Origin of the sequence: Streptomyces bicolor (assembly GCF_000719285.1) — a bacterium.
In the GTDB taxonomy this organism is placed as follows: domain Bacteria; phylum Actinomycetota; class Actinomycetes; order Streptomycetales; family Streptomycetaceae; genus Streptomyces; species Streptomyces bicolor.
Window position 1 is genome coordinate 1 of sequence record NZ_JOFS01000040.1, and the last position, 57,671, is coordinate 57,671.

47 protein-coding genes and 2 pseudogenes (1 of these 49 running past the window's edge) are annotated in these 57,671 nt (G+C 71.9%); 31 read left to right on the forward strand and 18 right to left on the reverse strand.

Annotated features, from left to right (window positions below; genetic code table 11):
- On the reverse strand, positions 1-1,097 hold a 1,097-nt coding region (locus tag IF78_RS0136750), incomplete at its 3' end, for a thiolase C-terminal domain-containing protein (RefSeq protein ID WP_031498644.1).
- 76 nt (positions 1,098-1,173) lie between these two features.
- On the opposite strand from IF78_RS0136750, the gene IF78_RS0136755 reads away from it, so the two are divergent.
- Positions 1,174-2,448 carry an acyl-CoA dehydrogenase family protein gene (locus IF78_RS0136755; protein ID WP_031478745.1) on the forward strand — a complete coding sequence of 425 codons (1,275 nt, stop codon included), beginning with the start codon at positions 1,174-1,176 and terminating at the stop codon, positions 2,446-2,448.
- Positions 2,445-2,918 (forward strand): nitroreductase/quinone reductase family protein, encoded by a 474-nt coding sequence (locus IF78_RS0136760; RefSeq protein ID WP_031478744.1) that lies wholly within the window; start codon positions 2,445-2,447, stop codon positions 2,916-2,918. The genes IF78_RS0136755 and IF78_RS0136760 overlap by 4 nt, the downstream gene beginning before the upstream one ends.
- Here the strand turns inward: IF78_RS0136760 and IF78_RS0136765 are convergent.
- Positions 2,913-3,536 carry a LysE family translocator gene (locus IF78_RS0136765; protein ID WP_031478743.1) on the reverse strand — a complete coding sequence of 208 codons (624 nt, stop codon included), beginning with the start codon at positions 3,534-3,536 and terminating at the stop codon, positions 2,913-2,915. The genes IF78_RS0136760 and IF78_RS0136765 overlap by 6 nt on opposite strands.
- An 82-nt stretch (positions 3,537-3,618) precedes the next feature.
- Here IF78_RS0136765 and IF78_RS0136770 point away from each other — a divergent pair, with 82 nt between their 5' ends.
- Positions 3,619-4,071, forward strand: a complete 453-nt coding sequence (locus tag IF78_RS0136770) for an Lrp/AsnC family transcriptional regulator (RefSeq protein ID WP_031478742.1) — start codon at positions 3,619-3,621, stop codon at positions 4,069-4,071.
- A 67-nt stretch (positions 4,072-4,138) separates the two neighbouring features.
- On the opposite strand, the gene IF78_RS0136775 is transcribed toward IF78_RS0136770, so the two are convergent.
- Positions 4,139-4,786 (reverse strand): TetR family transcriptional regulator, encoded by a 648-nt coding sequence (locus tag IF78_RS0136775; protein WP_078662727.1) that lies wholly within the window; start codon positions 4,784-4,786, stop codon positions 4,139-4,141.
- 122 nt (positions 4,787-4,908) lie between these two features.
- Here IF78_RS0136775 and kbpA point away from each other — a divergent pair, with 122 nt between their 5' ends.
- From kbpA to IF78_RS0136790, 3 genes and pseudogenes are all read left to right on the forward strand, one after another.
- Entirely contained in the window at positions 4,909-5,667 is a 759-nt protein-coding gene (gene kbpA / locus IF78_RS0136780) for an AfsK-binding protein KbpA (protein WP_031478740.1), read from the forward strand.
- Positions 5,668-5,893: 226 nt separating this feature from the next.
- Positions 5,894-8,274, forward strand: a pseudogene (afsK, locus tag IF78_RS44230) (protein serine/threonine kinase AfsK).
- Between the two features lie 172 nt (positions 8,275-8,446).
- A complete protein-coding gene (locus tag IF78_RS0136790; RefSeq protein WP_031478739.1) occupies positions 8,447-9,010 on the forward strand; it encodes a hypothetical protein in 564 nt (187 codons plus the stop codon).
- A 10-nt stretch (positions 9,011-9,020) separates the two neighbouring features.
- On the opposite strand, the gene IF78_RS0136795 is transcribed toward IF78_RS0136790, so the two are convergent.
- Genes IF78_RS0136795 through IF78_RS0136805 form a run of 3 tightly spaced genes read right to left on the reverse strand, consistent with a single transcriptional unit; the run spans position 9,021 to position 11,363 of the window.
- Complete coding sequence (locus IF78_RS0136795) at positions 9,021-9,794, reverse strand: enoyl-CoA hydratase/isomerase family protein (RefSeq protein ID WP_031478738.1); 774 nt, start codon at positions 9,792-9,794, stop codon at positions 9,021-9,023.
- Complete coding sequence (locus tag IF78_RS0136800) at positions 9,791-10,207, reverse strand: Zn-ribbon domain-containing OB-fold protein (RefSeq protein ID WP_031478737.1); 417 nt, start codon at positions 10,205-10,207, stop codon at positions 9,791-9,793. The genes IF78_RS0136795 and IF78_RS0136800 overlap by 4 nt, the downstream gene beginning before the upstream one ends.
- A 7-nt stretch (positions 10,208-10,214) precedes the next feature.
- Positions 10,215-11,363: a lipid-transfer protein gene (locus IF78_RS0136805; protein ID WP_031478736.1), complete on the reverse strand. Its 1,149-nt coding sequence runs from the start codon at positions 11,361-11,363 to the stop codon at positions 10,215-10,217.
- A 93-nt stretch (positions 11,364-11,456) separates the two neighbouring features.
- Between IF78_RS0136805 and IF78_RS0136810 the strand changes: the two genes are divergently transcribed.
- Complete coding sequence (locus IF78_RS0136810) at positions 11,457-13,040, forward strand: FadD3 family acyl-CoA ligase (protein WP_031498649.1); 1,584 nt, start codon at positions 11,457-11,459, stop codon at positions 13,038-13,040.
- Positions 13,041-13,062: 22 nt separating this feature from the next.
- Here IF78_RS0136810 and IF78_RS0136815 read toward each other — a convergent pair whose 3' ends face one another.
- From IF78_RS0136815 to afsR, 3 genes are all read right to left on the reverse strand, one after another.
- The gene (locus IF78_RS0136815) at positions 13,063-14,430 is read right to left on the reverse strand and encodes an O-antigen ligase family protein (RefSeq protein ID WP_051828474.1); all 1,368 of its coding nucleotides are present in this window, start codon (positions 14,428-14,430) and stop codon (positions 13,063-13,065) included.
- 173 nt (positions 14,431-14,603) lie between these two features.
- Positions 14,604-14,780, reverse strand: a complete 177-nt coding sequence (locus IF78_RS49010; protein ID WP_167348339.1) for a hypothetical protein — start codon at positions 14,778-14,780, stop codon at positions 14,604-14,606.
- A 202-nt stretch (positions 14,781-14,982) separates the two neighbouring features.
- Entirely contained in the window at positions 14,983-17,952 is a 2,970-nt protein-coding gene (gene afsR / locus IF78_RS0136825) for an SARP-family global regulator AfsR (RefSeq protein WP_031478733.1), read from the reverse strand.
- A 187-nt stretch (positions 17,953-18,139) separates the two neighbouring features.
- Here afsR and IF78_RS0136830 point away from each other — a divergent pair, with 187 nt between their 5' ends.
- From IF78_RS0136830 to galE, 3 genes are all read left to right on the forward strand, one after another.
- Positions 18,140-19,372, forward strand: a complete 1,233-nt coding sequence (locus IF78_RS0136830; protein WP_031478732.1) for an amidohydrolase family protein — start codon at positions 18,140-18,142, stop codon at positions 19,370-19,372.
- Between the two features lie 187 nt (positions 19,373-19,559).
- The gene (locus tag IF78_RS0136835; RefSeq protein ID WP_031478731.1) at positions 19,560-21,152 is read left to right on the forward strand and encodes a glycosyltransferase family 2 protein; all 1,593 of its coding nucleotides are present in this window, start codon (positions 19,560-19,562) and stop codon (positions 21,150-21,152) included.
- 49 nt (positions 21,153-21,201) lie between these two features.
- The gene (gene galE, locus IF78_RS0136840; RefSeq protein WP_031478730.1) at positions 21,202-22,170 is read left to right on the forward strand and encodes a UDP-glucose 4-epimerase GalE; all 969 of its coding nucleotides are present in this window, start codon (positions 21,202-21,204) and stop codon (positions 22,168-22,170) included.
- A gap of 52 nt (positions 22,171-22,222) precedes the next feature.
- Here galE and IF78_RS0136845 read toward each other — a convergent pair whose 3' ends face one another.
- Both IF78_RS0136845 and IF78_RS0136850 read right to left on the reverse strand, forming a co-directional pair.
- Positions 22,223-23,314 (reverse strand): glycosyltransferase, encoded by a 1,092-nt coding sequence (locus IF78_RS0136845; protein ID WP_031478729.1) that lies wholly within the window; start codon positions 23,312-23,314, stop codon positions 22,223-22,225.
- Entirely contained in the window at positions 23,311-26,148 is a 2,838-nt protein-coding gene (locus IF78_RS0136850; protein WP_234439759.1) for a bifunctional glycosyltransferase/CDP-glycerol:glycerophosphate glycerophosphotransferase, read from the reverse strand. The genes IF78_RS0136845 and IF78_RS0136850 overlap by 4 nt, the downstream gene beginning before the upstream one ends.
- A gap of 288 nt (positions 26,149-26,436) precedes the next feature.
- Between IF78_RS0136850 and IF78_RS0136855 the strand changes: the two genes are divergently transcribed.
- The 6 genes from IF78_RS0136855 to IF78_RS0136880 all read left to right on the forward strand — a co-directional run bounded on the left by IF78_RS0136855 (position 26,437) and on the right by IF78_RS0136880 (position 32,996).
- Complete coding sequence (locus IF78_RS0136855; protein ID WP_031478727.1) at positions 26,437-27,405, forward strand: TIGR03619 family F420-dependent LLM class oxidoreductase; 969 nt, start codon at positions 26,437-26,439, stop codon at positions 27,403-27,405.
- Between the two features lie 10 nt (positions 27,406-27,415).
- Complete coding sequence (locus IF78_RS0136860; protein ID WP_031478726.1) at positions 27,416-28,186, forward strand: SDR family NAD(P)-dependent oxidoreductase; 771 nt, start codon at positions 27,416-27,418, stop codon at positions 28,184-28,186.
- A gap of 126 nt (positions 28,187-28,312) precedes the next feature.
- On the forward strand, positions 28,313-29,431 hold the full coding sequence (locus IF78_RS0136865; RefSeq protein ID WP_078662728.1) for an LLM class flavin-dependent oxidoreductase: 1,119 nt from the start codon (positions 28,313-28,315) through the stop codon (positions 29,429-29,431).
- 120 nt (positions 29,432-29,551) lie between these two features.
- Entirely contained in the window at positions 29,552-31,282 is a 1,731-nt protein-coding gene (locus IF78_RS0136870; protein ID WP_031478724.1) for an N-acyl-D-amino-acid deacylase family protein, read from the forward strand.
- Positions 31,279-32,742: an aldehyde dehydrogenase family protein gene (locus tag IF78_RS0136875; protein WP_031478723.1), complete on the forward strand. Its 1,464-nt coding sequence runs from the start codon at positions 31,279-31,281 to the stop codon at positions 32,740-32,742. The genes IF78_RS0136870 and IF78_RS0136875 overlap by 4 nt, the downstream gene beginning before the upstream one ends.
- Positions 32,743-32,753: 11 nt before the next feature.
- Positions 32,754-32,996, forward strand: coding sequence for a hypothetical protein (locus IF78_RS0136880; RefSeq protein ID WP_158751596.1), 243 nt, complete (start codon positions 32,754-32,756; stop codon positions 32,994-32,996).
- Between the two features lie 15 nt (positions 32,997-33,011).
- On the opposite strand, the gene IF78_RS0136885 is transcribed toward IF78_RS0136880, so the two are convergent.
- Positions 33,012-33,407, reverse strand: a complete 396-nt coding sequence (locus tag IF78_RS0136885) for a nitroreductase/quinone reductase family protein (protein ID WP_031478721.1) — start codon at positions 33,405-33,407, stop codon at positions 33,012-33,014.
- A gap of 112 nt (positions 33,408-33,519) precedes the next feature.
- On the opposite strand from IF78_RS0136885, the gene IF78_RS0136890 reads away from it, so the two are divergent.
- A complete protein-coding gene (locus IF78_RS0136890; RefSeq protein WP_031478720.1) occupies positions 33,520-34,347 on the forward strand; it encodes an endonuclease/exonuclease/phosphatase family protein in 828 nt (275 codons plus the stop codon).
- 66 nt (positions 34,348-34,413) lie between these two features.
- Here IF78_RS0136890 and IF78_RS0136895 read toward each other — a convergent pair whose 3' ends face one another.
- Both IF78_RS0136895 and IF78_RS0136900 read right to left on the reverse strand, forming a co-directional pair.
- Complete coding sequence (locus IF78_RS0136895; RefSeq protein WP_031478719.1) at positions 34,414-34,884, reverse strand: DUF3592 domain-containing protein; 471 nt, start codon at positions 34,882-34,884, stop codon at positions 34,414-34,416.
- Between the two features lie 134 nt (positions 34,885-35,018).
- Positions 35,019-36,542 (reverse strand): CehA/McbA family metallohydrolase, encoded by a 1,524-nt coding sequence (locus IF78_RS0136900; RefSeq protein WP_031478718.1) that lies wholly within the window; start codon positions 36,540-36,542, stop codon positions 35,019-35,021.
- 231 nt (positions 36,543-36,773) lie between these two features.
- Between IF78_RS0136900 and IF78_RS0136905 the strand changes: the two genes are divergently transcribed.
- The 3 genes from IF78_RS0136905 (at position 36,774) to IF78_RS0136915 (ending at position 41,066) form a co-directional block, all read left to right on the forward strand.
- On the forward strand, positions 36,774-37,622 hold the full coding sequence (locus IF78_RS0136905) for an LLM class F420-dependent oxidoreductase (RefSeq protein WP_031478717.1): 849 nt from the start codon (positions 36,774-36,776) through the stop codon (positions 37,620-37,622).
- 167 nt (positions 37,623-37,789) lie between these two features.
- A complete protein-coding gene (locus IF78_RS0136910) occupies positions 37,790-40,405 on the forward strand; it encodes a bifunctional FO biosynthesis protein CofGH (protein WP_031478716.1) in 2,616 nt (871 codons plus the stop codon).
- A gap of 109 nt (positions 40,406-40,514) precedes the next feature.
- Complete coding sequence (locus tag IF78_RS0136915) at positions 40,515-41,066, forward strand: L,D-transpeptidase (RefSeq protein WP_031478715.1); 552 nt, start codon at positions 40,515-40,517, stop codon at positions 41,064-41,066.
- Positions 41,067-41,069: 3 nt separating this feature from the next.
- Here IF78_RS0136915 and IF78_RS50515 read toward each other — a convergent pair whose 3' ends face one another.
- Both IF78_RS50515 and IF78_RS0136925 read right to left on the reverse strand, forming a co-directional pair.
- Positions 41,070-41,996 (reverse strand): pentapeptide repeat-containing protein, encoded by a 927-nt coding sequence (locus IF78_RS50515; RefSeq protein ID WP_199921368.1) that lies wholly within the window; start codon positions 41,994-41,996, stop codon positions 41,070-41,072.
- Positions 41,997-42,293: 297 nt separating this feature from the next.
- Positions 42,294-42,797 carry a DUF2165 domain-containing protein gene (locus IF78_RS0136925; RefSeq protein WP_031478713.1) on the reverse strand — a complete coding sequence of 168 codons (504 nt, stop codon included), beginning with the start codon at positions 42,795-42,797 and terminating at the stop codon, positions 42,294-42,296.
- 92 nt (positions 42,798-42,889) lie between these two features.
- Here IF78_RS0136925 and IF78_RS0136930 point away from each other — a divergent pair, with 92 nt between their 5' ends.
- The 10 genes and pseudogenes from IF78_RS0136930 to IF78_RS48670 all read left to right on the forward strand — a co-directional run bounded on the left by IF78_RS0136930 (position 42,890) and on the right by IF78_RS48670 (position 54,307).
- On the forward strand, positions 42,890-45,484 hold the full coding sequence (locus IF78_RS0136930) for a tetratricopeptide repeat protein (protein ID WP_031478712.1): 2,595 nt from the start codon (positions 42,890-42,892) through the stop codon (positions 45,482-45,484).
- 60 nt (positions 45,485-45,544) lie between these two features.
- A pseudogene (locus tag IF78_RS44240) lies at positions 45,545-45,893 on the forward strand (ABC transporter permease); the annotation flags it as partial.
- A 159-nt stretch (positions 45,894-46,052) separates the two neighbouring features.
- On the forward strand, positions 46,053-46,307 hold the full coding sequence (locus IF78_RS0136940) for a hypothetical protein (protein ID WP_031478711.1): 255 nt from the start codon (positions 46,053-46,055) through the stop codon (positions 46,305-46,307).
- 70 nt (positions 46,308-46,377) lie between these two features.
- Positions 46,378-47,493 carry a hypothetical protein gene (locus IF78_RS0136945; RefSeq protein ID WP_031478710.1) on the forward strand — a complete coding sequence of 372 codons (1,116 nt, stop codon included), beginning with the start codon at positions 46,378-46,380 and terminating at the stop codon, positions 47,491-47,493.
- 132 nt (positions 47,494-47,625) lie between these two features.
- Positions 47,626-48,741, forward strand: coding sequence for an ADP-ribosylglycohydrolase family protein (locus tag IF78_RS0136950; protein WP_031478708.1), 1,116 nt, complete (start codon positions 47,626-47,628; stop codon positions 48,739-48,741).
- A gap of 295 nt (positions 48,742-49,036) precedes the next feature.
- Positions 49,037-49,168: a hypothetical protein gene (locus IF78_RS50520; RefSeq protein ID WP_267882945.1), complete on the forward strand. Its 132-nt coding sequence runs from the start codon at positions 49,037-49,039 to the stop codon at positions 49,166-49,168.
- A 123-nt stretch (positions 49,169-49,291) separates the two neighbouring features.
- Positions 49,292-51,514, forward strand: a complete 2,223-nt coding sequence (locus IF78_RS0136965) for a serine/threonine-protein kinase (protein ID WP_051828478.1) — start codon at positions 49,292-49,294, stop codon at positions 51,512-51,514.
- On the forward strand, positions 51,501-52,871 hold the full coding sequence (locus IF78_RS0136970) for a serine/threonine-protein kinase (protein ID WP_051828481.1): 1,371 nt from the start codon (positions 51,501-51,503) through the stop codon (positions 52,869-52,871). The genes IF78_RS0136965 and IF78_RS0136970 overlap by 14 nt, the downstream gene beginning before the upstream one ends.
- Positions 52,872-52,905: 34 nt before the next feature.
- The gene (locus tag IF78_RS0136975) at positions 52,906-53,694 is read left to right on the forward strand and encodes an FHA domain-containing protein (RefSeq protein WP_031478704.1); all 789 of its coding nucleotides are present in this window, start codon (positions 52,906-52,908) and stop codon (positions 53,692-53,694) included.
- Between the two features lie 40 nt (positions 53,695-53,734).
- Complete coding sequence (locus IF78_RS48670; RefSeq protein WP_051905105.1) at positions 53,735-54,307, forward strand: hypothetical protein; 573 nt, start codon at positions 53,735-53,737, stop codon at positions 54,305-54,307.
- 33 nt (positions 54,308-54,340) lie between these two features.
- Here the strand turns inward: IF78_RS48670 and IF78_RS0136990 are convergent, their stop codons facing one another.
- Together IF78_RS0136990 and IF78_RS0136995 are read right to left on the reverse strand one after the other, a co-directional pair.
- Positions 54,341-55,918 carry a sodium:solute symporter family protein gene (locus IF78_RS0136990; RefSeq protein ID WP_031478701.1) on the reverse strand — a complete coding sequence of 526 codons (1,578 nt, stop codon included), beginning with the start codon at positions 55,916-55,918 and terminating at the stop codon, positions 54,341-54,343.
- A gap of 126 nt (positions 55,919-56,044) precedes the next feature.
- A complete protein-coding gene (locus tag IF78_RS0136995; RefSeq protein ID WP_031478700.1) occupies positions 56,045-56,830 on the reverse strand; it encodes an SDR family oxidoreductase in 786 nt (261 codons plus the stop codon).
- Between the two features lie 76 nt (positions 56,831-56,906).
- Here IF78_RS0136995 and IF78_RS0137000 point away from each other — a divergent pair, with 76 nt between their 5' ends.
- Positions 56,907-57,671 carry the 5' portion of a hypothetical protein gene (locus tag IF78_RS0137000; RefSeq protein ID WP_031478699.1) on the forward strand. The gene runs 75 nt beyond the window's last position, so the window shows 765 of its 840 coding nt (coding positions 1-765); it begins with the start codon at positions 56,907-56,909; the stop codon falls past the right edge of the window.

A 57,671-nucleotide genomic window follows, 5' to 3' on the forward strand; every position in this document is an offset into this window, starting at 1 on the left:
CCGGCCCGCCCCCGCGCCCACACCTGGCGCTCCCCGCCCTCACCCCGCAGCTGCCGTACCGCCTCCACCAGCAGGAACAGCCCTCGCATCCCGGGGTGTTGGGCCGACAGCCCGCCCCCGTCCGTGTTCACCGGCAGCTCCCCGCCCCGCACCAGCAGCCGCCCCTTCTCCACGAACGCGCCGCCCTCGCCCTTGCCGCAGAAGCCCAGGTCCTCCAGCGTCACCAGCGTCATGTACGTGAAGGCGTCGTAGATCTCCGCGAAGTCGATCTCCTGCGGCCGCACCCCGGCCCGCTCGAAGGCGAGCCGTCCGCTCACCGCCGCCGGGCCCGTGGTGAAGTCGGGCCACTCGGACATGGCGGCGTGCGAGACGTGCTCGCCGGTGCCGAGCACCCAGACGGGGGCCGTACGGCAGTCCCGTACGAGTTCCTCGGCGGCCAGCAGCACCGCCGCGCCGCCGTCGGAGCGGATGCAGCAGTGCAGTTTGGTGAAGGGGTCCGCGATCACCGGGCCCGACAGGACGTCGTCCACGGTGATCGGGTCGCGGAACATGGCCTCGGGGTTCAGCGCCGCGTTCGCCCTCGCCTGGACCGCCACCTCCGCCAACTGCTCGATGGTCGTGCCGTGTTCGATCATGTGGCGGCGGGCGGCCATGGCGTACTTGGCGATGAGCGTGTGACCGTAGGGGACCTCGAACTGGAGCGGGCCTCGGGAGCCGAAGGACAGGTTCCCCGTGCGCCGGCCCGCCCTGATGTCCGCGCGGGCCGTCGAGCCGTACACCAGCAGCACCGCGTTCGCGTGCCCGCCCGCTATCGCGTCCGCCGCGTGCGCCGCCATGACCTCCCAGGTCGAGCCGCCGACCGAGGTGGAGTCGACCCAGGTGGGGCGCAGGCCCAGGTACTCGGCCACCTCGACGGGGGCGAGGGTGCCGAGCCCGGCGGAGGCGAAGCCGTCCACCACCTCCCGGCCGAGCCCCGCGTCGGCCAGGGCGCGGCGGGCCGCCTGGGCGTGCAGGGCGTACGGGGTCGCGTCGTCCGCCCGGCCGCAGTCGGAGAGGGCCACGCCCACGACGGCGACTTTCCGGTTCCCGGGAGTCATGCGAGGCCTCCAACCTCTGTGCATCTCGTTGCGGTCCTCCTAATATGACGGCCCGTCAGATACGGAGGGAAGAGCCATGGACGCCAGCTTCACCCCCGAGCAGGACGAGATCCGCCGCACCCTCCGCGAACTGCTCCGCAGCCGCTGCGGCCCGCACGATCTGCGCGCCGCCCTCGACACCCCCGCCGGCCACGACCCCGCCCTGTGGACCGCCCTCGCCGAACAGCTCGGCCTGCCCGGACTCGCCCTGCCCGAGGCGTACGGCGGTGTCGGCTGCTCGGCGACCGAACTCGCCCTGGCCGGCGAGGAGACGGGCCGGGCGCTGGCGCCCTCCCCGCTGCTGGCCACCGCCGTCCTCACCGCACCGCTGATCACCGCCCTCGGCACCGAGACCCAGCGCGCCGAACTGCTGCCCCGCATCGCCGCCGGCACCCTCACCGCCGCCCTCGCGGTCCCCGGCACAGCCCTCACCACCGCCCTCGCCCTCACCGGCCCCGGCCCCGGCGACTGGGCCGGTGGCGGGCGCGCCGGGGGCGTGCAGGCACGGCGGGTGGAGGGCGGCTGGCGGCTGTACGGGCAGGTCGACCAAGTGCTGGACGGGCACAGCGCGGGGCTTCTCGTGGTCGCCGCACACGCCGGGGGGTTCGCCCGGTCACGGACGCTGCTGTTCCTGGTGCCGGGGGACGCGGCAGGGGTCGTACGGGTGCGGCAGACCGCGCTGGACGCCACGCGTCCGCAGGGGCGGGTGCAACTGCGCGACGTGGACGCGGAGTTGCTGGGCGAGGAGGGCGAGGACGTACTGGACGCGTTGGCGGGTGCGGGGCAGGTGACCGCCGCTGTGCTGGCCTGCGAGGCCGTGGGCGCCGCCGACCGGGCGCTGGAGCGGACCGTGGAGTACGTGAAGCAGCGGGAGCAGTTCGGGCGGGCGATCGGTTCCTTCCAGGCGGTGAAGCACAGGCTGGCGGACATATACGTGGCGGTGCAGGCGGCAAGATCGGCGGCGTACTACGCGGCCTGGGCTGCAACGCCCCCAAGGGGCGCGGGCGGTGTCGATATGCGGCTCCGCCGCGTGGGCGCGACCAGCCACAACGAACCCGCAGACGCCCGACAACACACCGCGGCACTCCCGGAGGCGCGCCTAGCCCTTGCCCAATCGCTGGAAGCGCTCCGCACCGCATCCGCCGAAGGCATCCAGCTCCACGGCGGCATCGGTTTCACCTGGGAGCACGAGGCTCACCTGTGCTTCAAGCGGGCCGCCGGCGACGAACTCCTCTTCGGCCCGGTGCACCGGCTGCGGGCGTACGCCGCCGACACCGCACGGCTCTTCGACGCCCAGGAGGTGGCGGTGTGATCGGCGCACGCGTGGTGCAGAAGGTGTCCTCGACGCGGGGTTTCGCCAAGGTCGCCCCCCGTGTCATCCCCGTGCTCGACCGTGCCGTGCACCGGCTCACACGCGGAAAGGTGCTGCTCAGCGCGCAGATGCTGCCCGGCGTGATCCTGACGTCGACCGGCGCCCGCAGCGGACTGCCCCGCCGTACGCCGCTCGCCTGCATGCCCGAGGAGGAAGGCCGGTCGTGGATCCTGATCGGCTCCAACTTCGGCCGCACCGACCACCCCGCCTGGACCCACAACCTCCTCGCCCATCCCGACGCCGAGGTCAACTGGAAGGGGCGGGACATCCCCGTCACGGCCCGGCGGCTGGAGGGGGAGGAGCGGGCGGCCGTGTGGAAGACAGCGCTCGCGTTCTGGCCGCCGTATGCGACGTATCAGGCGCGGGTGGAGCGGGAGATCCGGCTCTTCAGAATCGTCCGCAGGTCATAGCGTGGCGAGGCGCTGCACCAGCAGAAACGCGCCGATCCCCAGCATCGCCGCGCCCGACGTGCGAGCGACCGCGCGGGCCGCCGCCGGGCGGGCGCCGAGGACCGCGCGGGCCGCGAGACCGACCGTCAGATAGACGGCGGCGCAGCACGCCATGTGGAGCAGGCCGAGTACGGCGGTCTGGGCGGGGACCGGCAGATGGTCGCCCCTCGTCACCAGGAACTGGGGCAGCACGGAGAGGTAGAGCAGCAGCCCCTTGGGGTTGAGCCCGCTGATCGTGGCACCCCGCAGAAAGGCACGGGCCGGGCTCGCCGCCACCGTCTCCTCGGCCGCCCCCGGCGTGCCCGGCCGGCGCAGCACTCCCCACCCGAGCCACACCAGGTACACCGCGCCGGCGGCCGTCAGCGCGGTCAGCAGCCCCGGCTCGCCCGCCACCAGCACCGCCAGACCGGCCACGGCGAGGACCGTGTGCAGCGCGTACCCGGTGACCAGGCCGGCCACGGCCGTCACCGGCGAGCGGTCGCGCAGCCCGGCGGAGATCGCGTACGCCCAGTCGGCGCCCGGCACGCAGACCAGCAGCAGGTCGATGGCGAGGAAGGAGAGGAGCAGTCCGGAGTCCATGGTGGGGACATTAGGCGGAAATGGCCCGAAAGTGTTGTCGAAGTTTGCCCATGATCGCCGCTGATGAGGGAAGATCTACCTCATGGACGACGTGGACAGAAAGATTCTTGCCGAGCTCCAACAGGACGGGCGGCTGACCGTGACCGAGCTGGCCGCGCGGGTGCGGCTCAGCGTCTCGCCGTGCCACCGGCGGCTGCGGGAGCTGGAGCGGGCCGGTGCCATCAGCGGGTACCGGGCCGTCGTGGACCCGGCCGCCGTCGGGCTGAACTTCGAGGCGCTGGTCTTCGTCTCCATGCGGCAGGAGGACCGGGACACGGTCGCCGGGTTCGAGCGGGCCATCTCGGACATCCCCCATGTCCTGGACGCGCAACGGCTGTTCGGCGAGCCCGACTACCTGCTGCGGGTCGCCACGGCCGACCTCGCCGCCTTCCAGCGGCTGTACGACGAGCGGCTGGCGACACTGCCGGGGGTTCAGCGGCTCACCTCGACGCTGGTGATGAAGCACGTCGTACAGGATCGTCCGCTGCCCGCATGACACGGCAGGCGGCGGCCCACCTCGGGTGAGCCGCCGCCTGCCAGACAGGACTTGCTGAGCCGGAGAACTACTTCGTCGGCTTCTTCCCGGTCACGCCCAGGTGCACCAACAGCGCCAGGTTCGGCTTGAGTTCGGCCTGCTTGACGCCCCAGGTCTGGAAGCCCTTCTGGTGCGAGGCCACCGCCGCGAGCATCGCGACGATCGAACCCGCGACCGCGGCCGGGTTGACGTCCTTGTCGACCTTGCCCTTGGCCTGCAGCTGACTGACCGCTTCCGCGAGGGAGTTGTTGACGGAGTTCAGGATCTTCATGCGGATCTTGTAAAAGCGCTTGTCGCCCTCGGACGCACCGAGGTCGACGACCCTGAGGATCGCGTCGTTCTTGCGCCAGAACTCCAGGAATCCGTCCACGAGTTCCTGCGCCGTCTGCCAGCCGGCCTTGCCGACCCAGCTGCGGCCCTCCACGAGCTCGGTCAACCCGGCGCCCTCGGCGGCCATTTGCTCGGCGATCTCCAGGACGGCGCCCTCGACGTCTGGGAAGTACTGATAGAAGGTCGCGGGTGAAGTACCCGCCTTCCGGGCGACATCGATGACTTTGACGTCCCGGTACGGGGAAGAGCTGAGCATCTCGCTGAGGCAGTCGAGCAGCTTCTGCCGGGTCGCCTGCCCACGCCGGCCGGCCACGCGGCCGTCGACGGTACGCACTTGTCCTGTCATGTCGTCAGCTTACCGAGGCGTGATCGGGGCGCGATTCGGCCGACTGCAAATGGGGTGCACGGGGACGCGGAGTCTGGTGTGCCTGGTCTGCGCGCTGCGTGAGACGCCGTTACTTTGGCGACATGGCCGAAAACAGGGCATCCGCGAACGGAACGGGATACGCAGAGGGCGTCCCGTGCTGGGTGGACGCGCAGCTTCCCGATGTCGAGGCAGGCAAGCGGTTCTACGGTGAGCTCTTCGGATGGGACTTCGAGGAGGCGTACGACTCCACCGTGTGGGCGCTGAAGGACGGTGAGCGGGTCGCCGCGCTCGCGCGCAAGCCGGACGGGCGGCTGCCCAGCGTATGGACGGTGTACTTCGCCACCCCGGACGCCCGGGCGCTGGGGCAGCGGATCCGCGCGGCGGGCGGTCAGGTGGTCATCCCGCCCGTGCCGGTCGGGGCCGGGCTGGGCAGTGCCGCGCTGGTCACCGACCCCGAGGGCGCCGTCTTCGCGCTCTGGCAGCCGGGCAGCCACCCGGGTTTCGGCAAGCGGCACGAGCCCGGCACCTTCGGATGGGCCGAGCTGTACGCCCGGGACACCGAGATCGCCAACGCCTTCTACGGCGGGCTCTTCGCCGACGCCCTGTTCGGGCCGGAGGCGGAGCCGGACTTCGGGCGCGCGGCCGTCGCGGAGGTCTTCCCGGAGATGATGCCGCCCCATTTCGTCGTCCACTTCCAGGTGGCGGACTGTGAAGAGGCCCTCGGCACGGTGAACCGGCTCGGCGGGCGGGTCCAGGTGCCGCCCTTCGAAACGTCGTACGGGAAGGTCGCGGTCGTCACCGACGATCAGGGGGCGTCCTTCGCGGTCCTGGAACGCCGCGTGACGGCCCCGGAAGTCTGACCTCACTCTTACCTCTGGCGTCCCACCATACGAACCGGTGCTTTCCGTCGGGTGCCCGAGTGTGGTTTTGTCCCAAGACACCCCGTTCCGCCCTCGGGTTCGCAACCACGCCCTCGGACAGGAAGAATCGGGGTGCGTGCCGCCTAGGCGGTGCGGTGGTGAGACGCTGCACGGGGTCGCGTACATATCTGGGTGACGGGGCCCGTACGGGGAGGTGGCAGGCAGAGTGGTGGATCAGCTGACGCAGCACGATCCGCGCAGAATCGGGCCGTTCGAGGTGCTCGGACGGCTGGGTGCCGGCGGCATGGGGCTGGTCTATCTCGCGCGCTCGGCTTCGGGCCGGCGCGTGGCGATCAAGACGGTCCGTACGGAGCTCGCCGAGGACCAGCTGTTCCGCGTCCGCTTCACGCGTGAGGTGGAGGCGGCCCGGGCGGTCTCCGGCTTCTACACGGCGGCCGTCGTCGACGCCGACCCGCGCGCGGCCGTGCCGTGGCTGGCCACCGCGTACGTCCCCGCGCCCTCCCTCGAGGAGATAGTGAACGAGTGCGGGCCGCTCCCGGCCCAGGCGGTGCGCTGGCTGGCGGCGGGGGTCGCGGAGGCCCTGCAGTCCATCCACGGCGCCGGTCTCGTGCACCGCGACCTCAAGCCGTCCAACGTGCTCGTCGTCGAGGACGGCCCCCGGGTGATCGACTTCGGCATCGCGTCCGGCGTCTCGAACACGCGGCTGACCATGACCAACGTCGCCGTCGGCACCCCCGCCTACATGTCCCCGGAGCAGGCGAAGGACTCCCGCAGCGTGACCGGCGCGAGCGATGTCTTCTCGCTCGGCTCGATGCTGGTGTTCGCCGCCACCGGACACCCGCCCTTCCACGGCGCCAACCCGGTCGAGACGGTCTTCATGCTGCTGCGCGAGGGCCCGGACCTCGAAGGCCTCCCGGACGAGCTGCGGCCGCTGATCGAGTCCTGTATGCAGATGGACCCGACGGCCCGTCCGAACCCGGCCGACCTCCAGGCCCAGCTGGCCCCGCACCTCTTCGGCTCCGGTTCCGACGACAGCGGTACGGCGTCGGCGTGGCTGCCCGAGCGGGCGGTGAGCCTGATCGAGGCGCGGCGCGGCGGGCGCCCCGCGACGAAGCCCTCGTCGTCCTCGGGCCGCAGCGGCGGCCGCATCGCCCCGCACCCGTCCCGGCGCCCGTCCCGCCCCCGCCCTCGCACGACCCGGTCGTGCCCGGCCCGCAGCCGGCGCCCGTCCCGGTCGGCGCCCCCGACACCGGCCCCGTACGGCTGGCCGGCGCCGCGGTCCCGATCGGCCCCGGACCCCGCGTCGCCGACACGCGCGCCGCCGCCATGCAGGCGCCCGCGCCGGAGGCCGGCCTCGTCGCCTCCTGGTCCAAGCCCCGCCCCGGCGTCAACGGCACCGACCCCGCCGTAGGCCCCGCCGTACCGGCCGCCCCGCCGGTGCCCCCGGAGCCGGCGGCCGGCTGGCGCCCCTGGCGATTCCGCATGTCGAACGATGTCTGGGGCACCCCCTCCGTCGCCGACGACCTCGTCTACGTCACCTCCTTCGAGGTGCACGCCCTGGACGTGGCCACCGGCCGGCGCCGCTTCAAGACGCGGGACGTGGCCTGGTCGATGGCGGTCGCGGACGGCCGTATCCACGCCTCCGACGGCCCGACCCTGTTCGCCCTGGACTGCAGGGAGGGCGGCGACCTGTGGCGGCTGCAGACGGACGCCTGGGTCTACTCGCTCAAGGCCGAGCGGGGCACCGTCGTCACCGGCACCCGCGGCGGCGGCGTCCAGGCCTGGGAGGCCTCGGGCGGCCAGAAGCTATGGGAGATCACCGGGGCGCAGTCCGACTTCGAGTCGCCGGAGGCGGGGCCCGCGCTGTACGACGGCACGGTGTACGTCTGGCAGGACGCCCGCCTGCGCGCCCTGGACGCCCGCACCGGCGACGAGCGCTGGTCGTACCCCATCGGGGACGCGGCCTCCTGCGGCGGCGTCCCCGTGCGGGTGGCCCAGGCGCCGGACGGCTGCGTGTACGTCTCGGCCGGGACGCGGGTGCTCTCGCTGGACGTGGCGAGCGGTCGCGTCCGCTGGCACTTCGAGGCCCCGGCGGTCTTCCTGTGCCCGCCGGCCTTCGTGCCGGGTCCCGCGGTGACCGGCGGCGGCGTGTACCTCGCCGACTACCTGGGCACGGTCTACGCCCTGGACGCCGCCGACGGCCGCGACCGCTGGCGCATCGCCACGGAGTCTCGTTCCTCGATCGAGCCGGTGCTGGTGGCTGCCGGTCATGTGCACGTTGGCAGCGGCAAGGGGCTGTACACCCTGGACGCGGTCACGGGGACGCCGAAGTGGCGTTTCCAGGCGGGCGGGGACATCGTGGGCGCGCCCGCGGTGGCCGAGGGCCGGATTCACTTCGGGTCCACCGACCACCTGCTGTACACGCTGAAGGCCGACGACGGTCGCCTGCGCTGGAAGCTGGCGACCGGGGGCGAGATCACCGGGTCGCCGGTGGTGAAGGACGGGGTTGTGTACGCGTGCAGCAAGGATCGGTGCGTGTACGCGCTGGATGCGGAGAAGGGGACGGGGACGGCTCGGACTGCGTGAGTGCGCGCTGCCCTGGGACGGCCGTCGTGCGGTGCACGGAAGGGGGCCGGACGGCGGCCGTCGCTGCGGGGGAGCGGTGCTGTCACCGCTGCCACAGCAGACGCTACGCCCAGTACGCGGAGGTCGCCACGCGGTGACATGGTCGTGACAGTTGATCGCTAGAGTCGTCGGCATGCAGCGACGGGGGCACATTCTCAGACTCACGGCGGTCTCGGTTCTGGTCGTCATGGCGCTGACGGGCTTCTCCTCCAAGGGACGTGGCCACGGCGGATCCGACGGCGACAGCAGCGGCGGCGGGGGCGGCGGGTGCAGCAGCTCCAGCCAGGACCACGACAGCAGCTCCTCCAGCGGTGGGTCGGGTGCGACGTACGACGACTACGACGACTACGACGACTACGGCGATGACAACTACGCCAGCACGAGCGGTGGCGGCAGCGGCGGCTACTCGGCGACGCCGACCGCGTCGGCCCAGGACGCCACCGTGGAACTGGTCACCTGCACCAGCGTGCGGCAGCACTACGCGACGGTCACGGTCACCAACCCGAACCCCGGCAGCGAGTTCTTCACCGTGACGGTGGACTTCCTCGACGCCAAGAACCGCCGTGTGGAGCGGGGCACCAAGAACGTGTTCGTCGGCGGCAACGACATGGAGCGCGTCGAGGTGGACCTTCCCAGCCCGGACCTCGTGGCGAAGATCGACCACTGCCGGGCCGAGCCCAACGCCCCGGCCACCTGATGACGGGCGCTCACCTCACCCGGTGACCGCCTGCCCGCCGAGCCGCGAACAGCTCCGCCTGGCGTTCGGCGGGCAGGTTGCCCAGCGAGATCAGGTGCGGTGCCTGCGCGAACGCCTGGGCGAGGGCGGCCTCCCTGGCCGCCCACAGCGCGCGCACCGTCCCCTGCACGCCCTCCGTCGGGTACCCGGCGATCACGGCGGCGCAGTCGACAGCCGCGTCCAACGCCCCACCGGGCTCGGTCACTTCCGAGACCAGCCCGATCTCGTGGGCCCGCCGCGCCGACAGCCTCTCCGCGTTCCCCATGAGCGCCATCCGCGCGGCCTCCCCGTACGGCATGCGCAGTGCCATGAGCATCGACTCGTAGGCGCTGACCATGCCGTAGCCGGTGTGCGGGTCGAAGAAGGTGGCGGTCGGATCGGCGACGACGAAGTCCGTCTCGCCGAGGAGATAGAAGGCGCCCCCGCAGGCCATGCCCCGCACGGCGGCGACCACCGGCTTCCACAGGTCGTTGGACTTCGGCCCGACCCGGAGCAGCGGATCGTCCATCATGTACGGCGAGTTGGGCTGCGGCACTACGGCGTCCCGGTCCAGCCCCGTGCAAAAAGCCCGCTCCCCGGCGCCGGTGACGACGACGGCCCGTACGGCGTCGTCGAACCGCAACTCCCGCCAGGCCGAGACGAGTTCGTCCCGCATCGTGAGGTCGATGGCGTTGAGGCGGTCGGGCCGGTCGAGGGTGACGACGGCCACGCCGGTGTCCTTGTCGGCCGTGAGATCGAGGCTCATGGGCGCTCCAGGACCCACTGGGGCAGGCCGGTGCCGCTGAAGACGGCCTGGACCTTGGCGCCGATGCGGATCCGGTCCGGGGGAAGGGAGTTGAGGGGCGCGTCCGGACCGGTCACGAGGTTGCCGACGAGCCGTATGCGGGGCGCGTCGGCGAGTTCGACGACCACGACGTTGTACGGCGCCTGGTCCGCGTAGTCGGGCAGGAGGGGTGGATGCGGGACGACGTACGACCAGATGCGGCCCTGACCCGAGGTCTTCCGCCAGTCACTCGCGAAGGACTGGCAGTGCGGGCAGCAGGGGCGGGGCGGGAAGCGGGGTTCGCCGCAGTCGGCGCAGGTCTGGACGCGGAGTTCGCCCTGGGCGGCGTACTGCCAGAAGGGGGCGCCGTCGGGGTCGGTGACGGGGGAGAGCATCCGTGGATCAACTCCTCAGGAGCAGCGCGGAGGTGGGGACGCCTTCGCCGGCGGTGACGAGGCAGGTGGCGGCGCCCGGGACCTGGGCGGTGCTGGTGCCGCGGAGCTGTCGGACGCCTTCGTTGATGAGGTTGAAGCCGTGGACGTAGGCCTCGCTGAGCCCGCCGCCGCTGGTGTTGAGGGGCAGCCGTCCGCCGATCTCCAGGGCGCCCTGCTCGGTGAACGCCCCGCCCTCGCCCCTCCCGCAGAAGCCGTACCCCTCCAGCGAGAGCGGTATGAGGGCGGTGAACGCGTCGTAGATCTGGGCGACGTCCACATCCTGTGGAGTGAGGTCGGCGTGCTTCCACAGATGCCGGGCGGCGGTCCAGGCGGGTCCGGTGAGCGGATCGTCGTTCCAGTAGTTGACCATGCCGTGGTGCTGGGCGGGCAGGCCCTGGGCGGCGGAGTGGACGTAGACGGGGGTGTGGCGGCAGTCGCGGGCGCGCTCCCGGCTGACGATCACGCAGGCCAACGCCCCATCCGTCTCCAGGCAGTTGTCGAAAAGGCAGAGCGGCTCGCTGATCCACCGGGAGGTCATGTACATCTCGCGGGTGAGGGGCCGTTCGTACATCACCGCGGCGGGGTTCTGGTTGGCCCGGTTCCGGCAGGCGAGGGCGACGTTGAAGAGATGATCCCGGGTGGCGCCGTACTCGTGCAGGTAGCGGCGGGTGAGCATGGCTATCTCGTCGGCGGGCCGGAGCAGCCCGAAGGGGCGGGTCCACTGGGCCGGCGTGGGGAGCTGGACGGCGGTGTTGGTCCAGGGGCGGGGGCCGGACCCCCGCTTCCGTGACCGCCAGGCGACACCGACGGTGGCCTGCCCGCTCGCTATCGCCGCGGCGAGGTGGGCGACGGTGGCGCAGGACCCGCCGCCGCCGTACCCGACCTTGCTGAAGAAGGTCAGGTCACCGAAGCCGACGGCCTTCGCCAGCTCCACCTCGTCCGTCTCCTCCATGGTGTAGGAGGCGAGGGCGTCGACCTCCGAGGGGGCGATCCCGGCGTCGTCGAGGGCGGCGAGGACGGCGCGGCAGGCGAGGGTCTTCTCGTCCTCGGGGAGGTGTCTGGCGAAGGGGGTCTGACCGATGCCGACGATCGCGGTGGCGTCCTTGATTCCGGCCATGCGCACACCTCCACGCTGCTGAAGGGCTGCTGACAGGCCGTCAGGGTACCGCTAATCTGACGGGTAGTCAGCTCCGGTGTTGGGAGGCGTGCCGTGCGCGGTGACTTGGAGTGGGGCAGCATTCCGGAACTCGTCCGCACCGCGGCCGAGCGGTACGCGGACGCCGAGGCGGTGGTGGAGGGCCGCGGCAGGATCTCGTACGCCGAACTGGGCGCCCGCGTCGAGCGGTCGGCGGCGGCCTGCGTGGCGAACGGGATCGAGTCGGGCGACCGGGTCGCCGTCTGGGCGCCGAACACGCTCGACTGGATCGTGGCGGCGCTGGGCGCGGTGTCGGCCGGGGCGGTGCTGGTCCCCCTGAACACCCGCTTCAAGGGCGCGGAGGCGGCGGACGTGCTGCGCCGCAGCGGGGCGCGGCTGCTGTTCGTGACCGGCACGTTCCTGGGGACGTCGTATGTGGCGTCGCTGCGGCGGGCGGTCGCGGAGGGGCCGGGGCTGCCGGACCTGGAGCAGGTGGTGGTGCTGTCGGACGACGCCCCGGCGGACTTCCGCACCTGGAAGGACTTCCTGGCGAGCGGGGACGGGGTGGGCGAGGCGGAGGTGCGGGCGCGGGCCGAGGCCGTCGACGGTTCCTGGCCGTCGGACATCGTCTTCACGTCCGGTACGACGGGCCGCCCGAAGGGCGCGGTGATCACCCACGCGCAGACCCTGCGGGCGTACGAGGTGTGGAGCGACCTGGCGGGGCTGCGGCAGGGCGACCGCTATCTGATCGTGAACCCCTTCTTCCACACCTTCGGCTACAAGGCCGGGGTGATCGCCTCTCTGATGCGCGGCGCGACGATGATCCCCCAGCCGGTGTTCAACGTGACCACGGCCCTGGCGAACATCGCGGCGGAACGGGTCTCCGTGCTGCCGGGCCCGCCGACCCTGCACCAGTCGCTGCTGGACCACCCGGCGAGGGACGCGCACGACCTCTCCGCGCTGCGGCTGGTGGTGACCGGTGCGGCGGTGGTGCCGTTGCGGCTGGTGGAGCGCCTGCGCGGGGAGTTGGGCGTGGAGACGGTCCTCACGGCGTACGGGCTGTCGGAGGCGAGTGGCATCGTGACGATGTGCCGGCGCGGGGACGATCCGTCGGTGATCGCGTCGACGTCCGGGCGGGCGATACCGGGGACCGAGGTGCGGGTCGAGGCGCCGGTCGGTGAGCCCGGCGAGGTCCTGGTCCGCGGCTTCAACGTCATGCGCGGCTACTACGAGGACGCGGCGGCGACGGCGGAGGTGCTGACGCCGGACGGCTGGCTGCGGACGGGGGACGTGGGCGTGCTGGACGACGGGGGCAACCTGCGGATCACCGACCGCATCAAGGACATGTTCATCGTCGGCGGCTTCAACGCGTACCCGGCGGAGATAGAGCAGACCCTGGGGCTGCACCCCGAGGTGGCCGACGTCGCGGTGATCGGCGTACCGGACGCGCGCCTCGGGGAGGTCGGGAAGGCGTATGTGGTGCGGCGGGCGGGGGCGGTGCTGACCGGGGACGACCTGATCGCCTGGGCGCGGCGGGAGATGGCGAACTACAAGGTGCCGCGGGTGGTGGAGTTCGTCGCGGAGCTGCCGCGGAACGCGAGTGGGAAGGTGGTCAAGGGGGAGTTGCGGAGCCGGGCTTCGGGCCGTTCGGCGGGGTGAGGATGCGCCGGTGGGGCCCAGGTCACATCGGCGCGCCGACGCGCTGTGGACCGTGGCGTGGGCGCCTGAGCCGGGTGGGGACGGGGGCCGGTGCCGTGCCCGGGCGGGGGCGCCACCCGGCGGGTGCCTCGGCCATGACCACCGCGAGGACGCACCAGAACAGCATGTCGACGCGGTCCAGGTTGGCCGGGTGGTCCAGCATGCTCGCCAGGAAGAAGCCGGTCAGGGACGCGAGTCCGACCGTTCCGACGGCCGACTTCGCGCGGGCGGCGCGGGCGGCCGAGGACCAGGCGATCACCGCAGTGGCGGTGATGGCGAGGAGGCTGAGCGGGCCCGCCTCCACCAGCCAGTTGAGCCACAGGTTGTGGGCGTGGACGAAGCCCCGGTCGCCGGGTGCGGTCGCGGATATCGCGGCGCCGGAGCGGCCCAGTCCGACGCCCAGCGGGTTGTCGGCGGCCAGTTCGAGCGCCGCCTCCCAGGCCCGGCCCCGTACGCCCAGTGAGTTCCCGGCCCGGGAGGCCGCCCAGATGACGCCGGCCGCGGCGAGCAGGGCCAGCGTGCCCAGGGTGGCGAACAGCCGGCGCTGTGCGCGGTCGGCGAGGCGGGGGGCCAGCCAGTAGGCGCCGGCCAGGACGAGGAGGCCGGCCGCCGCGGCGACGTACCCGGCGCGCGAGAAGGTGGTCAGCAGTGCCCCGTAGCCGATGACCACGAGCACGATGACCGACGTGCGTGCCGTGCGCTCGTCGACGCAGACCGTGGCGAGCAGCGCGAAAGGCAGCAGCAGGACCAGGAAGGCGGCGAGCAGGTTCGGGTTGGCGAAGGTCCCGGTGGCGCGGATGAGGACGCCCTCCCCGCCCGCGTCGCAGGCCACGTCGGTGAGGAGGCCGGTGCGGCAGAAGCCGGTCGGGGTGTCGTTGGTGAACTGGGAGAAGGCGCTGGTGGCAGCCGCCGCGGTCCCGGTCAGCGCGATGATGCCGATCGCCCGCCAGGACTCGGGCTGGGTGCGGCGTACCCCGACGACGAGGTAGTAGCAGGCGATGACGGTCAACAGGCCGCGCAGCGGCGCGGTGGGATGTCCGCCGACGTAGGTCGAAGCGGCCGCCGCGGCGATCAGCAGGCCGACGGGCAGGTCCAGCCGCGTCCGGAAGTCCCTGAGCCGCGCTCGCGCCCGTCCCCGCACGGGAACCACCAGCGCGAGCAGCCCGAGGAGCAGGGCGAGCCGGGTCGGCGTGACGACGCCCACGACGGACTCGACCGGGTCGTCGGGGAAGAAGTCGGTGGCGGAGTCGAGCAGCACGACGGCCACCGCGCCGAGCGGCACGAACCGGGCCGACTTGACGATCGCCGACGGCTGCCCGGGACCCGCCGTCGCGCTCTGGTCGAATGCCATGGCACCCGAGACTGGCGCCCGGGTGCGACGGGTGGGTGTCGGGCGGGGGAACGGAGCGCGGAGGGTGCGCGGACGCGGCCTTGCGCGCCGCTCAGCGCCGGACACACTTCGGCCGCGGCGGCTCCCCTCCGCGCCGCCGCGGCCGATCCCCGTGTGGGAAGAAGGTTCTGGGGTCAGGCGGGCTGGTCCGTGGCGTGGATGTTCTCCGTGCCGGCCTCGGTGCCGTCGTCCGCCTTGAGCGGGTTCTTCCTGCCGGCGGGCTCGCTCGTCGCGTGGATGTTCTCCGTGCTGACGTCGCCCGCGTCCGCGTCGGTCGCGTGGATGTTCTCGGTGCCGGTGGTGTCGCTCATGTCGACTGCCTCCCCTGGACGTTCCGGTGCGTTGACAAGAGGCCCGCCCGGCGACTCCCCCGTGGACCGCCGGGCCGGCCTCTCAGGCCGTCACTTTATGTGAACGGCCAGGTCACCCCGTCTGCCCCCCGACGCGACGGAACGACACAACGAGAGTGCCGGGCAGCGATAAACGAACGATGAACGCCCGCTCATGAGGCCGTCAGGCCACGGCGGCCGGCGTGAGCAGAGCTCGGACCGCCTCCGCCTCGGCGGCGCCCAACGCCTCGTAGATCTCCAGGGATTCGCGCCAGCAGACCTGGGCGCGGCCGGCCTGACCGATGCCGTTCAGGGCGTGCCCGAGGACGACCAGCACGTTGCCCCGGCGCCACTCGCCGCCGATGCCCCGCAGCACCGTGAGGGCCATCTCGGCGCTCGCGGCCGCCTGTGCGGGGCGCCGGCCGGCGAGGTCGGCCTCGGCGAGCCGGAACAGGGACATGCCCTCCCACAGGCGCTGCCGGCTGTCCCGGAAGACGGCCAGGGCCTCCTGCAGCCGTGCCGTGGCCTCCGACAGCCGGCCGCTCTGCGTGAGCGCGAGGCCCAGTGCGTAACGGCCGTTGGCCCCCTTCAGCGCGTGCCCCATGGCGTCGTACATGTCGGTGCCCTCCTGGGCCAGGGACACCGCGCTGCTGGTGCGCCCGGTGGCCAGGTGGATGCGGGAGAGGTTGCACAGTGCGCTGGCCTCTCCCGGGCGGTCCTGGCAGGCGCGGAAGCTGTCGATGGCGCTGGTGAGGTGGGCCTCGCCGTCGTCGTACCGGTTCTGGAAGAGCGCGATCACGCCCCTTGTGTTCGAGGCCCAGCAGCTGGTCAGCGGATCGTTGCCGGCGCTGAGTGCCGCTGCCTCCTCGGTGGCCTGGTTGGCGATGTCGAAGCGCCCTGTGTAGTAGTGGACGTAGGCCACCATGATCAGGGCCCGTGCCTCCGCGTGCGGGTCGGCCGCCTCCTTCGCGGCGTCCCGGAGCACCGAGGCGACGTCCTCGTACGCCTTGGAGTTGGAGCCGGACTCGGCGAGGTCCACCGACGCCCAGAGCGCGTCGACGGCGCGCCTCAGGAATTCCGGCCGGGTGGACTGGCGTACGCACGCGAGCAGGGACACCGCCTCCGCGTACAGCCAGTCCTGCGCCTCGTGCCGGTCGGCGAAGCTCAGTCCCGGGTACTGGGTGGCCTCCAGGTGGTCCACCAGCCGGTCCCCGGGCCGCTCGATCGCGTACACCCCCGCCGCCGTGGCCAGATAGAAGTCCAGCAACCGCGACAACGCCGCGTCCCGCTCACTCGGCGGCTGCTCGTCCCGCTCCGCGCACGCACGCGCGTAGAGCCGCACCAGATCGTGGTAGCGGTACCGTCCGGGCGCCGCCGACTCCAGCAGCGACGTGTCGACGAGGGACTCCAGCAGATCCTCCGTGTCCTCCGGCGACAGAGCGAGTACGGCCGCGGCGGCGGCGAGCGAGATGTCCGGACCGTCGGCCAGCCCCAGCAGCCGGAACGCGCGTGCCTGGGCGGGCTCCAGGGCGCCGTAGCCCAGCTCGAAGGTCGCCTTCACGGCCAGGTCCCCGGCCTGGAGTTCGTCCAGGCGGCGGCGCTCGTCCGCCAGTTTGGCGGCGAGTACCGACACCGTCCAGGTGCGGCGCGCCGCCAGCCGGGAGGCGGCGATGCGGATGGCCAGCGGCAGGAAGCCGCACGCCGCGACGACGTCCAGCGCGGCCTCCCGCTCGGACGCGACCCGCTCCTCGCCCACGATCTTCGTGAACAGCTGCAACGCCTCGTCCGGGGACATCACGTCCAGGTCCACCAGGTGCGCCCCGGCGAGGTCCACCATCCGCACCCGGGACGTCACCAGCGCCGCGCAGCCCTCGGTGCCCGGCAGCAACGGGCGTACCTGGGCGGCGTCCTTGGCGTTGTCCAGCAGGACGAGCACCCGCCGGCCGTCCAGCACGGAGCGGTACAGCGCCGCCCTCTCCTCCAGTGAGTCCGGGATCGCCGAGTCCGCGGTGCCCAGCGCGCGCAGGAAGGAGCCCAGCACCGTCTCCGGTTCCGCGGCCCGCGGGCCCGCGCCCTGGAGGTCGACGTAGAGCTGCCCGTCGGGGAACGCCGACCGCGCCTGGTGCGCCACGTGCACCGCGAGGGTCGTCTTGCCCACCCCGCCGATGCCGGCCAGCGCCGACACGGCCATCACCCGGCCGTCGGTCCCCGAGGCGGACGCCAGTACCTCGCTCAGCTCCGCTACGAAGGCCGACCGGCCCGTGAAGTCGGAGACGGACGCCGGGAGTTGTGCCGGGCGCACCGGGACCACCGCCGGCTCCGCGGCCGGCGCCGACGGCTCGGCGAGGCCGGGGTCCGCCCGCAGGATCCGCTGCTGGAGCTCCTTCAGGCCCGGGCGCGGGTCCACCCCCAGCTCGTCCGCCAGCAGGCGCCGCGTGTCCGCGTACACCGCGAGCGCCTCCGCCTGCCGGCCGCTGCGGTACAGCGCGAGCATCAGCAGCTCCCGCAGCCGCTCCCGTAGCGGGTGCTCCGCCGTGAGCGCCGTCAGCTCCGAGACCGCCTCCGCGTGGCAGCCCTGCTCCAGGTCCATGTCGAGGCGGGACTCCAGGAGTTGCAGCCGCCACTCCTCCAGACGGACCCGCTGGGACTCCGCGTACGGTCCCGGAACCCCCGCCAGCACCTCGCCGCACCACAGCGCCAGCGCCCGCCCGAGCACCTCCCGCGCATGGCACAGGTCCCCGGCGTTCCGCGCCTTCTCGGCCTCCGCCGCCAGCTCCTGCGCCACCGCCAGGTCCAGCGCCCCCTCGGCCAGGCCCCGCACCGCGTAACCGCCCGACTCGCTCACCAGGACCCCGGGGTCCAGCACCTTCCGCAGCCGGGAGGCGTACGTCCGTACCGCCGCCAGCGCCTGCGACGGCGGCTCCTCGCCCCACAGGGCGTCGATCAGCTCCGCAGCGGTCGCCGTACGGCCCTCGCGCAGCAGCAGGGCGGCGAGCAGGGCGCGTTGCTGGGGGGAGCCGGTGGGGAGCTGCTCGTCGTCACGCCACGCGCGCACCGGACCGAGCACGCTGAAGCGCAGCGCCGCGGTCGGCTCCGCCCCACCCGCCGAGGAGCCAGGACGCCTCTGCTCCGGCACTCGCGGTACCCCGCCCATCGCAGTCCCCCTAGGACCCGTTTTACATCCCCGCCAGTTTGCCTTGTTCCGGCTGATGCGTCAGCTGTGGAAGGGCTGATCACAGGTGGGCGCGCGGGATATCACAACGCCCTCACACGCTCTTCGCACGGCGGTGGCCGTTCCGGCATAGCTGACGGGCCGTCAGATCGGCGCTACCGTGGCCGACATGGACACCGAGACGACGTTTCCGCTGATCATCTCCGTCGACGACCACACGGTGGAGCCGCCGACCGTCTGGCAGGACCGGCTGCCGAAGAAGCACCAGGACGTCGGGCCGCGCATCGTCCGGGCGCCCCTGAAGGACATGACCTTCCTCGGCGGCCGGTTCAAGCCCGTCATGGGCCGGCCGGGCGACGACGGCCCGATCGGCGACTGGTGGGTGTACGAGGACCTGCACCGGCCGATCACCCGCCTCGACACCGCCGTCGGCTACAGCAGGGACGAGATCAAGCTCGAGGTCATCACCTACGAGCAGATGCGTGCGGGTTCCTACGACGTCCCGGCCCGCCTCGCCGACATGGACGTCAACCACGTCCAGTCCGCGCTCTGCTTCCCGACCTTCCCCCGCTTCTGCGGCCAGACCTTCACCGAGGCGGCGGACCACGAGCTGGGCCTGCTGTGCGTCCAGGCCTACAACGACTGGATGGTGGAGGAGTGGTGCGGACCCGAGGCGCGGGGGCGGCTCATACCCCTCACCCTCATCCCCCTCTGGAACGCCGAGCTGGCCGCCGCCGAGGTCCGCCGCAACGCGGCGCGCGGTGTCCGTGCCGTCGCCTTCTCCGAGATTCCTCCGCACCTCGGGCTCCCCTCCGTCCACACCGACGACTGGGACCCCTTCCTCGCCGCCTGCGACGAGACCGGCACGGTGGTCGCCATGCACATCGGCTCGTCCAGCCGTATGCCCTCCACCTCCGCCGACGCGCCGCCCGCCGTCGGCTCCACCATCACCTTCGCCAACTGCTGCTTCTCGATGGTCGACTGGCTGATGAGCGGCAAGTTCGAGCGCTTCCCGAACCTCAAGGTCATGTACGCCGAGGGCCAGATCGGCTGGATCCCGTACATCCTGGAGCGCGCCGACGTCGTCTGGGAGGAGAACCGCGGCTGGGGCGGCGTCGCCGACAAGGTGCACCGGCCGCCGTCCGAGCTGTTCGCCGACCACGTCTACGGCTGCTTCTTCGACGACGCGTTCGGGCTCAGGAACCTCGACTCCATCGGCGTCGGCAACGTGCTCTACGAGACCGACTACCCGCACTCCGACTCCACCTGGCCGAAGTCCCGCGAGGTCGGCGAGGCACAGATGGGCCACCTGGACGCGGACGTGGTCGAGCGGATCGTACGGCGCAACGCGATCGAGCTGCTGGGCCTGACGGACGACGGGCTGTGGCCGGGGAGCGCATGAGAGAGCCGCGGCCCCCTCGGACCAGCCGCAGGGGGCGGGACGGCTTCCCGGCGGGACGGCTTCTCAAAAGAGTGATGATGTCCTTCTGAACGGAACCCCGAACCCGTACACACCATCTTCCCCACCGAGGTGCGAAGCGTCTCGTACCTGAATATTGCGTATATGTCTCTCTACGGTCGGGGCAAGCATGGCTCTCCAGCAGGCGCAGGTCACCGTCGTCGTCATCGGGTACGACGACGCCGCCCATGTGGCGGACGCGGTGCGTTCGGCGCTAGCGCAGGGGCCCGCCGTCGGTGAGGTGATCGCCGTCGACGACTGCTCGACGGACGGCAGCGTGGAGCTGCTGGAACGGCTGGCCGCCGGGGAACCGCGCCTGAAGGTGATCCGGCGTCCGACCAACAGCGGCGGCTGCGGCACCCCGCGCAACGACGGGCTGAACGCCGCGACCTCGCCCTATGTGATGTTCCTGGACAGCGACGACGTGCTGCCGCTGGGTGCCGTCGACGCGCTGCTGGACGCGGCCGTGCGGCATGACGCGCCGGTCGCCGCCGGGCTGTGCCTGCGCAAGGAGCTGCCGTCCGGGCGCGAGACCCCCTGGCGGGACGAGCTCTACACCCGGCGCACGCTGGTCGCCCACCCCGCCCGGCGGGAGCGGCTGGTGCACGACACGCTCTGCGTCAACAAGCTCTACCGCACCGACTTCCTGCGCGACCACGGCATCCGCTTCCCCGAGGGCCGCTTCCCCTACGAGGACTTCGTCTTCACCGCGCGTGTGTGGGCCGCGGGACCGAGCATCGCGCTCGTCCCGGAGCCGGTGTACATCTGGCACGTGCGCCGGTCGGCGGCCCGGCTGTCCATCTCCCTCGACCGCTCGAACATCGCCAACTGGCGGGCCCGGATCGACGCCGACCAGCTGTCCTACGACATCCTGCTGGGCGCCGGGGAGAAGCGGCTGGCGCGGGCGACGCGGGGGCGCTTCCTCGACCACTCGCTGCGGATGTACGCGCGTGAGCTGGACCTGCGGGGCGCCGACTACCGGCGCGAGTGGTGGAACCTCACGCGCGCGTACCTGGCCACCTTCGACGAGGGCGACTTCGCGTCGGCGCCCGCGCCCGGCCAGGTCGTCGCCCGGGTCGTCCTCGCCTCCGAGGAGCCGTGCGACCTGGGCCGGCTCAAGGAGTTCGCGGCCCGCCCGGCACGGCTGAACCCGCCGTACGCGCGCGCGGACGACGGCTCCCCGATCTGGTCGGCCGAGCTGCCCCAGGTGGAGCTGGACCACCTCCTGGTCCGCCCGGTGCACCTGCTGCCAGCCGCCGTCGACGCCGAACTGCGCCCACGCGCGCGTGGAACGGTGCTCCGGCTGCGCCTGCACGAGCTGTACGGGCGGCTGGCGGAGGCGGGACCGGAGGCCGTGGAGGCGGAGTTCACGGAGCGGGACGACGGGCGGATGGGATTCGCCGGTACGGCGCCCCTCACGCCCCACCCGGACTCCGGCACCTGGTCGGCCGAGTTCCCGCTGGACCTGGCGGGGCTGGGCGGCGGCACCTGGGATCTCCAACTGCGGCTGCGCTTCAAGGACGGCTCCCACCGGGTCGTCACCGCCCACGCCCTCGCGGGCGCCGGGCTGCTGCGCCGCAGCGTCCTGCCGAGCATGCGACACGCGGTGCTGCTGGTGCAGCCGTACGCGACCCACTCGGGGGCGCTCTCGGTGCGGCTCGCGCCCGGCCTGAGCGGGGTGACCGATGTCGTACGCCGTCGCCTCAAGCGCTTCTTCCGCTGACACGTGACCCATCCCGGACCGACCGATTCCTACGAAGGGACCGCTGTACATGACCTGGCTGATCACCGGTGGCGCCGGCTACATCGGGGCGCACGTCGTGCGCGCGATGCTCGACGCGGGCGAACGAGCCGTCGTCTACGACGACTTGTCCACGGGGATCGCCGAGCGGGTGCCCGACGGCGTACCGCTGGTCGTCGGCTCCACGCTGGACGGTGAGCGGCTCGGGCGCGTCATCCGGGACCAGGGCGTCACGGGTGTCGTCCACCTCGCGGCGAAGAAGCAGGTCGGCGAGTCCGTCGAACTGCCCCTGCACTACTACCGGGAGAACGTCGAGGGCCTGCGCGCCCTGCTGTCCGCGGTCACCGAGGCCGGGGTCGCGTCGTTCGTCTTCTCCTCCTCGGCCGCCGTCTACGGCATGCCCGACGTCGACCTGGTCACCGAGGACACGCCGTGCGTGCCGATGAGCCCGTACGGCGAGACGAAACTGGCCGGCGAGTGGCTGGTACGGGCCACGGGCCGGGCCACTGGCCTGTCGACGGCCTCGCTCCGCTACTTCAACGTGGCCGGCGCGGCCACCCCCGAACTGTCCGACACCGGCGTCTTCAACCTCGTCCCCATGGTGTTCGAGAAGCTCACCGAGGGCGCCCCGCCACGGATCTTCGGCGCCGACTACCCGACCCCCGACGGGACCTGCGTCCGCGACTACATCCACGTCGTCGACCTGGCGGAGGCCCATGTGGCGACCGCACGGCGGCTGCGGGAGGCGCCGGGTACGGACCTCACCCTCAACATCGGGCGTGGGGAGGGCGTCTCGGTGCGCGAGATGATCGACCGGATCAACGCGCTCACCGGCCACGCGCTGCCTCCGGTGGTCGTGGACCGGCGGCCGGGCGACCCCGCCAGGGTCGTCGCCTCGGCGGACCGCGTCGCGGCGGAGCTGGGCTGGAAGGCGCGGTACGGGGTGGACGACATGATCTCGTCGGCGTGGGCGGGTTGGACCCGGAACCACCCCGCCTGAAACCCCTCGGGGGTCGGGCCCCGGCCCCACCCCCGAGCTCGACCTCTCCGCGCTACCTGTCCAGGAAGCCGAACAGCGCTTCCCACCGCCCCGCGATCTCGTCCGCCCCGTACCGGCGGATGTTCTCCCGCGCCGCGTCCCCCATCCGGTCCCGCAGCCCCGCGTCCGACATCAACAGGTCCAGTTTGCGCGCGAGTTCGCCGGTGTTGCCGGGCCTGGCGAGGAGGCCGTCCTCCCCGTCGCGGATGATCTCGTGGACGCCGGGGGCGCAGTCGAAGGCCGCGCAGGGCACCCCCATGGCCATGGCCTCCATGAGAGCGAGCGGGAAGCCCTCGCCCCTGGAGGACAGCGCGAACACCGAGCCGCCCCGCAACGCGCCCGGCACATCGCTCGTACGCCCCATCCACAGCACCGAGTCGTCGAGCCCCAGGGCGGTGCACTGCTTCCTGAGGATCTCCTCGTCCTCCCCGGAGCCGTAGATCTTCAGCACCCAGCCGGGGTGCCGGGACGCCACCTCGGCCCAGGTGTCGAGGAGCATGTCGACGCCCTTCTCGTCGCTGAGCCGGCCGATGCTGATGACGGCCTTCTCGGTGCGCGGCGAGGGCACCTCCGGCAGCCAGGGCACGGCGTTCGGCAGATACGAGGCGTTGTTGAGGCCCGCGCCGATCCACAGGTCGGCGTCCTCGCGGGTGAGGACGAGCATGCGGTCGACGTCCGCGTAGTGCTTGAGGACCCGGCGGAAGCGCGAGGACCGTTTCGAGGTCTCGAAGGACTCGTGGCTCATCCCGATGACGGTCAGCCCGGCGGTGTCGGCGAGCTTCACCCACTCCATCGCCCACACCTGGGTCACGATGACGACCCCGCCGGGGCGCGCGGCGCGGAAGAGGTTCGTCAGCACGCCGGCCTTGTCCCGCATGCTCGCGTCCCGCGCCCGGCCGGGGGCCGGCGGCTGGCCGGCGTACAGCCGGGTAGTGGGGTACGGGAGTTCACCGAGGTCGTGCGGGTCCTCGGGGGTGGTGATGCCGATGACGTGGACGCGGTGGCCGCGCTCGGTGAAGAGCCGGGCCATCTGATGGGACCAGCTGGTCACTCCGCCCAGCTCGTCCACGCTGTTGGAGACCAGGAAGATGTCCCGCCCCGTCATGCCTTCCTCCACTTGCCGAAGAACTCCTCGACGATGCGCTGTGCGGCCGTGCCCTCGTCGTACTCGCCGAAGTCGGCCACGAACCGCTCCCGCGCCGCCGCGTACTTGACCGACTGCTCCTCCAGCGACGACGTCGCCAGCACGGAACGCAGCTCGTCCTCCGTGCGGACGACGGGGCCCGGTGCCCGTTCCAGCAGGTCGAAGTAGGTGCCGCGGCCTTCGTGCACGTACTCCTCGTAATCGTGCGGGAAGAACAGCATCGGGCGGTCCAGCAGGGCGTAGTCGAACATCACCGACGAGTAGTCCGTGATCAGGGCGTCGGCGAGCGCGAGGAGGGGCGTCACGTCGTGGTGGTCCGACACGTCGATGACGCGGCCCCGCACGGACGGCGGGAGCACCACGTGGTTGAGGTAGTGCGCGCGGACGAGGAGGACGTACTGGTCGCCGAACTCCTCCGCGAAGCGGTCCACGTCGAAGGGCAGCGCGAAACGGCGCTGGCCGTGGTGGCGGAAGGTGGGGGCGTACAGCAGCACCTTCTTCCCCGCCGGGATGCCCAACTCGTCGGCCAGCGGCGGCCGTTCGGTCGCGCCTCGCGCCGCCACGAGGGCGTCGTTGCGCGGGTAGCCCACCCGCAGCAGTGTCTTCTCCCGCAGCCGGAAGGCCTTGGCGAGGGTGCGGACGTCGTGCTCCGAGCGGATCAGGAAGTGGTCGAAGCGGTCGAGGGAGCGCTGCTGTTCCGCCTGCTCGGCGCGGGACTTGAGCTTCCAGCCGGCCTCGTCGAAGCCCATCCGCTTGAGCGCCGAGCCGTGCCAGGTCTGGATGTAGGTCGTCCCGGGGCGCTTGGTCAGCTTCAGCGGGTAGCTCTGGTTGTCGATCCAGAACTCGGCCCGGGCGAGCGCCCGGAGGTAGGGCAGCGACCAGCGGCGCACCAGCGTGGCGTCGGCGGGGAAGCCCTGCGGTCGGCCCGTGTACGACCACACCGCCTCGAAGTCGAGACCCTGGCGGCGCATCTCCTCGTAGATCGCCCGGGGGCTGTCGCTGTACTGCCGGCCGAGGTGGCTCTCGAAGACCACCAGCCGCTTGCGCACCGGCATGCGCTGGAAACAGTCGTGGTAGAGGCGGAGCTTGGTCTCTCCGCCGGTGGCCTTCGCGCGCAGCGCCTTCGCCTTGCGGTAGCCGGTCTTGGCGAGGCGGCCCGGGGTGCCCCGCAGGCCGCGCACGACGAGGTCGTTCGCCTTCTTGCCGGGGACGAGCCTAAAGGCGAGGTGGCCGCGGCTGGAGACCTCCGGTTCGATCCGGTCGGCGACCAGCCGGGTCAGGCGGGGGCGCACCGGCACCTCGCCGGACACCAGGCCGGGCCGGGTGGCGGTCAGGCGCGTCGTCGTGCGCTCACCGTCGACGTCCAGGTGGAGCCGTACGTCCCACACGGCGTCCACGATGCCGAGCGGGCGCAGGCCCTTCGCCAGGTCGGCCGAGGCCTCCCAGGACACGTACGGGCCCTCGTGCCGGACCGCCGCCACCGGGAAGCGGAACGTCTGGAAGCGCAGCCCCTGGCGGCGGGCGTAGAACTCCAGCTCCGCGCTGAGCCGGGCACCCCCCGGGATGACGCCGAGGGGGTTGGTGACGCGCCCCGCGAGCCGGACGACACCGCCCTTGCCCTGCTGCTCGTCCTGCCGGTACTCGGTGAGCTCGTTGCGCGGGAACAGCTTCCCGACCGGCCGGGTGTGGTAGCCGAGCTCGGTGACGTCCAGGATCCGGCGCGCGAAGGGGTCCTCGTCGATGTGCTCGGCGCACCAGTAGACCCGCCCGTCGCGCTCGGTGAGCGGGGCGGAGACCTTGTCACGGTTGGTGAGCGTGTCCACGGCCGGAAGCAGGTTGTCCCAGTCGCTCATCCGCAGCAGATACGCGCAGACCGCGTGGATCGGCTCGATCTCGTCGTAGGCGGCCGGGTCGATCGACGCCAGATAGGCGCGGGCGAGGGCGGCGAACTCCTGGCGGTAGGCGGCGTCCCGGAAGGGCAGGTCGCGCAGGTGCAGCACCAGGTCGTGCTTGAGGAACTTGACGTCCTTGCGGAACTTCAGCTCCGTCATGCCCTGGTCGGCGAGCAGCCGGTCGACCCGGCGGTGCATCTCCATGCGGTGCGCGAAGTTGGCGATCTCGGCCCGGCGGTTGCTGATCGACTTGGCACTGGCCTTCTCGACGACGTTCCAGTCGTAGACCCGGTTCGGTATCAGGGTGATGCGGCGGGCCGCCACATACGCCTGGGCGGAGAAGAGCAGGTCCTCGTAGTGGATGCCGACGGGGAACTCCAGGCCGGCGTCGAGCAGGAACTGACGGCGGTAGCACTTGTTGGTCGACAGGGTGTCGAAGACCAGCAGGTCAGGCAGCTCGGTGATCAAGTCGAAGGTGCGGGTGCGGGCGTACAGCCACGGGTACCACTTGACCTCCTTGCGGTGCCGCGAGTCGACGTGGACGCGCACGCACATGCCGGAGACGAGGTCGGCGCCGGTGGTCTCGGCCGCTTCCAGGAAGTTGCGGCAGGCGTCGCGCTCCAGGACGTCGTCGCTGTCGAGGAAGAGGACATAGGCGCCGCGGGCCTCCTGGATGCCGCGGTTGCGGGGAGCGCCGCAGCCACCGCTGTTCTCGGGCAGCCGATGGGCCCGTACGCGGCCGGGGTGCTCGGCGGCGAGCCGGCGGGCCACCTCGTACGAGCCGTCCGTGCTGTGGTCGTCGACGATCACGACCTCGACGCTGCGCAGTGTCTGCTCCAGCACCGAGCGCACGGCCGTGGGCAGCCTGGCCTCGTCGTTGTAGACGATCACGACGACGGACATGGCGGGTCGCTGATCCCCGTCCACCTTCACCCCATTCATCACTGCTTCCACTCTCTGGGGGCGATCATGCGCCAGAGGGTCACTTGGGTAGATGTCCAGGGTGCCGGGCGGGTTGCTTCGACGCCCCTGGAGGCACATCGTGCACACGGAGCGTACACAGGGCGGGCACGCAGCGTGCACGGATGCCGGTGCATCCACCGCCGCCCCGGGTCTTGTCTGACGGTCCGTCAGCTACGAGCATGTACCCCGCGTCACTCCACACGCCGGACCGCCAGTGAAGGGGGCGCCATGCCCGCCCTGCCGCCGGAAGGGCGACGACTCGCCTACGGCATCCAACTGCCCGTCCAGTCCCAGAGCACGATCTACGCCGAACCCTGGGAGGCCACCGCCGGCCCCGACGACCTCGTCGCCGTCGCCCGCGCCGCCGACCGCGCCGGCTTCGCCTACCTCGCGAGCTGCGACCACGTCGCTATCCCGCGCCGCCTGGCATCCGCGATGAGCACGGTCTGGTACGACCCCGTGGCCACGCTCGCCTTCCTCGCGGCGGCCACCGAACGCATACGGCTGCTCAGCCACGTGGCCGTGGTGGGCCTACGGCATCCGCTCCTCACCGCCAAGCAGTACGCCACCCTCGACCACCTCAGCGGCGGCCGGCTGATCCTCGGGGTCGGGGCCGGGCACGTACGCGAGGAGTTCGAGGCGCTCGGGGTGGACTTCGAGCGGCGCGGGGCCGTGCTGGACGAGTCGATCGACGCCCTGCGGGCCGCCCTCGGGCCGGACGAGTTCCCCGAACACCACGGCAAGCTCTACGACTTCGAGGGCCTGGGCCAGCTCCCGCGCCCCGCCCAGGAGCGCGTCCCGCTCTGGGTCGGCGGCTCGTCCCCGGCCGCCGTGCGCAGGGCCGCCCTCAACGCGGACGGGTGGCTGCCGCAGGGGGATCCGCGGGACCGGCTGCCCGCGCAGATCGCGTGGATACGGCGGCTGAGGGATGAGGCGGCCCGCGGCGGAGCCGCTGTCGGACGCGGTGACGGGCCGTTCTCCGTCGGCGCCATCGCCGAGCCCCTGTACGTCGGCGAGCCGGGCTGGGACGTCGGCCGCCGCACGCTCACCGGTCGCCCGGAGGCGCTGGCCGAGTCCCTGCGGGCGTACCGCGCGATGGGCGTGGACCAGATCCAGGTGCGGTTCCGCAGCCGCAGCCGTACCGAGCTCACCGACCAGATAGCGGCGTTCGGCGCCGAGGTGGCGCCCGACCTCTAGGGAGAACGGCATGGGCAAGCTGGACGGACGTGTCGTCATCGTCACGGGTGCGGCGCGCGGGCAGGGCGAGCAGGAGGCCCGCCTGTTCAGGGCGGAAGGGGCCGAGGTCGTGCTCGCCGACGTCCTCGACGAGCAGGGCGAGGCCCTGGCGCGGGAGATCGGCGGGCGGTACGTCCATCTGGACGTGGGCGAGGAGGAGGCCTGGCGGGCGGCGGTGGCCGTGGCCAAGGAGGCGTACGGCCGCGTCGACGGCCTCGTCAACAACGCCGGCATCCTGCGGTTCAACTCCCTCGTCGACACACCCCTCGATGAGTTCATGCAGGTCGTACGGGTCAACCAGGTCGGCTGCTTCCTCGGCGTGAAGACCGTGGCGCCGGCGATGGAGGACGGCGGCACCATCGTCAACACCGCCTCCTACACGGCCGTGACCGGCATGGCGGCCGTGGGCACGTACGCCGCCACCAAGCACGCCATCCTCGGCCTCACCCGGGTCGCCGCCCTGGAGCTCGCGGACCGGCGCATCCGCGTCAACGCGATGTGCCCCGGTGCCATCGACACCGCGATGTCCAACCCCGCCCAGCTGGACCCGACGGCGGACGCGGAGGAGACGAGCCGGGCGCTGGACGAGCTGTACCGCAAGCTCGTGCCGCTCGGACGGATCGGCAGGCCGGAGGAGGTGGCGCGGCTGGCGCTGTTCCTGACGTGCGAGGACTCGTCGTACATCACCGGGCAGCCCTTCGTGATCGACGGTGGGTGGCTGGCGGGCGTGAGTGTCATCTGACTGTCCATCAGCTATTGACCCTCCATGCCGGTGGTGCGACAGTCATCGAAACTGACGGAGCGTCAGAAACGGCGTCAGAAGGCTTGGCGTCTCGGAAATCTTCGCGACCGGGGACGGTGAACCTCCTTGGAATTCGGGCTCTTTGTACAGGGATACGTGGGCAAGCGCGCCGAGACCGACCCGCTCGCCGAGCACAAGGCGCTGATGGAGGAGACCGAGTACGTCATCCAGGCGGACAAGTCCGGCTTCAAGTACGCGTGGGCCTCCGAGCACCACTTCCTGGAGGAGTACTCGCACCTGTCGGCCAACGACGTGTACCTGGGGTACTTGGCGCACGCGACCGAGCGCATTCATCTCGGATCCGGGATCTTCAACCCGCTCGCCCAGGTCAACCACCCCGTCAAGGTCGCCGAGAAGGTGGCCATGCTCGACCATCTCTCCGGCAACCGGTTCGAGTTCGGCAGCGGGCGCGGCGCCGGATCGCACGAGATCCTCGGGTTCCTCCCCGGGATCACCGATATGAACTACACCAAGGAGATCTGGGAAGAGACCATCGCCGAGTTCCCGAAGATGTGGCTGCAGGACGAGTACGTCGGCTTCCAGGGCAAGCACTGGTCGCTGCCGCCGCGGAAGGTGCTGCCGAAGCCGTACGGGAAGTCGCATCCGGCGATGTGGTACGCGGCCGGGTCCCCGCCGTCGTACGCCATGGCGGCGAAGAAGGGGCTCGGGGTGCTGGGCTTCAGTGTGCAGAAGGTCTCCGACATGGAGTGGGTGCTGGAGCAGTACAAGACGGCGATCGTGGACGCCGAGCCGGTGGGGGACTTCGTCAACGACAACGTGATGGTGACGACCACGGCGATCTGTGCGCCGACCCATGAGGAGGCCGTGCGGATCGCTGTGAGCGGGGGGCTGCACTATCTGCCGTCGCTCGTGTTCCGGTACCACGACACGTTCCCGCGGCCCGAGGGCTTTCCGGTGTGGCCGGAGACGCTGCCCGAGTACAACGCGGAGTTCGTGGAGCTGCTCATCGAGGAGGAGCTGGTGATCTGCGGGGATCCGGACGAGGTGCTTCGGCAGTGCAAGCGGTGGGAGCAGGCCGGGGCGGATCAGTTGTCGTTCGGGTTGCCGGTGGGGGTGCCGAAGGAGGAGACGTTGCAGACGATTCGGTTGATCGGGGAGCACGTGATTCCGAAGATCGATACGGATCCTGTTCATCGGACGTCCCGGTTCCGGGCTGCCGCGTAAGCGCCGTTGCGGGGTGCGGGTTGTGTGGGGCTGGTCGCGCCCACGCGGCGGAGCCGCAAATCGATACAGCCCCGCGCCCCTTCAGGTCGGACATGTCCCCGCAGTTGAAAAGGGATCCCCATGCTTGATCACCTCATCAAGGGCGCGACCGTCGTCGACGGGACGGGCGCGCCCGGCTACACCGCCGACGTCGGCATACGCGATGGTCGTATCGCGGTCATCGGCACGGTCACCGAAGAAGCTCGCACCAGCGAGGACGCCTCCGGGCTCGTCCTCACCCCCGGCTTCGTCGATCCCCACACCCACTACGACGCCCAGCTCTTCTGGGACCCGTACGCGACCCCGTCCCTCAATCACGGCGTCACCACCGTCGCCGCCGGCAACTGCGGGTTCACGCTCGCGCCGCTGAACCCGGACCGTCCCGAGGACGCCGACTACACCCGTCGGATGATGTCCAAGGTCGAGGGCATGTCGCTGGTGGCGCTGGAGGAGGGGGCGCCCTGGAGCTGGCACGGGTTCGGGGAGTATCTGGACGCCCTGGAGGGGCGGATCGCCGTCAATGCCGGGTTCATGGTGGGGCACTGTGCGCTGCGGCGGTACGTGATGGGGGCGGACGCCGTCGGGGGGCAGCCGTCCGGCGAGCAACTGGCCGAGATGCTGCGGCTGTTGCACGAGGCCATGGACGCCGGGGCCTGGGGGTTCTCCACCACCCAGTCGTCCACGCACTCCGACGGGGACGGGCAGCCGGTGGCCTCACGGCATGCGCTGCCCGCCGAGCTGCTGGCCCTCTCGCGGGCCGTCGGTGAGCACGAGGGGACGCAGATCGAGGCGATCGTCGCCGGGTGCCTCGATCAGTTCAGTGACGCGGAGATCGAGCTGTTCGCGGAGATGAGCGCGGCGGCCGGGCGGCCGTTGAACTGGAACGTGCTGACCATCGACTCGGCCGTGCCCGAGCGGGTGCCCCGGCAACTGCTCGCCAGTGAGCGGGCCCGGAAGGCGGGCGGGCGGGTCGTCGCGCTCACCATGCCGATCCTCACGCCGATGAACATGTCCCTTGGCACCTTCTGCGCCCTGAACCTGATCCCCGGCTGGGGTCCGGTCCTCGGTCTCCCCGTCCCCGAGCGGATCGAGAAGCTGCGCGACCCCGGCGTACAGGCGGAGCTGCTGCGGCACTCCCAGGCCAGGGAAGCCGGTGTCTTCCGGCGGCTGACCAACTTCGGGCGGTATGTCATCGGGGACACCTACAGCGAGGCGAACCGGGGTCTGAGCGGGCGGATCGTGGCGGACATCGCCGCCGAGCGCGGGCAGGAGCCGTTCGCCACGCTGGTCGAGATCTGCGCGGCCGACGAGCTGCGCACGGTGCTGTGGCCGATGCCGACCGACAACGATCCGGCGTCCTGGGCCATGCGCGCCGAGGCCTGGCAGCACGAGGACGTCATGCTGGGCGGCTCGGACGCCGGGGCGCATCTCGACCGGATGTGCGGGGCGCCGTACACCACCCGGTTCATCGGGGACTGTCTGCGTGGGCGGAAGCTGGCGAGCCTGGAGCAGGCGGTGAGGATGCTGACGGACGATCCCGCACGGCTCTTCGGGCTGCGTGAGCGGGGTCGGGTGGCGGATGGCTTCCATGCGGATCTGGTGCTCTTCGACCCGGAGCGGATCGACGCCGGTACGGCCACCCTGGTGCACGACCTGCCGGGTGACAGTCCGCGGCTGGACTCCAAGGCGCTCGGGGTGCGGGCCGTGTGGGTCAACGGGGTGGAGGCGATCCGCGACGACGTGGTGACCGGGGCCGTGCCGGGGCGTGTGCTGCGGTCGGGGCGGGACACCAGGACGGTGGCCACGAGGTGAGTGCCGAGGGCGTCGACCGGCAGGGGCTGTTCGTCGACGGGGCGTGGGTGGAGCCGGACGGCGGCTATTACGCCGTAATCGACCCGGCCACCGAGGAGACCGCCGGGTGGGCTCCGGAGGCCTCGCGGGATCAGGTGCACGCGGCCTGCGCCGCGGCCCGCGAGGCCTTCGGGCCGTGGTCGCGTACGGCGCCGGAGGAACGGGCGGCCGTGCTGGCCAGGGCCGCGGACATCATCCGGGCACACCTCGTGCCGTACGCCGAACTGGCCCAGGCCGAGACCGGCGCGACCCTGGGGACGGCCCGGGGTATGCAGGTGGGCGTCGGGGCGGCCCGGTTCCGGCGGTACGCGCGCGTGGAGCCTGCCGAGTGGGCCGTCGCGCCGCAGATCAACGAGGCCGGGCCGATGGGGAAGGCCGGTGTGATGGGTGCCCTGGCCGTCCGTCAGCCCGTCGGAGTCGTCACCTGCATCACCTCCTACAACAACCCGTGGGCCAACCCGGCGGGCAAGATCGCCCCCGCGCTGGCCATGGGCAACACGGTGGTCGTGAAGCCCGCCCCGCAGGATCCGCTGTCCGTCTACCGGATGGCGGAGGCGCTGGAGGCGGCGGGAGTGCCGCGCGGGGTGGTGAACGTCGTCTCGGGGCGGTCGGTGGAGGTCGGCGAGGCGGCCGTCGGCTCCCGTGATGTCGACATGGTGAGCTTCACCGGGTCCACGGCCGTCGGGCAGCGCATCGCCGAGGTGTGCGGGCGGGACATGAAACGACAGTTGATGGAGCTCGGCGGGAAGGGCGCGGCGGTCGTCTTCGACGACGCGGACATCGGGTCGGCGGTGGCCGGGATCGGGACGACGTTCTCCTTCTACAGCGGGCAGATCTGTACGGCGCCGACGCGGGTGCTGGCCCAGCGGGGGGTGTACGACCGGCTGGTGGAGCAACTCGCCGGGTATGCGGGCCGGTTGAGGGTGGGTGACCCGAGGGAGCGGCACACGGTGGTCGGGCCGGTGATCTCGGCGACGCACCGGGACCGGGTGGAGTCGTACGTCGAACTCGGCCGCAAGGAAGGCGCGGTGGTGGTGGCCGGTGGCGAACGGCCCCCGTACGACCGCGGCTTCTACGTCGCGCCGACCCTTCTCGCGGACTGCACCAACGACATGCGGGTCGCGAGGGAGGAGATCTTCGGACCGGTCGTCTCCGTCATCCCCTTCGACGAGGAGGAAGAGGGCATCGCCCTCGCCAACGACACCGACTACGGCCTGATCGACTACGTCTGGTCCGGCGACGTCGCCCGCGCCTTCCGGGTCGCGCGGCAGCTGCGGGCCGGCGGGGTGGGGATCAACACCGTCGGGCGGAACATGGAGGCGCCGTTCGGAGGGTTCAAGAAGAGCGGGGTGGGGCGGGACGTGGGGTCGTATGCGCTGCACGCGTACAGCGAGGTGCAGGCGATCGTGTGGCCGGGGTGAACGGAGTCCGCTTGCCCCGGTCAGAGGTCGAACACGGCGCGGAGGCCGATCTCCACTGCTTCCATGATCCGCTCGCTGACGGGACCCAGGTCGTCGGTGAAGCGGACAGCGGAAAGTGTGCGGAACTCGCCGAGGACGATGCGCGGGGCCTCCGGCGACGGGCAGTTCGTAGACGTGCCCCCGCGACGCTGCGGGCGCCGCAGGCTGTCGTGCGGTTGCTGACGGAGCTGGGCGAGCGGGCGCCGGCCGCCTGACCGGCGCCGTACGCGTCAGTCCGTGAGATCCACCCGGACCGTCAGCAGGTTCGTGCCGAACGCCCGCACCCCGACGCTGTTGAACCGAGGAAGACTCCGCAGACGGGCGACCGGGTCGTCGTCCGGCAGCAGATGAGCCGTGCCGGTGTGCCACCGCCCCCGGATCCGCACCCGCACCCGCGGATCGGCCTTGATGTTGCGGACGTACTGGGACTTCTCGCCGAACTCGGAGACCAGCCAGAAGGAATCACCGACCCGGCGGCCGCCCACCGGTGTCTGCCGGGGCAGGCCGGATGAGCGGCCCGTGGTCTCCAGGACCGTCTGGAGGGGGAGGCGGCGCAGGACCGGATTGCCGACGTGGCGCTGGAACGTGGTGGCGGCGCGGAACCGGAGGTCGCCGAGGCGGGGCATGGTCTGTGAGTCTCCTGTCTCGTTCTGCTCTCGTTCTGGGTGTCACGGCGCGAACGTCGAACTGTTGCTTCAATGGTCCCCGACGCGGCGTGACGAGAGCGGGTGGCTGCCGATGCGGGTCGTGACCTGGAACCTGTGGTGGCGGTTCGGGCCCTGGGAGGCCCGCCAGAAGGCCATCCTCGCCGAGCTGCGTGACCTGCGCCCCGACGTCGTGGGCCTGCAGGAGGTGTGGGCCGCCGACGGAGAGAACCAGGCGGAGTGGCTGGCCGGCGAACTCGGCATGCACTGGGCCTGGGCCCCCTCACCCGCCCCCGACCGCTGGCGCCGCCGGATCGGCGACCCCACGGTCGACATCGGGAACGCCGTACTGAGCCGCTGGCCGGTCGTGGACCGGCGCACGCTGCGCCTCCCCGCCCCCTCGGAGGTCGACGACGGCCGCCTCGCCCTCTTCACCCGCCTGGCCACCCCCTCCTATGACATCCCGTTCTTCACCACCCATCTCACCTCCGCCCTGCACGCCTCGGCCGTACGCTGCCGCCAGGTCACCGCGCTCGCGGAGTTCATCGCCGAGAACCGCGGCGAGACGCCCTTCCCCACCGTCGTCACCGGCGACTTCAACGCCTGGCCGGACTCCGACGAGATCCGCCTCTTCGGCGGCTACCGCACCGCGCCGGTCGTGCCCAAGCAGGTCTTCTTCGACGCCTGGCAGTACGCCGTCCCCGACGCCCCCTCCGCCACCTGGGACCGCGAGAACCCGTACGTCGCGGCGGGCCTGGAGCCGAGCGTGCGGATCGACTACATCCACGTGGGACCGCCGGGGGCGGGCGGGCTGGGGCATGTGCGGGGCGTGCGGCGGGCGGGGCACGGGCCGGTCGACGGCGTCTGGCCGTCCGACCATGCGGCGGTGGTGGCGGATCTGGGGGACGGGCCGACGCCCTGATGGGCGACAGAACGCTGGGGACTTCTCCGCGACACCAGCGCTACGGACGTCTCCGCGACACCAGCGCTACGGACGTCTCCGCGTCACCAGCGCGACGACTGTCCCGATCCCCCCGATCACCAGCCCGATGCCCCCGAAGATCAACGGCAGCAGCCACAGCGAGGCGAATCCCTTGATGCGCGCGTCCCCGGGGGAGTCCGCGCGGTAGAGCACCTCGACCTGTTCGCCCACCTCGTACGACGGCGGATTGGAACCCGTGGAGTCCCGGAACTTCCGCGGTGTGCCGTCCGCCGACGCGAACTCGATCACCGGGTACGCGACGGGGCCGTCGTTCGCCCGCTTCTTGCGACCTGCGCCGCTGTCGTTGTCCCGCCACTCCAGGGCCACCACCGTGCCCCGGGCGCGCTCCGCATCCATCAGGAACGAGACCGACACCCCCGCGAGGACCAGCCCGACGACCAGGAACAGCGCCCCGAACGCGATGGACCCGAACGTGACCCAGCGCCGGACACCCTGCCCACGCACCTGAACCTGCACGACATTCCCCTCACTCGTCCGAAGCGAGAGGGACGCTATCCCAGCCGGGCCGTACCTTGCGCGCCTCGCTCACCCACTGAGCCCGCCGGAGCACTGTCTTGCGGATCGCCCGCCAGGTGCGCAGGGAGTCCCACTCATGTGCCCAGGAAGATCGGGTTCGTGAACGCCGCCAACGCCCCCGGCAACGGCCCCACCGCCGCCTCGTGCCGCAACTCCGCGCGTACGTACGCCGCGTACGAGGGCGTCGTACGCCACTCCACGACCCCGGACCCCGACACCGGCAGCGGCGCGCTCGTGAACAGTACGCCCTGGTCGGTGACGAAGCGGACGGTGCAGCGGGGCGCGCCGGTGGCTTCCAGGCGTACCGTCACCGGCGTGTCCCGGTCGACCTCCAACCGCCCGCCGATGCCCGCCTGTTCGCCCCGGCCGCCCGACACGGTGAACGACAGCGAGACGTTCTTGGACTCGGCGATGTACGACCGGCCCGCCCTGATGCCCTCCTGGATCGCCTCGCGGGTCAGGTCGTCGGCGAGGACGACCGTCTGGGGGGAGCCGACCGGGTCGGGGCTGCGGTGGGCGTCGCTGTTGCCCATCGCCGGGATCCAGTCGCGGCCCTTCTCGCGCACCGATGCGACCAGCATGCTGTCCCAGTCGGCGAGGGACACCTCGTCGTCCGGCGTCCACGGGCCGTTCCAGACCTCGATCGCGTCCGCCTCGCCGAAACCGAACTTCCAGTTGCAGCCGACGCAGGTGGCGTGCGGGTGGGCGGGGACGACCAGGCCGCCCGCGCGGCGGATCTGGCGGGCGAACTTGCCGAAGCGGTTGTCGCGCGCCCGGTAGCGCCAGTCGATGAACGTGCCCGGCTCGACGCCGAGGGCCACCACGTGGCCGTTGCGTGTCGTGATCTCCTCGCCCAGCATCACGAGCAGGTCGTCGCCCGCCACGTCGGCCCAGTGCGCGTGCGCCGAGTGCGTGTTGTGCTCCGAGCTGTTGATGAAGTCCAGGCCCGCCGCGCGGGCCAACGCCGCGATCTCCGCCGGGGTGCGCCGGCCGTCGGAGTACCAGGAGTGCAGGTGGCAGTCGCCCCGGTACCAGGCACGGCCCCGGCCCTTCGCCCGCTCCGGCGGGTACGTCGGCTCGACCACTTCACCGGGCTCGCCGTAGGTCAGCGTGATGGTGAGCTCGTACGGCAGTCCCTGCGGCGCCACCGTGTAGGGGCCCAGCGCGATGTGCCACGTACCCTCACGCACCGGACCCGGGAGGTACCCAGGCGTCGCGTCGTCCGTCCGGATGAAGAACTCCGTGCGTGCCCCGCCCGACCAGCCCCGGAAGCCACGGCCGCCGAGCTCGGTGCCGCGCCAGTCGAAGATGCCGATGTCGAGGGCGTTGCCCGGGGTGCCGGCCGGGACGGACGGCTTGTCGTAGGTGTAGGAGACCTTGATCTCCCGTACGCCGGACGGCACTTCGACCGGTACGTACACGAAGTCGGGGGAGCCGGGCGGCAGGGTGCCCCGCACTGTGCGGGTCTCCGCGTCCCGGGTGTCGTCGGCGCCTCTCGCGAAGGTCACGCTTCCCAACGTAAGCGTGGCGGCGGCGCCCGTCACGAACAAGGCGCGTCTGCCCAGACCCGTGTGGCCCCCGTGGTGGTCCTCGCACATGCTGCTGCTCCCCAGGTCGTCGTGAAGGACATGGCGTGGGTGGTGCAGTGGTGGTGCGTGCAACTCTCGTATTCAGCCGTGAACTGCCGTACAAGGGAAGGGAATCGGAAGCCAATCGGCAGCCGAGCGGTAGCCGACCGGTGGCACCGAAACCTTGGCGGCCCGTGGGCGGGAATCTGTGCCGACCGGTCGGTATGGACATCGGAGCGGCCGCGCGGTACAGATGCAGTCATGCGCATCTCCGTCACGATCTTCCTCACCGACGAGAGCATCACCCCCATCCGGCTCGCCCGTGAGCTGGAGCAGCGCGGGTTCGCCGGGCTGTACCTTCCCGAGCACACCCACATCCCCGTCGAGCGCACCACCCCGTACCCGGCCGGCGGTGACCTGCCGCCCGAGTACGGCCGTACGCTCGACCCCTTCGTCGCCCTGGGCCAGGCCGCCGCCGTCACCGAACGGCTCGGTCTCGGCACCGGCATCACGCTGGTCGCCCAGCACGACCCGATCGACCTGGCCAAGCAGATCGCGACCCTGGACCACCTGTCCGGCGGAAGGTTCACCCTCGGCCTCGGCTTCGGCTGGAATGTGGAAGAAGCCGCTGATCACGGCGTCACCTGGGCCACCCGCCGTGAACTCGTCCGGGACCGGATGGCCCTGATGCGGGCCCTGTGGGCGGACGAACCCACCGCGTACGAGGGGGAGTTCGGTGCCGTACGCGCCAGTTTCGCCTATCCCAAACCGGCACAGAAGCCGCGCGCACCCAAGGTCGTCGGCCCCCGCACGCTCATCGGCGGTGCCGCGGGGCCGAAGCTGTTCGCGCACATCAGTGAGTACGCGGACGGGTGGCTGCCGATCGGCGGGCGAGGATTGTCCGAAACCATCCCCCGGTTGCGGGCGGTTTGGGCCGATGCGGGGCGGGACCCCGAGGCCCTTCAGGTCGTGCCGTATGCCGTGTATCCGACGTCCGGGAAGCTCGCGCACTACGCGGAGTTGGGGATCGAAGAGGTCGTGGCGCAGCTGCCGTCGGCGGGGGAGGCCGGGGTGCTGCGGGTGTTGGACGAGTATGCCGAGTACCTGTGAACGAGCGGGCGGACAGCCCACCCAGGGGCGCGGGGCTGTATCGATATGCGGCTCCGCCGCGTGGGCGCGACCAGCCACAACGAACCGGCACCCGGCTATGCGCCGACAGCCCCCAAGGCCACCCCCGTCCCGGCTGAACCGGCGGAGTCCGCTCGTATGCTCGAAGGATGACGACTTCCGCGACCTCCGGAACCGGCTCCACCGACCGCCCCGGCAGCGGCACCGGCCCGACCGAGAACTCCATGCGTCGCGCCCTCAAACGCGCCCGGGACGGCGTCGCCCTCGACGTCTCCGAGGCGGCCGTGCTGCTCCAGGCCCGCGGCGAGGCCCTCGACGACCTCGCCGCGTCCGCCGGCCGGGTGCGTGACGCGGGCCTCGAAGCCGCCGGCCGGCCCGGCGTCATCACCTACTCGAAGAGCGTCTTCATCCCCCTCACCCGGCTGTGCCGGGACAAGTGCCACTACTGCACCTTCGTCACCGTCCCCGGCAAGCTGCGCCGCGCCGGCCACGGGATGTTCATGTCGCCGGACGAGGTCCTCGACATCGCCCGCAAGGGCGCGGCCCTCGGCTGCAAGGAAGCCCTCATCACCCTCGGCGACAAGCCCGAGGACCGCTGGCCCGAGGCGCGGGAGTGGCTCGACGCGCACGGCTACGACGACACCATCGCCTACGTCCGAGCCATCTCCATCCGCATCCTGGAGGAGACGGGACTGCTCCCGCACCTCAACCCCGGCGTCATGACCTGGACCGACTTCCAGCGCCTGAAGCCCGTCGCCCCGTCGATGGGCATGATGCTGGAGACGACGGCCACCCGCCTGTGGTCCGAGCCCGGCGGCCCGCACTACGGCTCCCCGGACAAGGAACCCGCCGTCCGCCTGCGCGTCCTGGAGGACGCCGGCCGTTCCTCCGTCCCCTTCACGTCCGGGATCCTGATCGGGATCGGCGAGACGTACGAGGAGCGGGCGGAGTCCCTCTTCGCACTCCGCCGCGTCTCCCGGGCCTACCACGGCATCCAGGAACTGATCATCCAGAACTTCCGCGCCAAGCCGGACACCGCGATGCGCGGCATGCCGGACGCGGAACTCGACGAACTGGTCGCCACGGTGGCGGTGGCAAGGCTCCTCATGGGCCCGTCCGCCTGCCTGCAGGCCCCGCCCAACCTGGTCGACTCCGAGTACGAGCGGCTCATCCGCGCCGGTATCGACGACTGGGGCGGGGTGTCCCCGCTCACCATCGACCACGTCAACCCCGAGCGGCCGTGGCCGCAGATCGAGGAGCTGGCCGAGCGGTCGGCCGCCGCCGGGTTCGCCCTGCGGGAACGTCTCTGCGTGTACCCGGAGTTCGTGCGGCGGGGCGAGCCCTGGCTGGACCCGCGGCTGCGCCCGCACGTCCGGGCGCTCGCCGACCCGGAGACGGGCCTGGCCCTGCCGGACGCGACGGTTGAGGGCCACCCGTGGCAGGAGCCGGAGGAGGCCTTCGAGGCGTCCGGCCGCACCGACCTGCACCGCACCATCGACACCGAGGGCCGTACGTCCGACCGCCGCGACGACTTCGACGAGGTGTACGGCGACTGGGGCGCCCTGCGTGAGGCGGCCGCGCCCGGGATGGCGCCGGAGCGCATCGACACGGACGTCCGCCAGGCGCTGCGGGTCGCGGCCGACGACCCGACCCGGCTGACCGACGCCGAGGCGCTGGCGCTGCTGCACGCGGACGGGCCCGCGCTGGACGCCCTCTGCCGGGTGGCGGACGACGTCCGCAAGTCGGCGGTCGGCGACGACGTCACGTACATCGTCACCCGCAACATCAACTTCACCAACGTCTGCTACACCGGCTGCCGCTTCTGCGCCTTCGCCCAGCGCCGCACCGACGCCGACGCCTACACCCTCTCCCTGGACCAGGTCGCCGACCGCGCCCAGCAGGCCTGGGACGTGGGCGCGGTGGAGGTCTGCATGCAGGGCGGCATCCATCCGGACCTGCCCGGGACGGCGTACTTCGACATCGCGAAGGCGGTGAAGGAGCGCGTCCCCGGCATGCACGTCCACGCCTTCTCACCCATGGAGGTCGTGAACGGCGCCACCCGCACCGGCATGTCCATCCGCGAGTGGCTGACGGCGGCGAAGGAGGCGGGCCTGGACTCCATCCCCGGCACCGCCGCCGAGATCCTCGACGACGAGGTCCGCTGGGTCCTCACCAAGGGCAAGCTGCCGACGGCGACCTGGATCGAGGTGATCACGACGGCCCACGAACTCGGCATCCGGTCCTCGTCGACGATGATGTACGGCCACGTCGACCAGCCCCGCCACTGGCTCGGCCACCTGCGCACCCTGGCCGGCATCCAGCAACGCACGGGCGGCTTCACCGAGTTCGTGACCCTGCCGTTCATCCACACCAACGCGCCGGTGTACCTGGCGGGCATCGCGCGCCCCGGCCCGACGGTCCGCGACAACAGGGCGGTGACGGCGATGGCCCGCCTCCTGCTTCACCCCCACATCCCCAACATCCAGACCAGCTGGGTGAAGCTGGGCACGGAGGGCGCGGCCGAGATGCTCCGCTCCGGCGCCAACGACCTGGGCGGCACGCTGATGGAGGAGACGATCTCGCGGATGGCGGGCTCGTCGTACGGCTCCTACAAGTCGGTGCGCGACCTGGTGGCCGTCGCCGAGGCCGCGGGCCGCCCGGCCAAGCCCCGCACGACGCTGTACGGCGAGGTGCCGGAGGAACGGCAGCGGGCGGCGACCGCCTCGGACGGGCATCTGCCGGAGCTGCTGCCGGTGCTGGACTGAGGAGGAACGCGCCACGGGGATCGGTACGATGATCCGACCCCCGCTGGAGGGGGTTCCGTTGCCTTCCGTGGCGTTCCATAGCTTTTCGTAGCCGAGGAGATGCGTGCCCGTGCCTGCTCCCAAGGTCTGGGTGACCGGTCTGACGGTGGGAGCGATAGCCGCCGTCGCCGTCCTCGCCGTGCAGGCCGACAAGGGGCCGCATCCGACGGCCGCGGCGGCCCGCCCGAGCGCGTCGGCGACGGCGGACGCGAGCCCCGCCCCGACGAAGTCCGCCGGGCCCGCGGCCGTGCCGGACGGCTCGGGCACGGGACGCCGGATCGTCTACTCCCTCGGCCAGAAGCGGGTCTGGCTGGTCGACGCGAGCGACGCGGCCCGCCGCACCTTCGCCGTCTGGCCCGGCACGGTCAGCCCGGACCTCGGCAGCTACACGGTGTCGTCACGCAACGACGCCACCACCGGCTCGGACGGCGTGGAGATCGAGAACATCGTCTACTTCGCCGCGAAGTCCGGTATCTCCATAGCCTTCTCCAACGCCGTGGACGGCTCCTCGCCGCCGCCCGCCGAGGGCAAGCAGACCGGCGGGGTGCGGATGCGCGCGGCCGACGGGGCGGCGTTGTGGGCGTTCGGGGAGACGGGCACGTCGGTGGTCGTGGTCAAGTAGCGGTCAAGTGGCCCTGGGGGTGGGCGTGAGGGTCGGTTGTGCCGTCGGCTGGGCGGGCGGCAGATCCCCCTCCGGGCGATGCGCCTGGCTCCAGTCCGCGCCGCCGTCGAGACGTACGGCCTCCAGGTTGGCTCCGGCGAGATCCGCCAGGATCAGGGTCGCTCCGTCCATGTTCGCGTCCGTCAGGTTGGCCTGCCGCAGGTCCGCCTTGTGCAGATAGGCGTTGCGCAGATCCGCGTCCGTCATGACGGCCGACTTCAACTGGGCCGAGTTCAGGCGGGCATTGGACAGGTTCGCCCCGGCCAGGACGGCGTCATTGAGAACCGCCTCCTCCGATCTGGTCCCGCTCAGGTCGGCACCCGTCAGGTTCGTCCCCCTCAGGGAGGCGCCCCGCAGGTCCGCGCCGGACAGGTTCGCGTCTTCCAGGTCGCTGTCGGTGACGGCCGCGCCGGCGAGGTTCGCCCCGCTCAGGTCGGCCTCTTTGAGGTCGATGTCGTCCAGCCGGACGCCTCTGAGGTCGATGGTGCGGCCACGGTCATGGGCGGGGTCGCGCTGACCGAGCACGGAGAGGGCCGCCTGGATGTCGGGAGCCTTGTCGCCGGCGGTCGGCTTCTTCGCGGCGCGGGTGCGGATGTACTCGGACAGGGCGTAGATCACCGCCGGCTGCTGCCGCGGCGAGTCCTCCATGATGCCCTGCAGAGAGAAGATCGCGCCTTTGCGGATATTGGCGGAGTCGCTGTCCAGCCGCTCTATCGCCTTGTCGTACCGGTCCGCGGTCTGTCCCTGCTGCGAAATGGCCAGTTCCTCGGACACCTGGGTCACGGACACCCAGGTGAAGACCAGTGTGGCGACGGCGGCCAGTCCGGGCAGCAGCGCCGCGAGGAGACCCGCACGAGGTCCCCAGGCCGCCATCTCCACCGGCGATGTCACGGCCGCTCCCGGGGCGGCGGGTGTGCCGTTGCGCTCCGGTGCCCTCCGGCGGTGTCCCGGCCGCCGTGCTCCCAACGGAGCTGTGCGGGCCGCCCGGTCGGACCGGCCCGTTCGCGCCCGGCGCTCTGCGATCCGCCGCAGCTGTCTGCTCCGTGCTCCTGCTCGCGGTATGCCCCTGGTCATGGCTGCCATTCGAACCGAAGGCGGCCTGGCGGGTACGGATGTGGCTGCCGGGTTCACAGGATTTCCACGGCCCGGCCGAGCACCTCGGCCGGACCGCCTGCGTCGCCGCCTCGATCAGGCCGCGTCGCCCTTCCCGAACGGCAGATGGATGACGACCAGCACGACTCCGCTCAGCAGGAACACCCGCGTCGCCGCGTCCAGACCGTTCCAGTCCCCCGACTGCCACATGGCGAACCACTCACCGCCGATGCCGATGAACCCGGCGCCGAACAGCAGCATGAGCATCAGCAGGCCGTAGGTGGAGAAGCGGCGGGCACGGAGGTCGTCGCGTCGGAACCACAGCCAGGTGCCGTATATGAGCACGAGTGCCGCGACGGTCTCCCAGACGATGATGGCGATGTACGCCGCGTCCTGAAGTCCCTTGCTGGTGATGGCTCTCCACATCAGGTCCTCGTCCTTGAACGTGGTGTCCATCGCCAGGACATGCCGCACGAACTGCTGGTTCGTGCCGAAGTCGGTGATGTTGCCGAAGGCGACGAGGGCGATGTAGAGGGCGGCGGTCGCGGTGAGCAGGGTGGCCGCGAGGTGAAGGGCGGTGCGTGGGGGTGTCGTAGGCATGATGGTCATCTTCCCCGGCGGACGGGTCCGTCCCATAGCCATTGAGCCAGAATGAAGGACGGTGCGGGAGAGCCGAACGGGAGGAACCAGGCGTGGCGCAGGCACGGCCGTCGATGCAGCAGCTGATCGGCAGGCGCAGCCGCGCCGGATTCGTGGGCCGGGGTGCCGAACGGGCCGCGTTCCGCGCCAACTTCGACACTCAGCCGGACGACGAGCGGCACCGGTTCCTCTTCCATGTGCACGGCAACGCGGGCGTCGGCAAGACCTTCCTGCTGCGGGAGTTGGAGCAGATCGCCAGGGAGCGCGGGGCGTTGACGGCGCACGTCGACGAGCACGCGGGCAGCGTGCCGGAGGCCCTGGAGGCGATCAGTCGTCAGTTCGAGGCGCAGGGGCGGCGCTTCAAGGACCTGGACCGGCTGCTGACCGCGTACCGGGAACGGTGGCACGAGGCGGAGCTGGCCGCGGCCACCGCGCCGCCGCTGGAGGCACCGACGCCGTCGGCGGCGAGCGTGGCGGTGGCGCGGGCCGGGGTGGTGGGGCTCGGGATGGTGCCGGGGATCGGGGCGTTCGCGGGCGCGCTGGATCCGGCCCAACTCGCCCAGGGCGCGGACCGGTTGAGGTCGGGAATCGGCGCCCGCTTCCGCAGCCACGAGGACGCGCAGCTCGTGCTCGCCCCCGAGAGCGTGCTCACTCCCGTGCTGCTGGACGAGCTGTCCCAGGCCGCGTCCGCCGCGCCGTGGATCGTCCTGTTCTTCGACACCTACGAGCGGACCGGCCGGTTCCTCGACGGCTGGCTGCACACCGTCATGACCACGGAGCGATACGGCTCGCTGCCCGCCACGCTCATGGTGGTGACGGCCGGTCAACTCCCCTTCGACTCCGCGCGCTGGGGCGGCTTCGGCGACTTCATGACCGACCTGCCGCTCCAGCCGTTCACCGAGCCGGAGGCGCGGGACCTGCTCGCGGGCAAGGGAGTGCTGGCCGAACCGGTCGTCTCGGAGGTGCTGCGCCTCACCGGCGGGCTGCCGGTGCTGGTGTCGACGCTCGCGGAGAGCCGCCCCGCCGTCCCGACCGACGTGGGGGATCCCAGCGCCACTGCGGTGGAACGGTTCCTGAGGTGGGAGGCGGATCCGGTACGGCGGTCGGTCGCGCTGGCGTGCGCGCTGCCGCGCGTGCTGGACGCGGATGTGTTCCGGGCGGTCGTCGAGCCCCCGGACGCCGAACTGGACGGACTGTACGCCTGGTTGCGGGGCCTGCCCTTCGTCAGCGAGCGCGGCGGCCGGGTCCGCTATCACGACGTCGTACGTTCCCCGATGCTGCGGCTGCAGCGGCAGCAGGCGCCCAGGACCTGGGTGACCCGGCAGCAGGCGCTCGCCTCGGTGTTCCGGCAGTGGCGGACCGAGGCCGAGGCCGGGCGCGGTGCCGAGGAGCTGTGGGCGGACGACGGGTGGCGGGAGCTGCGGCTCGCGGAGCTGTACCACCTGCTGTGCGCGGGGGAGCGGTCGGCGCTGACGAGTGTGCTGACGGATGTCGTCGACGCCTGCGAGCAGGGGGAGTCCGTCGTCGCGCGGTGGGTGTGGGTTCTGGTGGAGGCTGGGTGGGACGCCGAGACCAGGGCGGTGGCCGAGTGGGGGCGGCGGCTGGGGGAGGCGCTCGGCGGCGGTGGGACGGCGGCGGCGCTGGACCTGGTACTGCGGGAGACGGGGGTCGAGCGTGATCCGGGGGCCCTCGGACAGATGGTGGACCTCACGGCGCTCGCCCGCGGCATTGTGACGTTCGGCGGCGTGGCCGTCTCCGACCAGGGCGCACCGCCCGGCGCGCGGCCTCATCGCCCGCAGCCCCAGCAGGCGCAGCCCCATCCGGTGCCTTCGGAGTGGTCTCGCGCCGACGGGTGGGCCGGGAGTCCGCAGGGCGCGGGGGCGGACGAGTACGGCTGGCAGGTCCTGCTCGGCCCCGCCGTGGCCGCACGCGCCTACCGCACCCGAGCCATCGCCCACGACCTCGCCGGCGATCAGCGCGCGGCCGTCACCGCCCTGGACCGGGCCCTCGAACTGGCCCCCGACGACCCCCACAGCCTCGCCCTGCGCGGCGAGTACCACCGGGTACTGGAGGCCTACGACGAGGCGGTCCGCGACCTGGACCGGGCACTCACCCTCAACCCCGCCGACGCCTTCGCGGCGGCCTCTCGCGGCGCCATCCACTACAGCCGCGGCGAGCTCGAGGAGGCGCTCGCCGACCTCGACCGGGCCGTGCGGCTCAAGCCGGACTATCCCTGGGCCCTGGTCCGCCGGGCCCGCGTCCACCGCGCCCTCGGCGACGCCGTACGGCAACTCGCCGACCTCGACCGGGCCGTGGCCATGGACCCCGACTGGGCCTGGGTGCGCTGCGAACGCGGTGACGCCCTGCGTGTCGCCGGGCGAGACGAGGAGGCCCTCGCCGACTACGACCACGCACTCGCCCTGGAGCCCGGGTACGGCACGGCCCGCGCGAGCCGGGGCGCCTCGCTGGCCAACCTGGGCCGTCCCGAGGAGGCCCTCGCCGAGCTGGACCGGGTCCTGGAGCGGCGGCCGTCCTACGCCTGGGCGCTGCTGCGGCGGGCGGCGGTGCACCGGCAACTCGGCGACGATGCGCAGGCCGCGGCGGACGAGGCCCGCGCGAATCTCGTGACCGGCGGAAACGCCCTGTGAAGCCTCAGGTGCCGGTGCGCCCTGAGGCGAGTTGGCGTTCGAGCGGGGTGCGGTAGCAGGTGGATCCTGGCGGTCGGACTGCTGACGCTCGTCTCCCTGGCGCTCACCTGGATCGCGGTCGGGATGGGCCTGGTCAGCCCGAAAACCCGAGGGAGCCAGCAACAACGCGCTGCCACTGATGGTCCTGCCGCTCATCTCCAGCGCCTTCGTGCCGGTGGACGCGATGCCGGGCTGGTTCCGGCCCATCGCCGAGTACCAGCCGTTCACCCCCGCCATCGAGACCCTGCGCGGGCTGCTTCTCGGCACCGGGACCGGCCACAACGGGTGGCTGGCCGTGGCCTGGTGCGCGGGGCTGGCGGTGCTCGGCCACGTCTGGTCCAAGTCGATGTTCGACCGCGACCCGAAGTAGGCACCGGCACCTGACCCCCGCCAGGGCAGGGCGGCGTACACCGACACCGCGTCGGCGTACGCCGCCTTTCCCCTGTCGCTGCGGGACCGGTCCCGCGGCTGAGCGATAGCTTCAGCGGCCTCGGTCCCGTAACCCCGCTCTGCATGGCATGGAGTACAGATGCCCTTCATGGTCTTCGGTCTTCCCGTTCTGTGCGTCTTCGCGTGGATGGCATGGTCGGTCCTGCGGATGAGCCACTTGCCGCCCTGGCGTCAGTGGCTGCCCGCAGCGCTGCTGACCGCCGCCGTGTCCTCATGGCTTCTCCTCGCTGCTGGTGGTGCCTCCGAATTGTGGGTGTACGTGCCCGTCTGCATCGCACTGGCATCGTGGGCGGTGAGCCTGGGGGAGCGCCGCATGGCGGGCCGACGCGAATGACGGGAGGTGTCCCGATCGGACGCTTCCACAGTCACCGTATGACTCACGTCGACCTGGCCGGAGGACGCTCATGAGGCTGCGCCATTCCCTGGTGAACGCCGTGTTGGCGCGGGCCGTCCAGCAGGAGGACCAGGGCGACTACCGCCGAGCCCTGCGCAACTACCGCCGGGTCGTCGAGCACGGACGCGGCAACGGCCTCGACGTGTATGTGGCGGCGACCGGCGGGGTGTACCGCGTGCTGCGGGAGCTGCACCGCCACACCCCCGCTGCCACCGAGGCGGACCTGGACGCCGCCCGCGCTGCCGCGGCGAGGTCGCTCCTGCTGCGGGCCCGCGCGGCGCGTGCACAAGGTCGCCTCGCGGAGGCCCAGCGTGACTTCCGGGCGGTGATCGACGCACACGTGGGGCAGCTGTCCGGTGAGGCCGCCCACGAGTTCGCCGAGATGATCGACGACGCCCGCGGGAACCCCCGCGAGGACCGCTTCCCGACCACGCCGTACGACCGGGACCAGCCGCGCCGGATCGTGACCCGGAACGTCGGCCCGGATTTCCGCGAGAACCTTCGCGTGCTGGGCTATGCGACCGAGTCCGACGCCCTCGCCGCAGCGATCGAGCTGTGCCGCACGGCGCTGCGACACCCCAAGGGATTCGTGGAGCGCGGGGGCGTTTCCGCGCTCCTTGCGCAGTTGCTGGACGACTACGGCGACCCGGCCGGGGCGGCAGCAGCACGCGCCCACCAGGAACTGCCGATGAAACTGGACACGGCCCTGCAGGACGTCGGACACAACTACACGTACAACAGGTCACAGCAGTTCGCGCCGTATCTCGTCGCGAGGCTGGGCCCCACCGAGATCGTGGAACACCTTCAAGCCTCCACGCTGGAATTGCCGCAGTCCGGGGGGCACCGGAGCGGTTACCTGATCCTCACCGGCGAGCGCCTTCTCTTCCTGGAGGACTTCTTCTATCCGCACCTGAAGGACCCCGATGGGCCGACGCCGGAGTACGAAGTGCTGGCGGTCGACCGCGCGTCCGTCACCGGCAGCACGTTCTCCCAGAACGAGTACGGCATCAGTCGGTGGCACTTCAGGTTCCCCAGGGCCGCGGAGGGCGAGGCGGCACACCTGGGGGAGGTCCACGTCGGCGTGGGCCGACACCCGGACCCCTGGCGGGCTGCCTTTCCCCGCTGAACGCTGTCCATGACGGCCTTTCCACCGCCCTCGACAACGCGTGCACGATGATGCGCACCCTGAACCGATCGTCCCCGGTCGATTACAGTGGCGAATCGTCGTACGTACGGACGGTGTCCCGGGGAGGTCTTGATGGGTGCGACAGCCGGCGCCGTCTGGGGCCGTACCGAGCAGCAGGACTTCCGTAGCCGGGTCCGCGGCACGCTGCTGGGCGTGGCCGTCGGGGACGCTCTCGGGGCGCCGGTCGACGGGCTCGCACTGGAGGAGATCCAGGAGCAGTACGGCGCCGAGGGCCTGGTCGACCTCGGGTTCGGGTACGGGCGGCGCGGAGCCGTCAGTCATCTCACGCAGCTCACCCTCTTCTCCGTCGACGGGTTGATAAGAGCCCAGGTGAGGCGCGACACCGGCGCCTGGCATCCGCCGACCGACCTGCACCGGGCGTACCTGCGCTGGGCCGCCACACAGCGCGACTGGGGGCCCGACGAGCGCCGTAAGGACGACGGCTGGCTGGCGCGCGAGGAGTGGCTGTACGCCCGCCGGGACCCGACGCGCGCCCTGCTGCTCGGCCTCGGTGACGACACCATGGGCACGCTGGAGTCGCCCAAGAACGTCGCCGAGCTGGGGCCCGAGGCCGTCGCCAGGTCGGCGCCGTTCGGGCTGCTCGTCGGCTGGGAGCCGCAGCTCGTCGTCCAGCTCGCCGTGGAGTGCGCGACGCAGACCCACGGCCACCCCGTCGCCTACCTGGCGGCGGGCGCGTACGCGGTGATCGTGCACGGGCTCGCCGGCGGAGACAGCCTCGACGGGGCCGTACAGCGGGCGCGCGCCCTGCTCGCCCTGCGGCCCGGTCACGAACCCGTGTCGGACGCGCTGCAGCACGCCCTCGGCGCCGTACGCCAGGGCATGCCCACCCCGGCCCGGGTGGAGGAGCTCGCGGCCGACGGCTCCGCGGACGGACTGCTCGCGGCCGCCGTGTACTGCGCCCTGGTCGGCGAGGACATCCGCCACGGCCTGTGCCTCGCCGTCAACCACGACGGCCCCTCCGCCGCCGCGGGCGCCCTCACCGGCGGCCTGCTGGGCGCCCTGCACGGCGAGACGGCCCTGCCCCCGGCCTGGCTGGCCGAACTCGAAGGCCGCCCGACGATCCTCGAACTCGCCGACGACTTCGCCATGGAGATGACCCAGGGCCCGGCCCTGCACGGGCCCGCCGGGTCGTCGCCGGGGTGGCTGGCCAGGTATCCGCGGGCTTAGAGGTACGTGAAGGAAGGGGAGCGGAGCACTGCGTTCGTTGCGGTTGAAGGACGTGGAGGAAAGGGCGGCGCGGGTTCTGCCGGCGGAGGAGCGGCTCGTCGCCGGTCAGCCCGCCTGGCCCGGGAAACGCGTTCCCAAGCCGCGCAGGGGGCGTCGGCCCCGTGTGCTGCGCGATCTGCGGATGTCCGGCGATCGCTGGGAAGGGGCGAAGGCCTGGTTCTGGTAACTCGGCCATGTCGAGGCCGGTTGGGCGGTGGACGTCCGGCAGGTCGCGTGGCTTCGCAACCGTGACGACGTGTCCAACAAGAACTACGAGATCGGATTCGCGGACGGATCCTGGGCCCGCGTGTACTTCTCGCAGGTCAACATGGACTTCCTCGACCGCCTTCCGGCCCCTCGCCTCCGGCACGACGCTCCTGTGCCCTGAGCGGGCGGTACCGGCCTTCCGCGTTCTTCACGCCATCCCCATCACTACTCAGCAGTCACCGCCTGCCCGTGCGCGAGAATGCCCTCTGCCCGGTTCCACGGGGCAGAGGGGGAGAACGAGTTCGTGCAGCCGCTGAAGCCGGACGATCCGGGCCGGGTGGGCGACTACCGGCTGCTGGGCCGGCTCGGGTCGGGTGGGATGGGCACGGTCTATCTCGGGCGCTCCCGCGGTGGCCGGGAGGTCGCGGTCAAGGTGGTGCGGGAGAGGGCCGGACGCGATGCCCACTACCGGGCCCGCTTCCGCCGGGAGGTGGCGGCCGCCCGCACCGTGACCGGCGCTTTCACCGCCGCGCTGCTGGACGCCGATCCCGAGGCGGAGGCGCCCTGGCTGGTCATGGAGTACCTGCCCGGGCTGTCGCTGCGGGAGGCCGTGGAGACGTACGGCGGCCTTCCGACAGACGCGCTGCGTCTGCTCGCCGCCGCCCTGGCCGAGGCCCTCGCCGACATCCACCGGGCGGGCCTGGCGCACCGGGACCTGAAACCCGGCAACATCATGCTCACCGCCCGCGGCCCCCGGGTGATCGACTTCGGGATCTCCCGGCCCGCCGACGCACTCGCCCTCACCGTCCCCGGCACCCTCCTCGGCACACCGGGATTCATGTCGCCGGAGCAGGCCTCCGGCGGTGTCGCCGGTCCGGCCGGTGACATCTTCGGGCTCGGTGCGGTGCTGGCGTTCTCGGCGACGGGACAGGAACCGTTCAGCGGCCCGGACCGGGCTGCCGTCCTGGAGCGCGTACGGCAGGCGCGCACGGATCTGCGCGGGATCACGGACCGCCGGCTCCGCTCCCTGATCGCCGCCTGCCTGCACCCCGAGCCGCACCGCCGCCCCGCCGCCACCGCCCTCCTGGACCGGCTCGGCGAGCCCACGGCCTCCGTGCAGGGCACCGGCTGGCTGCCCGCGCCACTGGCGGAGGCCATCGACCGCACAGTGGCCCGGGCCGAACTCCCGGCCGGCACCGCGCCACCACCGGCGGCGGCGCACGGGATCGAGGGGCTGCTCCGCGGCGAGGCGACCGCCGATCCGACGGCTGCGACGGACGATTCCTCCCCGGCCTCCGCAGCCGCGACCCTCGGTGGGTGGAGCCGCCGCCGCGCCCTGCTGCTGGCCGCCGGCGTGCTCCCCGTGGCCGCCGTCCCGGCGACGATCGCCGTGCTGCGGACGGAGGACGAACGGTCCGCGCCGCCGCGCTCGTCGCCCTCGTCCCCCCGGCCCACCACCGCCCGGCCCGGCGCCGCTCAACCCTCGGTGGCCGCCCGCGTGTGGACGACGAAGGTCGTCGACCGAGGCATCCGCGCCCCGGACCTCTATCGCGCCGGTACCACGGTCCTCGCCACCAACAGTGAGGAGAGCCATGTACGCGCCCTCGACCCGCGCACCGGCAAGATCCTCTGGTCACGCACCGCCGACACCTCCGGCGCCACCTATGTCACGGCCGGCAGCGACGCCGCGTACCTGTTCGACGCCCGCGACGGCAACGGCACGGCGGACTACACGCTGCGCGCCGTCGCCGCGTCCTCCGGCACCACCCGCTGGACGGCACGTGTGCCGTTCTTCCCCTGGGGGACGGCGGCCACCGGACCGGTGGTGTGCTTCGCCTACCACAACGAGATGAAGGCGCTGGACGCCGAGGACGGCCGACCCCGCTGGACCGCCGCGATGCCGTCCGCGAGCTCGACCTTCATGGCCGCGGCAGGGCTTGTGGTGATGAGCGGCGACGGCGTCCTGTTCGCGCTGGACGCGGACAGCGGCCGGATCCGCTGGAGGCGCGAGCTGCCGCGGTCGGCCGTGAAGACCTTCATCGGCGACGGCATCGTCTTCGGCTGCGACAACGCCGGGACCGTGTACGCGGTCCACGCGGACGACGGGACGATTGCCTGGAAGAAGGCCTTCGACCCCCGCAGTTCGGTACGGCACGCGGGGGCCGGTCTGCTCTACGTCGCCGAGACGGACGGGCTGGTTCGCGCCTTCCGGGCCGATACCGGCAAGCCCGTGTGGTCGCGCCGGCCGGCCGAGGAGGGCGACTCGTACATCGGGACGGCCACCCTCGGCCTGTCCGGTGGCACGCTCTGGGTCCAGGGCTCCGACCTGACGGTGTACGCCCTGGCCACGACCGACGGACGCGTCCTGTGGACCTACGCCGCCCAGGCGGCCACCGACTCGACGTCCCTCTCCGGCCTCGGTGGACTGTCCGTCGGCGGGCTCGTGCTCCTGGGCACCGTGGAGGGACACGTCGAGGCCGTCAGGCCGCCGGGAACAGTGAACGGGGAGACGAGTGGAGCGGCTTGAGCAGGACGACCCGCGCGCGGTGGGGCCGTACCGGATCCTGGCGCGGATCGCCACGGGCGGCATGGCGGTGGTCTACCTGGGGCGGTCCCGGGGCGGCCGGGCGGTGGCGGTCAAGGTGCCGCACGCCGAGTACGTCCGTGAGCCGGGGTTCCGGGACCGCTTCCGCCACGAGGTCGCCGCCGCCACGGCGGCCGGCGGCACCTACAGCCCGCCCGTCCTCGACGCGGATCCCGACGCCGCGGCACCCTGGATGGCGACCGAGTTCCTGCCGTCGGTGACGTTGCGCGACGCGGTGGAGAGGCACGGCCCGCTTCCTGCGGATTCGGTACGACGACTGGCGGCCGGGCTCGCGGAGGCCCTTGCCGTGATCCACCGTGCGGGGATCGTCCACCTGGATGTCAAACCGGCGAACGTACTGCTCACCGCCGACGGCCCACGACTGCTCGACTTCGGCATCGCCGCCCGGACTCGCTCCACCGGCCCGGCGGGCTCCCATGGCTTCATGTCCCCGGAACAGATGGCGGGTGACGCCGGCCCGCCGAGCGACGTCTACTCGCTGGGCGCCACGCTGGAGTACGCCCGCGGCCCGCGGAGCACCGACGAGACGCTCGACGAGGTGATCGCCGACTGCCGGCGGGCCGACCCCGCCGACCGCCCCACCGTCCCCGAACTGACCGGGCGCCTCGCCACGTTGGCATCGCACCCCGCCCCCTCGGGCGCCGCCTGGCTGCCGCCCTCCGTGCTGGCGGCGATCGACCGGCAGCAGAGCGCGGCCGCCAACCCGCCGCCCCCGCCCACTCCCGTGTCGCCGGGCTGGCGCACGGTCCTCATCGCGGGCGCCGCCGTCCTGGCCGGGGCCGGGGGCCTCGGCGCCGTACTCACCGCGTCCGGGGACGACGAGCCGTCGCCGGACCCGAAGGACTCCGGTACGCCGAACAACGCCCGACCCGCGGCCTCGTCCACCGCTCCGTCCCCCACACCCACACCCTCGCCCTCGCCCTCGCCCTCGGCGGAACCCGTCACGCTGGAGTTCGTGATCACCGGCGACGGGCCGCTGTCCGACCTCACCTACTGGTTGAACGGCCGCCAGAGCAGGCCGGGGAGCGTCTCCCTCCCCTGGCGCCGGACCGTCGAGGTGCGGCCCGAGCGGGGAACCGTCGACCTGCAGCTGCGCTACAACTTCCCCTCCGGCACGACCAGGGTCCAGGTGTTCCGGGACGGCGCCAGGGCCACCGACCAAACCTTCCCCAGCGGTGAGTCGATGAAAAGCCTCCCCGACCGCTACCTCTATCCCTGCGACGTGGTCATGGGCGGGGCCTACGCCGTCGCGGGACCCCTCCCGGACTCCGACGTCTAGGGTCACCCTCCACCGACAGCGAGGAGGACGGGTCATGGCGAGTCCGGTGAGCAAGGTCAGCCTGCTCCCTCGGGACATCGGCAGCCTCAGCCGCACGGTGCCGCCGGGCCTGCCGGGCACGCTCCATGTGCTCGGGGCGAACGGCGGCATGAGTGTGGCGCCGGACGCGGACTTCACGCTGCTGTTCGGGCGTAACGAGCCCGACGTCCACGTCTGCGTCGGCGCGGGCGACACACGCGTCAGCCGGCGGCAGGGCCTGATCGTCCGGGAGTCCTCCCGCTGGGTGCTGCACAACACCGGCGGGGTGCCCATCCGGTTCCCGGGGTCGCGGCTGGTGCTCGGCGGGGACCGGGCACCCCTGCAGGCCGGGTTCACGCCGTTGTTCGTCGTCTCCCCCCGGCGGGAGCACCTCCTGGAGGTCAGGATCACCGCGTCGGCGCCGGCCGGCCCGGGGAGCGGACCGGGCGCGCATGAGGAGGAGACGCGCGACGAAGCGCGGGAGCTGGAGCCGGAGGAGAGGCTCGTGCTCGTCTGCCTCGCGCAGCGCTACCTGCGCCTCGAGCCGTATCCACAGCCGCTGGCGTGGGCTCAAGTCGCCTTCGAGCTGGGCGAGTTGCAGCCGGAGAGGCAGTGGAGCCCGAAGCGCGCCGCCCACATCGTGGCCAAGGTGCGCAAACGCCTCAGCAAGGAGTACGGCGTCCCTGGACTCCTGGAGGAAGAGGTCCCCCAGCCGGTCGGGAACACGCTGAACCACAACCTCATCACCGACCTGCTGATCACCGCGACGCTGGTGAGGTCGGACCTGCGCCTGCTCGGCGAGTGACGTCCTTCCTGGTGGAACCCGTCAGAATCCTGGAGTTTCGATGTACCGTCCCTCGGTATCCGTAGGCGTCCTCGCCCTCGTGCTGCTCGTGGCCGGCTGCGGTTCCGCGTCGGACAGCGGCGAGGGCGGCGAACCGCCGAAGACACCCACCACCTCGGCACCACCGTCGACCCCACCGCCCTCCACCGCATCCTCGTCGACCGCACCGCCCCCCACCGCATCCCCGTCGACCGCACAGCCCTCCACCGCACCCCCGTCGCCCCCGCCGACCGCCGCCGACGGCACCCGGTACTCGGCGTGCGGAGACGGCACCTGCGAAGTCCGCGTGACCACCGACGCCAACGTGCCGGTGCCGGATCGGTTCGGCCTCGGCCCGATCATGGTCTCGTCGATCAAGGACGGGACGGTCATCCTGTTCGCACCGCTCACCCAGTCGGAGTTCTCCTCCGACGGCGGCTGCCATGCGACCTTCACCGGACCGGGGGCGGACTCCTCCGCATACGCCCTGCTGACCTGCGACAGCGGTGCCAAGGCCGCGGTCAACCAGATGGGCCTTCAGGTCGTCGACGTCAGCGACGGGGCCGCCATCATCCGCATCCGCCCCGCGACCTGACCGCCGCCCCGGACCCCGGCCTCGGCCCCGGCCTCAGTCCTTGGCCCGCGTACCCACCGCGTCCTCCACACCCCCGGCCGGCTCCGGCACCGCGGCCGCCGCGGCTCCGTCGTCGCCGTCCGTGTTGATGCGCTCGACGATCGCGAGCCGCTCCGGGGTGTCCTCCGGCTTGAGGTAGCCGATGAGGATGTACAGGACCAGCGAGACCGCCAGCGGGATGGAGACCTGGTACTGGAGCGGCACCCCGCCCTCGATCTGCCAGCTGATCGGGTAGTTGACCAGCCAGAAGGCGAGCAGACCCATCGACCAGCTGGTGAGCGCGGCCGTGGGTCCGGAGCGGCGGAACGGCCGCAGCAGGCCCAGCATCATCGGGATCGCCATCGGACCCATCAGACCGGCGACCCACTTGATGACCACCGTGATGATGTCCTTGAAGGTGGGGGAGTTGACCTGCGTGGCTGCCGCCATGGACAGGCCGAGGAAGACGACGGTCGTGATCCGGGCGACCCGCAGCCCCTGCCCCTCGCTCCAGCTCCGCGCCCGGCGCCAGATCACCGGCGCGCAGTCCCGGGTGAACACGGCGGCGATGGCGTTGGCGTCGGAGGAGCACATGGCCATGGTGTGCGAGAAGAAGCCGACGATCACGAGGCCCAACAGGCCGTGCGGGAGAAGCTGTTCGGTCATCAGGCCGTACGAGTCCGAACCGTCCGTCTTCTGCGATTCGACCAGCAGGGGTGACATCCACATCGGGAAGAACAGCACCACGGGCCAGACCAGCCACAGGATCGCCGACAGCCGCGCCGAGCGCTCGGCCTCGTACGGAGTGGCCGTGGCCATGTAGCGCTGGGCCTGGTTGAGCATGCCGCCGTTGTACTCGAAGAGCTTGATGAAGAGGAAGGCGAGGAGGAACACGGTCCCGTACGGGCCGACCAGCGGCTCACCGTGGCCCTGCAGCTCCGGCTCGTCCCAGGCACCGAGGAAGCCGATGCCCCGGTCATTCAACTCCATGAGCACGGCGATGAACATCGCGATGCCGGCGAGGAACTGGATGACGAACTGGCCGAGTTCGGTGAGCGCGTCGGCCCACAGGCCGCCGATGGTGCAGTAGACGGCGGTGATGCCACCGGTGATCAGGATGCCCTGGTTCAGGGACACGCCCGTGAACACCGACAACAGGGTCGCGATGGCGGCCCACTTCGCGCCGACGTCCACGATCTTCAGCAGCATGCCGGACCAGGCCAGCGCCTGCTGGGTCTTCAGGTCGTAACGGTTCTTCAGGTACTCCAGCGGGGAAGCCACATGGAGCCGTGAGCGCAGCCGGTTGATGCGCGGCGCGAACAGCTTCGAGCCGATGGCGATGCCGAGCGCGATGGGGAAGGACCAGGTGACGAAGGACGTGACGCCGTAGGTGTAGGCGATGCCCGCGTACCCGGTGAACATCACCGCGCTGTATCCGGACATGTGATGCGAGATCCCGGACAGCCACCACGGCATCTTGCCGCCCGCGGTGAAGAAGTCGCTGACGTTGTCCACCCGCTTGTGCGACCAGACGCCGATCGCCACCATCACGCCGAAGTAGCCGATGAGCACGGCCCAGTCGAGACCGTTCATGTGCGCCCTCCCAGGGTTCAGCCCGGCGCTCATCCTGGGCGCTGTCGCGTGAACACGACAAGTGAGCGTAAGGTCAAAGGGAGGTAAAAGTGTTCGTCATGAGGTTCTCGGTTCACCCATGTGAACTCATCGCATCAGCTCCCCCGCGTTGACCAGCAACGACTGCCCCGTGAGAGAACGTGCCCTGTCCGACGCCAGGAACACCACCGCGTCGGCTACGTCGCTGTCCGTGGCGAGATCGGGCAGTGCCATCCGTCCGGTCAGCCGTTTCAGCACGTCGGCCTCGGGCACGCCCTCCGTCTGTGCCGTGAACCGGACGTACGCCCGCACCGGAGGCCCCCACATCCAGCCCGGCAGCACGGTGTTCACCCGGATCCGGTGCGGGCCCAACTCCCGGGCCAGCGAGTACATCGCACTCGTCAGCGCCCCCTTCGACGCCGCGTACGCCGCCTGCCGCACCTGCGAAGGGGCGGCGACGGAGGACTGTGTCCCGATGAAGACGACCGAGCCCCCGCGCTCCTTGAGGGCCGGCAGACAGGCCCGTGTCATCCGCAGCGACCCCAGCAGGTTCACGTCGATCACCGACTGCCACGTGGTGAAGTCCGCGTCCTCCAGGCCGCCGAAGTAGCTGTCCCAGGCGGCCACATGGACGACCGCGTCGATCCGGCAGAACCGCTCCCGCGCGAGCGCCGTCAGCGCCTCGCACTGCGCCTCGTCGGTGATGTCGGTCGCCCGGTACGCCGTCCGGGCCCCGGCCGGATCGATCTCGGCCGCGCACTTGGCGAGGTTGGCCTCCGTGCGCGCCCCGAGGACCGCGTTCCCGCCGTCGCGCACCACCGTGGCGGCGACCTGGTGACCGAGCCCGGCGCCCACACCCGACACGACGACGGTCTTGCCCGCGAGCAGTGACATTCCGCTGCCTCCCGACTCTGGACGCAATATCTGACGGCCCGTCAGAGTATGGGTGACGGCAGGAAAGGGGAACCACATGAGCGAGGACACCCACAGCGAGACGTACGCCGAACTGGCCGCCGTCGGCCCGTACGGGGTCCACCCCGGCCACGCCCTGATCACCATGGTCGAACCGCACCCTGGCCACGAGTACGCCTACAACCGCTGGTACGAGGACGACCACTACTACGCGGGCGCGATGGCGATGCCCTGGATGTACGCGGGCCGGCGCTGGGTGGCGACCAGGGATCTCCAGCTCCTGCGCTACCCCGAGAAGTCGGCGATAGCCCAGCCGGTCACCGCGGGCTGCTACATCTCCACGTACTGGATCACCGACGGCCGTTACGACGACCACATGCGCTGGACGGTCGCCATCAACCGGCGCCTCAACCGCGACGCCCGCGTCTACCAGGACCGCACCCATGTCTTCACGGCGTTCCAGGACCACGAGGCGACGGTGTACCGCGACGGCGCGGCGGGCCCCCGCGACTTCCACGCCCTGGACCACCCCTACACGGGCCTGGTGGTCGAGGTCATCGACGCCGACTCCGCGGAGCAGCGCGCCGAGTTGCTGGAGTGGCTGCGCGCCCGCCATCTCCCCAGGCGCCTGGCGGGCTCCCCGGCCGCCATGGCGACCGTCTTCCGGCCCACGCCCCTCCCGCTCGACCGCATGTCGTACGTCAAGCAGGTCGAGGGCACGGACACGCGCCTGACCCTGCTGTGGTTCCTGGAGGCGGACCCGAGGGAGTGCTGGGAGGGGCACTTCGCCGATCTGGACACGGCGGTGGGAGAGGCGGGGCTG

Bases quoted from the DNA above. Each gene is read 5' to 3' on its own strand.
- IF78_RS0136890 (WP_031478720.1), top strand. From the start codon at position 33,520: ATGCGGGTCGTGACCTGGAACCTGTGGTGGCGGTTCGGGCCCTGGGAG.
- IF78_RS0136815 (WP_051828474.1), bottom strand. From the start codon at position 14,430: ATGGCATTCGACCAGAGCGCGACGGCGGGTCCCGGGCAGCCGTCGGCG.
- IF78_RS0136990 (WP_031478701.1), bottom strand. From the start codon at position 55,918: ATGAACGGTCTCGACTGGGCCGTGCTCATCGGCTACTTCGGCGTGATG.
- IF78_RS0136845 (WP_031478729.1), bottom strand. From the start codon at position 23,314: ATGACGGGGCGGGACATCTTCCTGGTCTCCAACAGCGTGGACGAGCTG.
- IF78_RS0136995 (WP_031478700.1), bottom strand. From the start codon at position 56,830: ATGTCACTGCTCGCGGGCAAGACCGTCGTCGTGTCGGGTGTGGGCGCC.
- IF78_RS0136905 (WP_031478717.1), top strand. From the start codon at position 36,774: ATGCGCATCTCCGTCACGATCTTCCTCACCGACGAGAGCATCACCCCC.
- IF78_RS0136850 (WP_234439759.1), bottom strand. From the start codon at position 26,148: ATGTCCGTCGTCGTGATCGTCTACAACGACGAGGCCAGGCTGCCCACG.
- IF78_RS0136770 (WP_031478742.1), top strand. From the start codon at position 3,619: ATGGACGACGTGGACAGAAAGATTCTTGCCGAGCTCCAACAGGACGGG.
- IF78_RS0136800 (WP_031478737.1), bottom strand. From the start codon at position 10,207: ATGCTCTCCCCCGTCACCGACCCCGACGGCGCCCCCTTCTGGCAGTAC.
- IF78_RS0136795 (WP_031478738.1), bottom strand. From the start codon at position 9,794: ATGAGCCTCGATCTCACGGCCGACAAGGACACCGGCGTGGCCGTCGTC.
- IF78_RS49010 (WP_167348339.1), bottom strand. From the start codon at position 14,780: ATGAGCGACACCACCGGCACCGAGAACATCCACGCGACCGACGCGGAC.
- IF78_RS0136975 (WP_031478704.1), top strand. From the start codon at position 52,906: ATGGCGAGTCCGGTGAGCAAGGTCAGCCTGCTCCCTCGGGACATCGGC.
- IF78_RS48670 (WP_051905105.1), top strand. From the start codon at position 53,735: ATGTACCGTCCCTCGGTATCCGTAGGCGTCCTCGCCCTCGTGCTGCTC.
- IF78_RS0136925 (WP_031478713.1), bottom strand. From the start codon at position 42,797: ATGCCTACGACACCCCCACGCACCGCCCTTCACCTCGCGGCCACCCTG.
- IF78_RS0136870 (WP_031478724.1), top strand. From the start codon at position 29,552: ATGCTTGATCACCTCATCAAGGGCGCGACCGTCGTCGACGGGACGGGC.
- IF78_RS0136900 (WP_031478718.1), bottom strand. From the start codon at position 36,542: ATGTGCGAGGACCACCACGGGGGCCACACGGGTCTGGGCAGACGCGCC.
- IF78_RS0136945 (WP_031478710.1), top strand. From the start codon at position 46,378: ATGAGGCTGCGCCATTCCCTGGTGAACGCCGTGTTGGCGCGGGCCGTC.
- IF78_RS0136830 (WP_031478732.1), top strand. From the start codon at position 18,140: ATGGACACCGAGACGACGTTTCCGCTGATCATCTCCGTCGACGACCAC.
- IF78_RS0136835 (WP_031478731.1), top strand. From the start codon at position 19,560: ATGGCTCTCCAGCAGGCGCAGGTCACCGTCGTCGTCATCGGGTACGAC.
- IF78_RS0136885 (WP_031478721.1), bottom strand. From the start codon at position 33,407: ATGCCCCGCCTCGGCGACCTCCGGTTCCGCGCCGCCACCACGTTCCAG.
- afsR (WP_031478733.1), bottom strand. From the start codon at position 17,952: ATGGGCGGGGTACCGCGAGTGCCGGAGCAGAGGCGTCCTGGCTCCTCG.
- IF78_RS0136790 (WP_031478739.1), top strand. From the start codon at position 8,447: ATGCAGCGACGGGGGCACATTCTCAGACTCACGGCGGTCTCGGTTCTG.
- kbpA (WP_031478740.1), top strand. From the start codon at position 4,909: ATGGCCGAAAACAGGGCATCCGCGAACGGAACGGGATACGCAGAGGGC.
- IF78_RS0136855 (WP_031478727.1), top strand. From the start codon at position 26,437: ATGCCCGCCCTGCCGCCGGAAGGGCGACGACTCGCCTACGGCATCCAA.
- IF78_RS0136805 (WP_031478736.1), bottom strand. From the start codon at position 11,363: ATGGCCGGAATCAAGGACGCCACCGCGATCGTCGGCATCGGTCAGACC.
- IF78_RS0136940 (WP_031478711.1), top strand. From the start codon at position 46,053: ATGCCCTTCATGGTCTTCGGTCTTCCCGTTCTGTGCGTCTTCGCGTGG.
- IF78_RS0136755 (WP_031478745.1), top strand. From the start codon at position 1,174: ATGGACGCCAGCTTCACCCCCGAGCAGGACGAGATCCGCCGCACCCTC.
- IF78_RS0136950 (WP_031478708.1), top strand. From the start codon at position 47,626: ATGGGTGCGACAGCCGGCGCCGTCTGGGGCCGTACCGAGCAGCAGGAC.
- IF78_RS0136910 (WP_031478716.1), top strand. From the start codon at position 37,790: ATGACGACTTCCGCGACCTCCGGAACCGGCTCCACCGACCGCCCCGGC.
- IF78_RS0136860 (WP_031478726.1), top strand. From the start codon at position 27,416: ATGGGCAAGCTGGACGGACGTGTCGTCATCGTCACGGGTGCGGCGCGC.
- IF78_RS0136765 (WP_031478743.1), bottom strand. From the start codon at position 3,536: ATGGACTCCGGACTGCTCCTCTCCTTCCTCGCCATCGACCTGCTGCTG.
- galE (WP_031478730.1), top strand. From the start codon at position 21,202: ATGACCTGGCTGATCACCGGTGGCGCCGGCTACATCGGGGCGCACGTC.
- IF78_RS0136775 (WP_078662727.1), bottom strand. From the start codon at position 4,786: ATGACAGGACAAGTGCGTACCGTCGACGGCCGCGTGGCCGGCCGGCGT.